The organism is Mycobacterium sp. NGS66 (genome assembly GCF_059812225.1).
Map to the genome: position 1 here is coordinate 346,029 of NZ_JCALCG010000004.1, position 56,797 is coordinate 402,825.

Below are 56,797 nucleotides of genomic sequence, written 5' to 3' on the forward strand. Positions count from 1 at the left end.
GCCGCATACACGTGACGCACTGGAACGGTGAGCAACTGGGCAGCCCCGTCGACCAGCGGGTCGCCGTACGGCCGGTTCTCGATACGGCGCGCCACCTTCTTCGGCGCGGCCGGCTGGATCGCCTCGCCGTCGCGCACCACATGCAGCTTGGGCGCGGCGGTCACGGCTACTTCGTCGTAGAGAGCAACGGTCATGATCGCCTCCTGAAAGATCGAACGAGCACTAGGGGACTGACTTGAACTGACGTCGTTCGTCCCGGCGTGGTTCCGATCTCAGGCGGACCTGGCTTTCGGCTCAGCTGAAGAGGATGTCGCGCCGCAGACCGGATCGGGACGAAACACAGTCCGGATATCGACCCGGACTACCACTGGAACTCATGCGTCCCTCACCTCCTTCGCGGTCACGACGCGCGGTCACCCGCACGATCTAGGCGTGCACAAAAGGAGTACGGAGATCCGACGACTGTCGGAAGCCGGCACCCCTCTCGTCAGAGTTTTGGCACCACACGACGTGTCCTGGCCTGGGAAACAATCCCAGCCGGAAGCCACCTGGGCTCAACCCTTAATCCGGGAGGAGCTGTCCTGACCCGGGGCGTCTTTCGACGTTCGGGGTCAGTGGCCTGTGTTCGTGTAGCCGCCTCACCTAACGAGGTGCTTACCCGACCGATGATGCATGACCCGCCGTGCTGGGTCAAACCCGTTCGGGGTGCGTTGTCGAATATTTACCGTTTCTTCAGTCTGGCCCGGATCTGTTCACCTGCACCCTGGGGCGCAGGCCGTCGAGCACCAGCGAAACCACGAAGTCGGCAACCTCGGCCGCGGTGACGTCGTCGTCGGTGCGCAGGCGCCGGTGCGCCAACTGGCCGACCAGCGCCGCCAGTGTGTACGCCACCATCCGGGGCGGGGCGGACACCATCTCACCGCGCTGTTGAGCGGCGACGATGACCGTCTCGATGTCGTCGATGAACCGTTCGTAGATACCGGCCAGGTGCTTCTCGAACCGGTCGCCCAGCGCGTAGGCGTCGCGAAAGAGCAGTTTGACCGTGGCTTTGTCGGCTTCGAAGAACTCGAATGTCGCCTGCACGGATGCTTTCAGCAAGGCGCGTAACGACGCCTCTCTGCTGTGCGGTGACCCATTCAGCTCGCTCAGCGTCGTCGCGACGCGCGCGCGCAAGGCAACCTCCTGAACCGCCATCAGCGCGTGGAACAGGTCTTCCTTGGAGTCGAAGTACCAATAGATCGACCCGTAGGCCAAGCCGGCCTGCTTGGCGATGTCGGCGATGGTCGTGGCGTGAAAACCCTTGCGGGCGAACACTTCTTTGGCGGCCGCCATGATCTGGTCGCGGCGCTGCGACTTGTCCTCGGCACTGACCGCCCGACGCCGGCGCGTGGTGGCGCTCACCTGTCTACTAGGCCCTCGAGGCGTCCGATGGTGTCGATGAACTCCTCGACCATGTCGAGCACCACCGCGCGGGTGGGCCGGACCCGATCCAACGATCCGACCACCTGCCCGACGAAGTAGGTCGCCAGCTCGCGTGCCTTGGCGCCGGGATGGCCGGCGGCTTGATTGATGCGCAGCTGCGGCTCACCGACCAGCGCGGTCTGCAGCGGCATGCCCAGCGGGTCGGGGGTATCCGGCCGGTCCCACTCGTCGGTCCAGGCCGTGCGCAGCATCCGGGCCGGCTTGCCCGTCATCGACCGGGACCGCACGGTGTCCGACGAACTGGCGGCCAGGAACTTGTCCTTGACCACCGGAGGTGTTTCGGCTTCCTCGGTGGTCAGCCACACCGACCCGCACCACACCCCCTCGGCGCCCAGGGCCAGCGCCGCGGCGATCTGACGGCCGCGGGCGATCCCGCCCGCGGCCAGCACGGGGGTCGGCGCGACAGCATCGACAATCTCGGGCACCAAGACCATGGTCGCCACCTCGCCGGTGTGTCCGCCTGCCTCGGTGCCTTGCGCGACGATCAAGTCGACGCCCGCCGCCGCATGCCGTCGCGCGTGCTGCGTGGTGCCGGCCAGGGCGGCGACCAGCACATTCTGGTCGTGGGCGCGCTGAACTAAGTCGGGTGGCGGCGGCCCCAGTGCGCTGGCGATCAGCCGGATGTCGTGAGCGAAGGCCACGTCGAGCAGTGGCTGGTATCCCTTTGGCGAGATGTTGAGCCCGCGCCCGGACGGTTCACGGGGTTGGCCTGCGGCTGCAATGCCGTAGCGCGCCAGCAGGTCGTCGAGAAACGCGCGATGCTCCTCGGGTAGCAAGTCCCGTACCTGGTCGGCGTCGATCCCACCCTGCTCGGCGCCGACGTATTTGGGTGGCAACAGCAAGTCCACCCCATAGGGCTTGCCGGCGGTCTGTTCCTCGATCCAGGTCAGCTCGTTGTCCAGCCGATCCGGGCTGTGCGCCACCGCGCCGAGAATCCCGAAGCCGCCGGCATTGGACACGGCGGCCACGACGTCACGGCAGTGGCTGAAGGCACAGATAGGGAATTCAACGCCGAGCATCTCGGCGACTCGGGTCCGCATTGCCCGACGCTAAGAGTTATTGATTGATATGTCAATCGAAAGTACGCTGCGAGCCATGGCCGAACCGTTGACCGCCGAGCAGCAACATCAGCGCCGGCAGGCGGTGCGCGACCTGATGACAACCACCCCGTTCATCGGCGGGTTGGGCATCGTCTTCGAACGCTACGAGCCCGACGACGTCGTGATCCGGCTCCCGTTCCGCAATGACCTGACCAACGACGGCGTGTACTTCCACGGCGGGGTGATCGCGTCGGTGATGGACACCGCCGGCGCCGCGGCCGCGTGGTCGAACCACGACTTCGAGAAGGGCATGCGAGCGTCGACCGTGGCAATGAGCATCCAGTACACCGGGGCGGCCAAGCGCTGCGATCTCATCTGTCAGGCCCGAACGGCGCGCCGACGCAAGGAACTGACCTTCACCGAGATCACCGCTTCCGACCCCGACGGCAATGTCGTGGCCCACGCGGTGCAGACCTACCGGATTGTGTGATTGCCGTAGGTCAGGGCGAGTGTGCCGTTGTATCACGCCGTGCGGTCTCGGCTTTGGGTGTGAATCCTGGGCTTTGGGCGTGAATCCTGGGCTTCGCGAGTGCATCCTGGGCGGGAAATCGCGCTGATTCCCACCCCGCTTTCACACCGAAATCCCTCAGTTCACACCGAAAACCCCGTGCTCACACCGAAATCCCTCAGTTCACATACAGTCAGGGCGATTTTCCGTCGGGTGGCCAGCTGGACACGCCCTCCTCCAACGGGACCTCGAGGCTGCGCAACATCGAGGCGACCATCCGCCAAGCACCGATCGCGGTGACGAGCTCAATGAGAACCGTTGTGTCGCCCTGCAATTCGCGTTCGCAGGCGGCCCAGCTCTCGGCACTCACCACGCCGTCGCGCACGACATCGTCGGTGGCCGCCAGCACGGCCCGCTCGGCGGCACCAAACCCGTTGTAGCCCTGCCAATCCCGGACACCGAGCAGATCCTCGGGCGACACGCCGAGGCCCGATGCGACCCGCCAATGCTGGGTCCACTCATAGTCGCATCCGGTGAGCCAGCCGATTCGCATGATCACCAACTCCCGCAGCCGCGGGTCGAGCGCACCATGCCACAGCATGGTCGCGAGCATGTCGTTGAAAGTCCGCGCCAGTTTGGGGTGGTTCAGCAGCACCTGAAAGATGCTGAGTTCGGCCATATAGTCGGGCACGCCGGCCTCGTCGGCGGCGGCCTTGGCCTCTGCGAGCGGCAATAGGGGCACGCGGGCTGGTTTCATCGGTGGCGTCAAGGCGTGAGCACTCCGTGTACAGGCGGGACGGCGTCGCGTTCACCGGCCATGGTAGCCAGCAACTCCTCGGCCTCTTCGAGTCCCACGCAGCGGCGCGGCAGGCTGGCGAACGGGTAACGACCCGACCCGAGCAAGTCCAGCGCAGCGCGGTAAGCGGCGACGTCCACGCCGAGGGCGCCGATCACCCGCAGCTCCTTCATCACGACGAGGTCGGGGGTAAACCCCGGCGCGCCGCTGTGGAAACCCCGGGTGCCGGCGACAACGACGGTTCCGGCGGGCCGGGCCAGCGCGATCGCCTGCCCGAACGCCGCCGGCGCGTTGGCTGTCACGTCGATCACCACATCTGCCAGCCCGCCGGTCCGCGTCGTCAGGGCGGCCACCGGGTCGTCGACGGCCACATCGACGACCAGATCGGCTCCGAATCGCGGCGCCAGCGCCAGCCGGTCTGCGTCGCGCGGGCCCAACCCGGTCACCATCACGAACGCGGCCCCGGCCTCCTTTGCCGCCGCGGCGGCGGACAGGCCGCGGATCCCGGGACCCAAGACAGCGACCACATCCCCCGGGCCGGTGCCGGGAACCGTTACACCCCAACGTATTCCAGCCCCGAGTGGGTTGAACAGAGTGGCTACCGCGGGATCGAGGTCGTCGGGCAGCGGCAACAGCATCGAGTCGGGCGCCAGGTACTGGTATTCGGCGTAGCCGCCCCAAAGTCCGGGCGTGCGGTCGACGGGAATGAAGCCGTACATGTCGGCCAGGCCGTGATTTTCGCAGCGCCGGTAGTCGCCGGCGAGGCAGTTCGGACAGCGACGACACGACTGGAACACCTCGACGGCCACCCGGTCGCCTTGTGTCACCCCCCACCGCTGCGCCGCCTGCGGCCCGATCGCCTCGATGGTGCCGACCGTCTCATGACCGGGAACAAACGCAAACCCACCGGAGAGCTGGCCGGTGTACTGCTCGTGGTCGGTCCCGCACAAACCACAGGCAGCGACGCGCACCAACCCGTCGTCGTCGCCGACCGCGGGTAGCGGGAACTCCCGGATGACCAGCTGGCGCGGCGCCTCCAAGACCAACGCCCGCGCCATCGCGCCGTCAGACATGCCGGCACCCTATGAGTTATTAAGTGATGGTTCAATCATGGACCGGTCTGACGGGCGATTTGAGCAGCTACGAGCCGCTTATCGAATTGTCCAGTCACGGGTCTGCTGAGTGCCTAGAATCTCACGAAAGGCAGCCGACAGACGATGGTGCGCGTCTCGTATGCGGGGAGGAACAGAATTGATGACAGCCCCTTTCCAAGAGCTTCCGTCGTTTGGCGGCCTTGACTTCCGCCTACCCACGGACGCAGACGGGCCGTTTGAGGGGCATAGTCAGGGTTGGCCGCTTATCGTAACGCCGGGAACATCTGAGCCAACTCCCGATTCGCTGCGACAGGTGCTCGCGGATAACAGCAATGCAGTGCTGGATGCACTATGCAGATTTGGCGCTATCCTGTTCCGCGGCTTCGACATACGATCTGAAAATGACTTCGAACAAGCGATCCTCGCCATTCCACAGCTCCAATCCATGCGTAGCTATTTCATGTCAGAGGCGGGCCGAGACCGTGTGAATCAGACCGCTGACGTTTTCTACACGAACAGTGTCGCCCAAGGGGAATTCCTTGGCCTTCCGGTGTTTCACAGTGAAAACTATTACGTGTGGGATATTCCGGCGGTCCAGAGCTTCTGGTGCAAGAAGGCGTCCTGGATGGGCGGCGAGACGGGGTTCGTGCACATGCCGAGCGTCTACGAGGAGTTGCCCATCGACGTGCGGAGCCGGCTGGAGGCCGAGCCCGTCTTCGCCGCAGCGTATCCCCTGTCAGTCATCGCGCGAAGGTACGGCATATCCGAAAACGCAGTGGAATCATTTCTCAGCAGCTGCGATATACCGGTTGAGGGCTCGGCAACCGCAAAGAATGCCTTACTGTACAAACCGTGCGTCTGGCGTCATCCGGACAGTAAGCGGCTTTCTCTCCAAGCAAATGTCACGCTGGAAATCAAGGAACTCCGCGATGCCCTTCGGGCATTAATGGCGCCTTACTACAAGGGTTGGCGCTGGACCATCCACCGCCTAGCTTGGCAATATCCCGGCATCCTCAACGCGGCGATCATTGCGGGGACCGTGCTGCGCCATCCAATAAGAATTCTGAAGATCTCAAAAGAAATGAAAGCCATGGCGCGTTACAAGCTGTCGCCGTCTGATGCTGCCAGCAAGCAGCGCTTGGCCGATAAAGTCGATGACATCGCTGCACTAGCGGCGGCGATTTGGCGGCACACGTCGGTGCTCACGTGGAACGAAGGTGACGTTGTCCTCTTTGACAACCGCCAAGTGTTGCACGCCAGGATGCCGGGTTTCGGTAAGCGCGAATTGCGGGTCTTGATGTGCAATCCGATCCGGATTGACGGGCGGTCGAGTTCCGGCGTGCTGGAGACGCCGGGGATAAGTCAGTGCGACGAGACGTTAGACGTACGGTTGCGCCGCTTCGCCCATCCGGATACCGCTTCTCAACTGACGTAACTACTTCTCCGGCCGCAGCCGGTCGAACGCGTTCGATGAGGAAGTTCAGCCGAGCTCGAGTCAATGCGTGGAACGTACGGGTTCACTGGCATCACCGTGAGTCCGATTTCCCGATGGATCGCTCCAAACGTCCAAGCGGGCGAACTGATTTCGCCGGTACTGCTCGACGCAGGCGGCCCGCCGCACCTTCCCGCTGGTGGTGATGGGAATCGAACCTGGCGCTACCACAACCAGATCCGCCACGCCCAGCCCATGCGAATTCGACACTGCCGAGGCAACTTCACGTTTGACGCTGACGAGCTTGTCCGACGCGACCTCCGGGGAGTCGCCATTCTGCTTGACTTCGATGATGGCGACCAACTTTTCGGTCTCCCGGTCGGGAACCGCTATCGCCGCGCAGCGTCCCCGGGTGATCTCCTGGATCGTCGCTTCGATGTCGTCGGGAGAATGGTTGCGTCCGTAGACAATCAAGAGATCCTTGATGCGGCCCATGATGAACAACTCACCGTCCGACATAAAGCCCAGATCGCCGGTTCGCAGCCAGGGCGCCTCGGGCGTACCCGGCGAAGGACTGACGATTTTCGCGCGGAAGGTGTGTTCGGACTCGTCGGGTTTTCTCCAATAGCCCATCGCGACATTTTCGCCGTGCACCCAGATTTCACCCGTGCTTGCGGGCGGACACTCGGTCCTGGTGTCGGGGTCGACGATGCGCACCATCGGGGACTGACGCACGCCGTAGCTGACCAACGGGGTTCCGCCGGTGTCACAACGCTGCGCGTGGCCCGTGGACAACGGCTCGGACTCGAAGCGAACGATCTTAGGTCGCTCCCCTAATCCATTCGTGGCCACAAACAAGGTCGCCTCGGCGAGCCCGTATGACGGGCGAAGCATGGCGTGGTCGAGATTGAACTTGGCGAAGCGCTCAAGGAAGCGCCGTACCGTCGCCGCATGTATCCGCTCGCTGCCACTGACGATTGCCAACACGTCGCCCAGATCAAGCCCGGCCATGTCCTCGTCGGTGGTTTTCCGCACCGCCAGCTCGAGCGCAAAATTCGGGCCTGCCGTGACCGAGTGCCGATTCTTCGCCATCAGTTGCATCCAGCGGGCCGGTCGCTGCAGGAACGCCACCGGGCTCAGCAGAGTCGCGTGAATTCCGCCGAGGACCGGTTTGCATATTCCCGCCAGCAAACCCATGTCGTGGTAGAAGGGAAGCCACGAGACCACGGTCATGTCCGTCCCGCGATCGCCGAAGTACGCCCGCATCCATTGCTGGAAATTGGTCAGCACGTTCTGGTACGAGATCATGACGCCGGCGGGCCTGCGCGTGGACCCGGAGGTGTATTGCAAGTAGGCGGTCTCCGGCCGACTGTAGTCGCGGTCGGGCGCTGCTCTCGAGTCCAGGTCCAACGAGTCGATTTCGATGACCGTAGGGCCGGCGTTGCCGTTTCTCGACTGGGTGTACTTGGCGACGTGACCGATCACTGATGACGTCGTGAGGACGACAGCCGGCGATGTGTCTTGCAGCACCGCGTCAACTCGCTCATCGTGGGCGCCGCCCATGGGAGCCGAAAGCGGGACTGCGATTAGGCCGGCCTGCAACGCGCCGAGAAAGGCGGCGACGTAATCCAGCCCCTGTGGGGCCAGTATCACCGCCCGGTCGCCGGTAATTGCGTAGCGCGTGAGCTCGTTCGCAACATTCAAAGTTCGCCGATATATCTGTGACCAAGTAAGGCTTTCGCTTACGCCAGACCAATCCTGGTCGTAGTCGATGAACGTGAACGCCGGGTCATTGGGCTGCAAATAGGCTCGCTCGCGCAGCACATCCGGAATGGCCGTCTCGAACACGTGCCTGAGGTTACCGCAGGCATCGCCGCCGGATGCTCGAAAAGACAAGTTAAATCATGCCTGCGCGGCAATTTTGGCTTCTTGTGCTCGCGCCACTTCTTGCGAGGTGTAGCCGATGAACAGTGCCACCCCGCCGAGAAGTACGACCGCCCCGGCCAGCCAGAGCAAACCGTAGGTGTAGCCGCGGTCCAGCGCGTGCAGCTGGGCGGCGTTCATGAGCTTCGCCGGCCCGGTTGTGCCGCCCAAGGACAGCGTGCGCCAGGTGATCGCGGCCTGGATGACCGACAGCACCACCGGCCCGCCGAGACCCTGTAGCACGACCGCGATCGCCGAGGTGGGCCCGATCCGGTCGGGTCCGACGCTGGCGACCACCGATAGCGTGAGCGGAACGCTGATCATGCCGACACCAATGCCGCCGACCATGATCGGTACCGCCAGATTTGGAAAGTATGGGACGCCGCCGTTCAGGGTCGTGCCATAGAGCACGCCGCCGAGCAGCAGGATGCAGCCGGCGATCACCACGACTCGCGGTGGGAACCACATGACCAGCCGCGAGGCCGCGCCCAATCCGACGGCCGCGGTGACGACGAACGGAATGAAACCCAGGCCCGATTGCAGGGTGGAGTAGCCCATGATGTCCTGCACGTACACCGTCACCACCAGCATCAACGACATCATCACGCCACCGGTGAGAAACAATGCGGCGAACGTGGCCAGCCGATTGCGGTCGAAGAACAAGCTGAACGGCAACACCGGGTTCTCCGCCCGACGCTCCACCACGACGAAGGCAGCAAAAGCCAGCACGGCCACCGCGCCTGACCCGATTGTGGTGACCGACACCAACCCTTTTCCCGACTGCATCGAGAAGCCGTAAACCACGGCGGTGAAGCCCAAGGTTGCCAATACCGCGCCAGTGGCATCGAGCTTCATCCGCTCCTTCTGTGTTTCCCGCAGCGCGGTATGGGCCAGGTACAGCGCCAGCAGGCCGATCGGGGCGGTCACGAAAACCGCCAGTCGCCACGACACCTCGGTGATGATCCCGCCCACCACCAGGCCGAGCACCGAGCCGACCCCGCCCATCGCGGTGAACGTCGCCATCGCGACGTTGCGTAACCGACCCTTCGGAAAGGTCGTCGCAACGAGCGCCAAACAGGTCGGCGCGAGGATCGCGATAGCCATGCCCTTCAGCAGCCGAGCCAAAACGAGGCTGCCCTGGTCCCATGCGATCGCCGACAGCACCGAGGAGAAGGTCGACAGCGCGGTTCCCCACATGAAGGCACGCTTGCGGCCAATCGTGTCGCCCAGGCGACCGCCGACCAATATCAACCCATTGCAGGCCAACAAGGTGGCAAACACTACCCAGTTGCGACCGGCGGTCGACAGGTTCAGCTCGTTCTGGATCTTGGGCAGTGCCACTATGCCGATGGTCAACTCCACCGCTGCCATCAATTCCGTGCTGCCAAGCGCGATTATCGCGGCGACGACGCGGCGACGTGGCAGTTCAGCGGGCAAATAGTCGGTCCGAGCCACAGCGTGGCTGGTGGGAACATCGGAGCCGTTGATTCTGCGCGTTATTTCGTCTAGCGAAACAGTGCCCGCTCGGGGTCGATGAGAGCCAGCCCCCATAGCGGGCTACGCTACACAAGGCGTGCAGTGCGCAGCGCCGTTCTGCAATTCTTGGCTGACCTTTTCTGCGGCAAAGGATTCAGGTGGCTCATGCCGCGCTGGTGTCGGTCGTATTCACCGGCCGACCTTGGATGCACCGGTCGCAGGCAGCTGCCGCGTCACGCGATGAGCTACCGGGCGAGTCAACCACCGGCGTTTACCAGCGCGACGTGTCCGACACATGCTCCGCATGTCACGAACTTCTTTGTACCGCAGGCATTTCGGCGGTGAACACCCCTTTCAGCTTGCCGGCCAAGGCGCGGCCACTCGAGTCGATTTGGCTCACAACCACATCCGGATGCCAGCACCGCGCGAGCGATCCGTAATGTCGTTCGGTTTTGATTCCACGATGCTGCTGAGCTTCCCCCGGGGACGCCGGAAAAGCAGTCATCATTGTCATCGGCGCCAAGCGTGATGGGTTGCTCGGTTCCCGCTGATCCGACGACTGCAACTGTGGCACTTCGGTTGAATCGGGCACCGAACGTGCGCCCGTCGCCTACAGTACGAACACGACGGGAGGCCGGCAGTTCAGCGAGCGTCGGATCAGGTAGAGGTGCCTCTCCCTTGCGGACGCTTCGCCGGGCTGCGACGTCGGTCGTGATGGTCGACATGACCAGCGGGTTTCCAGAGAACCGAGTATTCGAATGGCGATGGGAAGGCTTGATGCGGGCCGTTGAGTTGACCACCGAAGTATCCCCGTCCAGTGGCCCACCCGACTGCGACGGGTTGCTGAGCAAGTCAGCCACTTCCAGCGCCCGGACTTTCTGGTGGGTCACGCACGAGGCGGCCGCATTCCGGCCGTGAATCGTATGTGGCGCAACCGAACTAGCCCACGACAAACCACGTGAGTCGCGCACTGGCGCAAGCGGACGGAGAATCATGAAAAGCCTTTTCAAAATGGTGGTGTTCGGGTTGCTTGAACCCGTCATGTTTGGCTTGCTGATCTTTTCGGCAGCGTTCACGTTCGACTACTGGCAAGCTTGGGTTTTCCTGGCGGTTTTCACCCTCCCCGGGTGGCTGATCGGCGGTTACTTGCAGCGCACCAACCCCGCTGCAGTGCAGCGGCGAATGCGCGGAGGCCCGACCGCGGAGGTCAGACCGGCCCAGAAAGCGGCCATGGGTGGCGCATGGTTGTCGCTTGCGGCGATGGTGGTGGTCAGCGCACTCGATCATCGCTTCGGCTGGTCCCGCGTGCCGACGACAATCTGCGTGGTCGGCGATGTCCTGGTAGGCGTTGGAGTGAGTGTGATGATGCTGGTGGTGGTTCAGAACAGCTACGCGGCCGCCACCATTCGAGTGGAGTCAGGCCAAGAGCTCATCTCCACAGGCTTGTATCGTCTGGTCCGCCACCCGATGTACACCGGCAACGTGATTCTGTTGGTCGGCATCCCGCTTGCGCTCGGCTCGTACTGGGGCCTCGTCTTTGTCATCAGCGGCTTGTTGATACTCGCGTGGCGCATCCGCGATGAGGAGAAACTGCTGCGAGAAGAATTGGCCGGATATCGCGAATACACGCAGAAGGTTCGCAGTCGTCTGGTGCCGGCTATCTGGTAACCGTCGGGCTCAATCCGGAAGCTTTCCCCTGCAGGCCCGCATGGCTTGCATGTGCTGACTCAGGCTTCTGATCGATGGGGCTTCGAACAGGGCGCGCACTGACAGGTCGATATCAAAGGCCGCGTTGATGGCAGCGATTGCCCGCATGGCAGAAATCGAATCCCCACCGAGTTCGAAGAACGATTCACCAACTCCGAAGCCCTGCACGTGCAGTATCTGCGCGTAGATATCGACGAGGATTTGCTCGACGAGAGTAGCCGGGGCGCAATAACTTTCGCCAGTATCCCGGTTAAGGTTTGATAGCGCCGTGTCGGCCGGCTGAGCTGCAAGGTCGCGCCATCCGCTCAATCGGCCGTGATCGCCGCGGCTGGGTAGGTCCAGCGACGAAAGTGGGCGCTCGGGATCGGCGGCCATCAACGCCAATACTTGAATGAATCGCTCGACCAGCCATTCGATGCCCGCCGTGTCGAACACATCCTCGCGGAACTGAACCCGAAGCGTCGTTTCCCGGCCGGGCACGGCTTGAATCGTCAGCGGGTAGTGATAGAGGTCGCGGGCGGTGACCCCGGTGATCACCAAGCCTTCTGCGCCCAACTGCACAACACCGCCTGTCGGATAGTTCTCGTACACGAAGACGGTGTCGAACAGCTGGCGGTGACCGGTAATTCGATTGATGTCGGGCAGCGCCAGGTGCTGGTGCTGAAGGGTCTCGTTGCGCGCCGTTTGCAGCTGCTCGAGCAAGCCTGCCGTGGTGGTTGTCGCCGAGATGCGTGCGCGCACGGGCACCGTATTGACCAGCAGCCCCACCATGGCTTCGCCGCCGATCACCTCATCGGGCCGACCCGACACAACCGCGCCGAAGGCCACATCCTGCTTTCCGGTGAGCAACGCCAGTATCTGTGCCCAGGCGCCGTACAGCACGGTGCTGACGGTGGTTTGCTGCACGCGCGCCAGCTCGCTGATGGAGCGGGTGATCTCCTCGGGAACATAGAACGATCTGACGCCTCGCTGGACCGGTCCCCGCTCCGGCGGAGCCACCAGGGTGGGGGTCTCGAAACCGGCCAGCACCTTGCGCCAGGCCGCTCGGGCGGCCGGCCGGTCCTGGCTGGACAGCCAGGTAATGAACTTGCGATAGGGCACCGCCGCTGGCAGGTGACGTCCGAAATACGCGCCGAACATCTCCTGCTGCAAAATGGCCAGGGACCACCCGTCCATCAAAATGTGGTGGAAAGTCAGCACGATCCGGTACCGATCGGGAGCGGTGCGGAACAACGCCACCCGGAAAGCGGGCGGATTGCTGAGGTCACCGACCGCGACCCGTTCGGCGGCACAAGCCGACCGGATCTGCTCGTCCTGGTCGACGGTGTTGGCCAAGTCGACGTTCCGCCAGCCCGCTTCCGGGTCGGCCGGGATGATCTGCACCGGCTCGTCGAACTGTGCGAGGAACCGCGCCGCCAGGTTGGGATGCCGATGGACCACGGTCTGTACCGCATCATGCAAGCGGCGTTGGTCAACCGGGCCGGAAACCGCGATCTCCACCTGCACGGCGTATACATCGTCGCCGGACTCGTGCGCGAGGCCGGCATGGAACAGCAGCCCTTGCTGTAACGGCGTCAGAGGTAGCACATCAGCAACCCGGTATTGACGGCTCAACGCGTCGATCTGCGGCTGGCTCAACCGGGCCGGCGCGATATCGGACGGCGTCAATCCGCCTCCGCCGCGGCGCACATGCGCGCATATACCGACCAAGGCCTCGAACCACAACCGGGCAAGCCGGCTAACCTGGGCTTGATCAATCACCGAGGGTGCCCAGGTCCAGTTCGCCTGCAGGTGCGGGCCGGCCTCGGTATCGGAGGTGCTGGCATTCAATTCCACGGAATGGGCCAGTGGCAGAGGGATTTTCACCACGGTGTCGGCAACCGCTCCGCCTTCTGGACAGACCCGCCAAAACTCGTCGGACAGCTCACCGGCCGCGGCGCCCAGGCGACCTAAGTAGTTGAACCCGATGGGCGGCTCAACGCCATACAGGTCCACGTCGCTGTTCAAGTAGCGCAGCAAGCCATACGTCAGTCCGTCGGGCAGACTGCGAAGCTGCTCTTTGGCCTCCTTGATTACCGCACCCAGCCCGGCCCCACCGGCAACCACCTCTTCCCAAGCCAGCTCGCCCAAGGTCAAAGCCACTGGATACTTCGTGGTAAACCATCCGACCGTGCGGGACAGGTCCACCTCGTCGAACAGCTCCTCCTCGCGGCCGTGACCCTCCACGTCGATGACGACGGGCGCGCCACGGTCTCCCATGAACTCCGCGCAGGCCAATCCGAACGCCATCAGCAGAATGTCGTGCACCCCCGCATGAAACGCCGCGGGCGCCTCGCCCAACAGCATCCGGGTCGTCTCGACATCCAGCTCGAACGACACGTTCCCAGCACTCGCGTAGGTGTCCACCGAAGGTTGCAGCGCCGGCAACCGGACCGGGGTCGCCGCCACCTGCCGCCACGTTTCAGTCTGCGCCACCACGTGCGGGTCCTGCGCGTATTCGGCCAGCAGATTGGCCCATCGGGCAAACGAGGTCCCGCCCGTCGACAATGCGACCGGCTGCCCAGCGCGATGCTGAGCCCAGGCGATGTTGAGGTCCTCCAACAGAATTCGCCACGACACCCCGTCGACGGCGAAATGGTGAACGATCAACACCAACCGGTTCGTAGACGACACCCACAGCGCGCTCACCATCGCGCCGGCGGCCGGGTTGAGCCGCGACCGGGCTTCCACCAGCACCTCATCGGACAGCTCCGGCACCGACCGAAGGAACTCGTCGGCACGCGCCGCTCCCGCCTCCGACATCGTCAGCGACCGGCTTCCAGACCCGTCGTCGTCGACGCGCGCCCGCAACATGGCATGCCGATCGATCAAGGCCTGGAGCACGATCACCGCGTCCGTCTCCGTCGCGTCCGCGGGCGCCTGCACGACCATCGTCTGGTTGAACTGGTCGACCGGGCCATCGAAGTCCAGCAACCACCGCATGATCGGGGTGGTCACCGCCTGCTTGACATCCTCGTCGGCCTGCCCACCTGCTTCGCCCAGGCCGCTGATCACCCGCGCCACCCTGGCCAAATTGGCCACGGTCTGCTCGACAAATATCTGCCGGGGCCGACAGATCACTCCGGCGGCACGGGCGCGCGCCACCACCTGCATCGACAGAATGCTGTCGCCACCCAGCTCGAAGAACGAATCGTCGACCCCGACGCGCTCCAACCCGAGGACCTGTGCGTAGATACCGGCCAGGATTTCTTCGATGGCGTTGCTTGGGCCGCGGTAATGGTCGACTTCTTGATACTCGGGCGCAGGCAATGCCCGAGTGTCCAGTTTCCCGTTGACGGTCAGCGGCAGCGCGTCGAGCACCACCACTGCGGCCGGCACCATATAGGCCGGCAGCCGCTCGGCCAACTTCGCGCGCACCATGGACGGATCGGCGGTGCCGGTGACGTAACCGATCAGCCGTTTGTCGCCGGGCCGGTCCTCGCGGGGGATCACTGCCGCTTGGTCGACCCCCTCGAGTGCAGCCAACACGGCCTGCACTTCACCTAGCTCGATGCGATAACCGCGGATCTTGACCTGCTCGTCTGCCCGCCCGACGTACCGCAGCTGTCCGTCGGCACCCCAACGCACCAGGTCCCCGGTGCGATACATGCGTGATCCAGGGCCACCGGACGGACAGGCGACAAACCTCGACGACGTCAAACCCGCCCGGCCCACGTACCCGTACGCCACCCCGCCACCGGCCACGTACAACTCGCCGACCACACCCGCGGGCACCGGCTGCAACCACCCATCAAGCACAAAGAAGCCAAGATGGGACAGCGGACCGCCGATCGGGCTGACGTTGTTTTCCACGTCACTGTCGACGATCTCCCGGAACGAGGCGTGCACCGTCGTCTCGGTGATGCCGTACATGTTGATCATCCGCGGCAGTCCGGGATGCCGTTGCAACCACGTTCCAAGACGCTGTGGCTCCAGCGCCTCACCGCCGAACACCACGGTCTCCAGCTTGAGCTGATCTGCTTTGTCTGGCTGCAGCGCATCGGCTGTTTGCAATGCATAGAACGCTGAGGGTGTCTGGCTCAAAACGTTGACCTGTGCGCTGGCCAGCAGGGTGTGCAGGTCGTCCGGTGAACGGACCACCTCGTCGGGCACCACCACCAGGCGCCCGCCATGAAGCAGGGCGCCGAAGATCTCCCACACCGAGAAGTCGAAAGCCAGGGAATGGCACTGCGTCCAGACCTGCCCGGCCGACAGGTCCAAATCGGCGTCCAGCGATTCCAGCAGTTGCGTCACATTGCGGTGGGCGACCGCCACCCCCTTGGGGACACCGGTAGTGCCAGAGGTGTAGATGATGTAGGCGATGTCATCGGGGGACACCACCGGCAGCGCAGCACTGGGATAACGGTCGATGGGCAGGTCGTCCGCAATGATGACCGAAATGTGGTGGCCGTCCAGCCGGTCGGCCAACCCCGCGGTAGTGATGGCGACCAGCGGTGCGGAATCGGCGAGCATGAATTCCAGCCGGGCCGACGGGTGCGCCGGGTCCATCGGCAGATACGCCGCCCCCGTCTTCAACACCGCCAGGATCGACACGACCGCCTCAGCGCTGCGCGGCAATAGCACCGCCACCCGCTCCCCTGGACCTGCGCCCCGGTCGGTCAGAAGCTGCGCCAACCGGGTAGCGGCCTCGTCGAGCTCACGGTAGGTCCACGAACGCTGCCCGCAGCTGATCGCCACCCCCTCAGGAGTGCGTGCCACCTGCGCGGACAATACCTCCAATATCGACCTGGGCGCCGTCGCCGGCTGGGACACAATCGACCGATTGCCCCACGCATCCACGCGCGCGTGCTCGGCCGCGTCCAGCAGATCCATCGACGACAGCCGCCGCTGCGGGTCGCCGGTCATGGCCAACAGCACCCGCCGCAACCGCTCGATCAGGGCCTCGATGCTTTCCGGGTCGAAAACGTCGGTGCGAAATTCCACCTCGCCCGAAATCCCTGCCGGGTCGCCAGTTTCGGTCCAGCGTTCCCCCAGCGTGAAGGTCAGGTCCATGCGCGCAGTTCGGGTGTCCACGGGCATCTCGGCGACTTGCAGGTTCGCCAGGGACAGGCCGGTAGGGTCGCTGTCTCGCCGGGCGAAGTTCTGCCAGCCCAACAGCACCTGGACCACCGGATGGTGGGTGAGGCTACGAGCCGGATTAAGCCGCTCCACCAGCACCTCGAACGGCACGTCTTGGTGTTCGTACGCGGCCAACGTGCGCTCGCGCACCCGCCCCAGCAACTCGCCGACCGTGGGATCACCGGCCAGATCCACCCGCAACACCAACGTGTTGACGAAAAACCCCACCAACTCGTCCAGCGCGGGATCCGCGCGTCCGGCGATCGGGAAGCCCAGCACCACGTCACTGCTGACACTAACCTTCGACAACAACAGCGCCAGTGCCGCCTGTACGACCATGAAGTGGGTCGCGTTGTGCTCGCGGGCCAGCCGAGCTACCCGCTGCTGCAGTTCGACAGGCCAATCGACGACCACACTGGCTCCCCGGTAATCCGCCTCCGGCGGGTAGGGACGATCGGTCGGAAGTACCAGGCGTTCGGGCAGCCCGGCCAGGGCCTCCTCCCAGTAGGCCAGCTGGGCGGAGATCGGGCTCCGGCTGTCGTCGAGGTCACCCAACTGCTCACGCTGCCAGAGCGTGTAGTCGGCATACTGCACCGGCAACGGCGACCAGCCGGGGGCATGCCCCGCAGACCGGCTGGCATAAGCGACACCCAGATCGCGCACCAGCGGGGTCAGCGACATCCCGTCGGAGGCGATGTGGTGCACCACCGCCACCAGCACGTGCTCCTCTTCGCTGACGCGCAAAAGCCTTGCCCGCAAAGGGATCTCGGTCGCCAGGTCAAACGGTTGCCGGATGGTGGCCTCGATGGCCGCCGCGAGCTGGGCCGCCGTCCAAGCGCCGGCATCGGTCACCTCCCAGCCGAAACGCGCTTGGTCGACCGGGACTACCAATTGGTGGGGTATGCCCGCCGGCGCGGGGAAGAGGGTGCGCAGGCTCTCGTGGCGGGCCACCACATCAGCCAGCGCCATCCCCAACGCATCCCCGTCAAGCCGCCCGACCAGCCGCAACGCGACAGGGATGTGGTAAATCGGCGAGGGCCCCTGCAACTGGTCGACAAACCACAACCGGCTCTGAGCAAACGACAACGGCACCACCGCGGGCCGTTCGCCCGCCACCAACCGCTGGGCCTTTCCCGCACCGACACCGATCCGCGGCGCCAACTGGGCAATTGTGGGCGTCTCGAACAATAAGCGCACCGCGACTTGGGCGTTCAAGCTGGAGTTGATGGCCGCGGTGACCCGCATCGCGGACAGCGAATCGCCACCCAGGTCGAAGAACGAATCGTCGACGCCGACCCGCGGCAGCCCGAGAACCTGGGCGTAAATGCCGGCCAGGATCTCTTCGACCGGGGTGGCCGGGGCGCGGTAGCGACCGCCGTCGCGATATTCGGGCGCCGGCAGCGCGCGGGTGTCGAGCTTGCCATTGGCGGTCAGCGGCAGCGCATCGATGACCACCACCGCGGCCGGAACCATGTATGCCGGGAGTCGCTCGGCGAGCTGCGCGCGCGCCTCGGCCGGATTCACCGCTCCGGTGACGTACCCCACCAGCCGCTTGTCACCGGGTCGGTCCTCGCGGGCGATCACGACTGCCTGCTGCACCCCTTCCAGCCCAGCCAGCGCCGCGCGCACTTCCCCGACCTCGATGCGATAGCCGCGGATCTTGACCTGTTCATCGGCCCGGCCGAGGTACTGCAACTGCCCGTCGGCTCCCCAGCGCCCGCGGTCTCCGGTGCGATACATGCGCATTCCGGCCGCGGCGGGACCACCGAACGGGCAGGCCACAAACCGCGAGGCCGTCAAACCCGCACGGCCCAGGTAGCCGCAGCCCACCCCGTAGCCGGCCACATACAACTCGCCGGCCACGCCAACCGGCACCGGCCGCAACGACCCATCCAGCACGAACAATGCCGCCCCAGCCACCGGTGAACCGATGGGCGCCACCTTCGACCCGGCGGTCAGCGGCGCACTGATCGCCACACACATCGTCGTCTCGGTCGGCCCGTAGGCGTTGATCATCACGCGCCCGGGCGCCCACCGATCCACCACCTCAGTCGGACAGGCCTCGCCGGCCATCACCAACGCGACCGACTCCAGCCCCTCGGGGGCAAGCATCCCCATCGCCGACGGGGTCTGGGTGAGGACGCTGACGTGTTCTTGCACCAGCACGTCGTGGAAGGCCTCCGGTGAACTCACCACCGATTCGGGCACCACCACCAGCCGTCCGCCGCGCAGCAACGGTGCGAGAATCTCCCAGGCAGAAACGTCGAAGGCCAAGGAATGGCATAGCGGCCACACCCCCGGTAGCGGCAGACCGGCGTCCAGCGACGCCAGCAGCTGGGTGACGTTGCGGTGGGTGATGGCAACGCCTTTGGGGACACCGGTAGTCCCGGACGTGTAGATCAGGTAGGCGAGGTCATCAGGAGCTGGTGGCGTCAGCGCATTGCCGGGGATGGCAGCGGCGGCGTCGACGTCGACGATTGGCACGTCGCATCCGTCTAGCCGTTCGATCAGGTGGCTAGCGGTGATCACGGCCATGGGTGCGGCGTCGGCAAGCATGAATTGCATTCGTGACGCTGGTAGTGCCGCGTCGATCGGCAGATAGGCAGCACCGGCCTTCAGGACCGCCATGATCGCCACGACGGCTTGTGCTGAACGGTCCAAGAGCACGGCGACGAACTGCCCCGGCTCGGCGCCTTGACGAGACAGCAAGTGCGCCAACCGATTCGACGCGTCATCCAGTTCGCGGTAAGTCATGCCGCGGCCGTCGAACCTCAGCGCCACCGCCTCAGGAGCTCGAGCGACCTGTGCGGCGAACATCTCCGGAATCGACACCGGCGCGGTCGCCGGACCGCTCAACACCGCCTTGTTGGTCCAGCTGTCTAACTTGGCTTGCTCGTCGTCGTCGAACAGGTCGATCGACGAGAGCCGCTGGCCCATGCGGGCGCTCACGATCGCCGCTCCGCTTCGGAAGTTATGGCCACCACTACCTTTCGTAACCGCTCGACGAGTGCTTCGACGGTGTCGGTGTCGAACAGATCGGTGCGGAACTCGGCTTCGACGTCGATTCCGGCCGGCTCCCCCGTTTCGGTCCAGCGCTCCGTCAGGGAAAACACCAGATCCATCCTGGCCGTGCGGGTCGACGCGGGCATCGGCGTGAGTTGCAGGTCACCGAGGACCAAGCCATTGGTGTCGTTGCTTTGGCCCGCAGGTTTCAACCAGGTCAATCCGACCTGGACCAGCGGATGATGGGCCAGGTTTCGGGTCGGGTTGAGGCGCTCCACCAGTACCTCGAAGGGCACGTCTTGGTGCTCGTAGGCGGCCAGGCAGCGCTCTCGCACCTGGTCCAGCAATTCGCCAATGGTGGGATCACCCGACAGGTCGACCCGCAGCACCAAGGTGTTGACAAAAAACCCGACCAGCTCGTTGAGCGCGGGATCGCGCCGCCCGGCGATCGGGAAACCCACGGCGACATCGGTGCTCGCAGTGATCCTGGACAGCAGCACCGCCAGGGCGGCCTGCATGACGATGAAGCTGGTGGCGTTGTGCTCGCGGGCTGCCTCACGCACGCGTAGCTGCAGCTCGGCCGGCCATTCCACCACCACACTGGAACCCCGCTGATCGGCGACCGGTGGATAGGGCCGATCGGTAGGCAGCTGCAAGTGTTCGGGCAGCCCGGCCAGCACGTCTACCCAGTAGCCCAGTTGTTTGCCGATGCGACTGTCCGGATCCTGCAACTCACCCAACTGTTCACGCTGCCACAGCGTGTAGTCGACATACTGCACCGGCAACGGCGCCCATTCCGGGGTTTGCCCGGCACTGCGGCTGGCGTAGGCCACACCCAGATCGCGCACGAGCGGAGGGATCGACTCTCCATCGGCGGCGATATGGTGCACTACCGCCGCCAACACATGCTCGTCGTCGGCGACGCGGAAAAGCCTTGCCTGCAAAGGGATTTCAGTGGCCAGGTCGAATGTGTAGCGGACCACCGCGGCGGTCGCCTCTGCTAGCCGGTCGGCGGGCCAGCCGGCGGCGTCGACGACCTGCCAGCCGAAGTCAGCTTGCTCAGCCGGCAGCACCACCTGCCGGGGTATCCCGTCGAAGGCGGGGAACACGGTCCGCAGGCTCTCATGACGGCCCACCACATCGGCCAGTGCGGCACCCAACGCCTCGACATCGAGCCGCCCGGTCAACCGCAACGCCACAGGTATGTTGTAGACCGCCGATGACCCCTGCAGCTGATCGATGAACCACAACCGGTTCTGGGCAAACGACAGCGGGATTACCTCCGGCCGCTCGGCGGCTACCAGCGGCGCCAGCCCACCCGCACCACCGCCGACCCGGGGCGCCAACTGGGCCACGGTGGGCGCCTCGAACAGGGTGCGCACGGCTAGGTCGGCGGTCAATGCGGTGTTGATGGCAGCGACGACGCGCATCGCCGACAAGGAATCCCCACCCAAGTCGAAAAACGAGTCGTGGATTCCCACCCGCTCCACACCCAGCACCCGGGCGTAGATACCGGCCAGGATCTCCTCGACGGCGTCGGCCGGGGCCTGGTACCGGTCGGCATCGGTGTATCCGGGCGCGGGCAGGGCGCGTCGGTCGAGTTTGCCGTTGACGGTCAACGGCAGGGCGTCGAGCACCACCAGCGCCGCCGGGACCATGTATTCGGGGAGTTGCTCGCTGAGCGCGGCACGCAGCTTCGCCGGGTCCGCGGTACCGGTCACATATCCCACCAGGCGCTTGTCGCCGGGGCTGTCTTCGCGGGCGATGACCGCCGCCTCGGCCACCCCGTCCAGCGCGGCCAGTGCGGCTTGGATTTCACCGACCTCGATGCGGTACCCGCGGATCTTGACCTGCTCGTCGGCCCGTCCCAGATAGACCAGCTGCCCGTCGGCGCCCCAGCGCACCAAGTCCCCGGTGCGATACATCCGCTGCCCCGAAACTGGCCCAGCTTCGGGTCCGCCGAACGGGCACGCCACAAACCGCGTCGCGGTCAATCCCGCGCGGCGCACATAGCCACAGGTCAGTCCACTCCCGGCGACATACAACTCACCGACAACCCCCTCCGGCACCGGCCGCAACCACGCGTCCAACACAAACAAGGCCGCACCCGGCACCGGCACACCGATAGGCACTGTGCCTTTTGCCTCCCACCCTGCCGCTAGCGGCGCACTGATCGAGGCATACACCGTCGTCTCGGTGGGGCCGTAACCATTGGCCATCACCCGCCCCGGCGCCCACCGATCCACCAAGTCCACCGGGCAGGCCTCACCGGCCACCATCAATGCCACCGACTCCAGGCCCTGCTGCGCCAGCATCCCCAACGCCGACGGCGTCTGACTCAATACGCTGACCCGTTCGCCAATCACTAACGCGTGCAGGTCTTCTGGGGACCGCGTGACCGACTCCGGCGCCACCACCAGCCGGCTGCCATGCAGCAACGCGCCCCAGATCTCCCAGACCGAATAGTCGAAAACCAACGAATGACATTGCGTCCATACCTGATCCGGCCCCAGCCGCAGACCGATATCCAAGGAGTCGAACAGCCGTGTCACGTTGTAATGCGTGACGGCCACTCCTTTGGGAACCCCGGTCGTGCCGGAGGTGTAGATCAGGTAGGCGATGTCCTCCGGTGCGGGTGGCGGCAAGGCGGTGGCGGGTTGGGTGGCGATGCGCGGGTCGTCCACGTCGATGACCGTCAGGTCGTAGCCGTCCAATCGATGAGCCAACGCGGTGGTGGTGACGGCCGCGGTGGGTGCGGCGTCACCCAGCAAGAACTCGATACGTGCCGCGGGCACCACCGGATCGATCGGCAGATAGGCCGCACCCGTCTTGAGCACTCCCAAAATCGCAACTATCGCCTCCGCCGAGCGCGGCAACAACAATGCCACACACTCACCCGGCCCCACCCCGTGGCCAATCAGCAAGTGCGCCAACCGGTTCGAGGACTCGTCGAGTTCGCGATAGGTCATCGTGCGGCCATCACAGCTCAGCGCCGGCGCCCCCGGGGAATGTGCGACCTGGGCGGAGAAAACCGCCGGGATCGACGCTGTTGGCGGCATCGGCCCGGTCAACACCTCCCGATGACCGATGCGATCCAACTCGGCGTGCTCAGCGGCATCCATCAGGTCCACCGACGACAACCGCCGTCCCGCGTCAGCGGTGATCGCCACCAGCACCCGCCGCAGCCGCTCGACCAGCATTTCGATACTGGACGCGTCGAACACATCAGTGCGGAACTCCACCGCCCCACCGAACCCGGCGGGCTCCCCGGCGGCAGTCCAGCGCTCGCCAAGGTGAATCGCCAAGTCGGCGCGAGCGGTGTGGGTGTCCAGCGGTAGCGGCCCAACCTGCAGATCGCCCAAACTCAGCCCGGCCAGAGGACCATGCTTCTGCCCGGCGAAATTCTGCCAGGCCAGCAACACCTGAACCAGCGGGTGGTGGGTCAGGCTTCGGGTCGGGTTTAGCCGTTCCACCAGCGCCTCAAAGGGCACGTCTTGATGGTCATAGGCGGCCAAGCTGCGCGCCCGCACGTGAGCCAACAGCTCGCCGACGCTGAGGTCCCCGGAAAGTTCGACCCGCAACACCAAGGTGTTGACGAAGAATCCCACCAGCTCGTCCAGTGCCGGGTCGCGCCGGCCGGCGATCGTGATCCCCAGCGCCACGTCGGTGCTGGCGCTGATCTTGGACAACAGCGCCGCCAGGGCGGCCTGAATCACCATGAAGCTGGTGGCATTGTGCTCGCGGGCCAGCTGGGCAACCCGCTCCTGCAGTTCCGCCGGCCAGTCCACGGCCACACTGGCGCCGCGATAATCGGCGACCCGCGGATAAGGCCGATCGGTGGGCAGCTGAAGACGCTCGGGCATCCCAGCCAGCGCCTGCTCCCAGTAAGCCAACTGCGCAGCGATGCGGCTGTCGCCGTCCTCTAGTTCACCCAGCTGTGCGCGCTGCCACAGGGTGTAATCGACATACTGCACCGCCGGCGGCGCCCAGCCGGGCGCCTGTCCAGCACACCGGCTGGCATACGCCGACCCCAAATCACGCACCATCGGGGTGATCGACCAGCCGTCCGCGGCGATATGGTGCACCACCGCCACCAGCACATGCTCGTCGTCGGCGACCGTGAAAAGCCGTGCGCGCAAAGGGATTTCGGTTGCCAGGTCAAAAGCGTGGCGGGCCGTCGTCGCGATGGCCTCATCCAGCCTTTCTGCCGACCAACCGGTGGCATCGACGACCTGCCAGCCCAGGTCAGCCTGGTCGACCGGCAACACCACCTGGCGCGGTATCCCGTCGACCGCGGGGAACACGGTGCGCAGGCTCTCGTGACGGTCCACCAGGTCGGCCAGCGCGGCGCCCAATGCCTGCGTATCCAGCGGCCCACGTAGCTGCAAGCCCACCACCATGTTGTAGGTCGGTGATGGCCCCTGAAGTTGATTGAGGAACCACAACCGGTTCTGGGCGAACGACAACGGCACCACCGTGGGCCGCTCAACAGCCGTCAACGGCTCGAGTCGGCCTGCCCCGCTACCGATATGAGCGGCCAATTGGCTGACGGTCGGCGCCTCGAACAAGGTGCGGACCGACAGGCCGGCATCCAGGCCAGTGTTGACGGCGGCCACCACCCGCATCGCCAACAGCGAATCTCCGCCCAGGTCAAAAAACGACTCATCGACGCCGACGCGCTCGACACCCAGCACTTGGGCGTAGATGCCGGCCAGAATCTCCTCGGTGGGAGTGGCCGGGGCCCGGTAGCGGTCGGCGTCTTGATACTCCGGTGCCGGCAACGCGCGACGGTCGAGCTTGCCGTTGACCGTCAACGGCAGCGTCGGCAACACCACCACCGCCGCGGGAACCATATAGGCCGGCAGCCGCTCGGCGAGCGCGGTGCGCATCTCCCCCGGATCCGCCGTTCCGGTCACATAACCCACCAGCCGCTTGTCACCGGGACGATCCTCGCGGGCGATCACCGCCGCCTGCCCCACCCCTGGCAGGGCGGCCAATGCCGCCTGGACCTCGCCGAGCTCGATGCGATACCCGCGAATCTTGACCTGCTCGTCGGCGCGGCCCAAATATTCGAGCTGCCCATCGTCATCCCAGCGCACCAGGTCCCCGGTGCGATACATGCGCGCGCCGGCACCGCCAAACGGGCACGCCACAAACCGGGATGCGGACAATCCCGGCCGGCGCGCGTATCCATATGCCACACCACGCCCGGCCAGGTACAACTCCCCGACCACACCGGGGGACACCGGGCGCAACCACCCGTCCAGCACGAACACCGCCGCGCCGGGCACCGGGGACCCGATCGGAGCCGTCGTCGACCCCGCCGTCAACGGCGCGCTGATCGCGGCATACACGGTGGCCTCGGTCGGCCCGTACGCGTTGATCATCACCCGTTCGGCCGCCCATCGATCCATCAACTCGACCGGACACGCCTCACCGGCCACCATCAACGTCGCCGACTCCAAGCCCGTTGGCGCCAACATCCCTGCGGCAGAAGGAGTTTGGCATAAGACGGCGACCTCTTCAGCGACCAGCAGCGCATGCAAGTCTTCCGGCGAGCGGGCCACCGACTCGGGCACGACCACCAGCCGCCCGCCACGCAGCAGGGCGCCGAAGATCTCCCACACCGAAACGTCGAAGCTGTAGGAATGCCATTGCGACCACACCCGCCCGCGCGCCCGAAGCATCTCGTCAGGCAGCGACCCCACGAATTGGGTCACGTTGCGGTGGGCAACAGCCACCCCCTTGGGCACCCCGGTAGTCCCCGAGGTGTAGATCAGGTAGGCGACATCCTCGGGCGCCGGGTCTGGCAAACCGGTGCACGGGTAGGCATCGATCCTGGGGTCGTCGACATCGATGACCAGCGGGTCGATTCCGCCCAGCCGGTCGGCCAACTCGCCGGTGGTGAGCACCGCGACCGGCGCGGCATCGCCGACCATGAACTGCATCCGCGCCTCCGGCAGCGCCGGGTCGATCGGCACATACGCCGCACCCGTCTTCAAGACCGCCAGGATCGAGACGATCGCTTCGGCCGAACGCGAAAACAACAGCGCCACAGACTGTCCCGGGCCCGCGCCCAGTTCGGCCAACAGATTCGCCAACCGGTTGGCGGCTTCATCCAGCTCCCGGTAGCTCCACGAACGTTCGCCGCAGGCCAGCGCCGGCGCCTCCGGCACGCGCGCCACCTGCGCGGCGAACACGGCGGGAATCGACATTGGCGCAGGGGCCGGCGCGGTCAAGACCGCCCGGTTCCCCCAGGCATCCAGCCGACTCCGTTCTGCCCCGTCCAGCAAATCCAACGACGACAACCGGCCAGCCGGGTCGGCGATCATGGCCATCAGCACCCGCTGCAGCCGTCCGACGAGGTTGTCGATGCTCGCCGCGTCGAAAACACTGGTGTCGAATTCCACCCGAAGCCCCAGCTCGGCGCCCGGCACGACCATCACCGCAAGCGGGTAGTGGTTGTATTCGCGGTTGCTGACGTCGGTGATGGTCAGCTGCTCGCCCGACACTCCCGCGATATCGACCGGGTAGTTCTCGTACACGAAGAGGGTGTCGAACAGGTGGTCGTGGCCGGTGATGCGATGGATCTCGCTGAGCGCCAAGTGCTGGTGGTCCAAGGTGTCGTTGTAGGCGAGTTGCAGCTGGTCCAGCAGTTCGGCGACCGTGGTGCTCGGATTGCTGCTCGCACGCACCGGCACCGTGTTGATCATCAACCCGACGATCGAGTCGGCGCCGGGCAACTCCGCCGGCCGTCCTGAGACCGCAACGCCGAACGCCACATCATGCTGGCCGGTCAGCCACATCAGCAGCTGCGCCCACGCTGCCTGCAGCACGGTGTTGACGGTGGTGTGCCGCGAGCGGGCCAGCTCGCCAAGTGCACGCGTTGTCTCTTCGGGCACCCGGAACGATGCAACATCCCGCCGCCCGAATTGCCGGCCGCCGGACGGAGCGACCAACGTCGGCGCGTCGAAACCGGCCAACAGCTCACCCCATGCCGCCCGGGCGGCCTGAAGGTCTCGATCGGCGAGCCAGGTGAGAAACCGCCGATAAGGAGCTGGTTCGGGCAGCCGGTGCGCGAAATAACTGGCGAACATTTCCTGCAGCAGGATCGGCAACGACCAGCCGTCCACCACGATGTGATGAAAGGTGAACACACATTGGTGGCGGTCTTCCGCGGTGCGGATCACAGCTGCTCGGAAAACCGGAGGGTCAGTGAGATCACCGACGGCAGCGCGTTCGTCGGCACACACCCGCCGGATCTGTTGGTCGAGGTGGAGACCTTCGCCGTCGAGCTCGATGTACCGCCATCTCGGCGCGGGATCGGCGGGGATGATTTGCACCGGCTCGTCGAACTGTGCGCAGAATCTGGCCGCCAGATTCGGATGCCGCGTCATCACCGTGCGCACCGCCTCGCGCAACCGGTGCCGGTCCAACGGGCCGGTGATGCTGACAGTCAGCTGCACCGCGTATATATCGTCGTCGCTACCCTGCGCGGTGCTGGCGTGGAAAAGAAGCCCCTGCTGCAGAGGGGTCAACGGCAATACATCGGCGATCTCATACTGATCGTCCAGCTCGTCGAGCTGGCGCTGGCTCAACCGAGCCGGGGCTATGTCTGACGGGGTCAACCCACCCCCGCCGCCACGCACGTGGGCGCAGATTCCTTCCAGCGCCTCAAACCACAACCGGCTCAACCGGCTCACCTGGCTGCGATCGAGCGCGGACGGCGCCCACGACCAGTTGGCCTGCAGCCGAGGGTCGGAGTCGGTGTCCAGCGTGCCGGCGTTGAGCTCCAACGTATGCGGCAACTGGACGGGGATCCTCGCGGCCGCTCCCGCCAGCAACAACGCCTCTTGGCTGGGCCGCCACACCTCATCAGAGAGCCTGCCCTCAGCTGCACCGAGGCGCCCCAAGTAGTTGAACCCGATCGCCGGGTCCGACCCGTCCAGCTCAACTTCGTCGTTCAGATAACGCAGCAGGCCGTAGGTCTGGCCGTCGGGCAGGGCGCGTAACTGCTCTTTGGCCTTCTTGACGACCTGGCCCAACGCGGCCTTCCCGGCCATTACCTCCGCCCAGTCCAACCCACCGACAGCCAGCGACACCGGGTACTTGGTGGTGAACCAGCCCACCGTGCGCGACAAGTCGACATCAGCGGCCAGCTCCTCGTCGCGCCCATGCCCCTCGACGTCGATGCCGACGGGCGCGCCGCCCCGGCCCAAGAACTCGGCCAACGCCAAACCGAACGCGATCAACAGGATGTCCTGCACCCCGGCATGAAACGCCGCGGGCACCTCACCCAGCAGCATCCGGGACGTGTCAGTGTCCAACTCTGCCGACAAATGTCCGGCCGTGGCCAACGTATCCACGGCGGGTTGCACGGCCGGCAGCGCGGGCGGGATTGCTGTCACCCGCCGCCAGGCATCGGCCTGCTCCACCACGTGCGCGGCGTGTGCGTGCTCGGCCAGCACCGCGGCCCACCGGGCAAACGATGTTCCGGCTGCCGGCAGGTCGATAGGCTGGCCGGCGCGGTGTTGGGCCCAGGCGATGTTGAGGTCTTCCAGTAGCACGCGCCACGACACCCCGTCGATGACCAGGTGATGGATGATCAACGCCAACTGCCTGGTGGTAGGTGCCCATAGCGCGCTGAGCATCACCCCGGCCGCCGGGTTCAACCGGGACCGGGCGTCTATGAGCGCCTGATCGGACAGCACATCCACCGCACGCACACGCTCGCGCGCATCCACCGAGCCGATCTCGGGTACCCGCAGCGACCATCCCCCGGCCCCGTCGTCGTCGACGCGCAGCCGCAACATGGCATGCCTATCCACCAATGCCTGTAGCAACACCACCACGTCGGGCTCGGTCACCCCCGCCGGGGCCTGTACCACCACCGTCTGGTTGAACTGAGCGACAGGCCCGTCCAGCCCGTGCAACCACCGCATGATCGGGGTGGCGACCACTGGCCCGACGCCGTCGTCCGGCCCCTCGCCCGCACTGTCGGCGACGCGGACAACTTGTGCCAGCCGGGCCACGGTCCGCTCGACGAAGATATCCCGCGGCCGACATAGCAGGCCCGCAGCGCGGGCTCGGGACGCCGCCTGCATCGCCAGAATGCTGTCGCCGCCCAGCTCGAAAAACGAGTCGTCCGTCCCGACCCGCTCCAGCCCCAACACCTGGGCGTAGATACCGGCCAGGATCTCCTCGGTGGGAGTGGCCGGGGCGCGGTAGCGGTCGACATCCTGGTATTCCGGTGCCGGCAAGGCGCGCTTGTCGAGTTTGCCGTTGGGGGTTAGGGGCAGCGCCTCCAACCCCACGATCGCGGCCGGGACCATGTACGACGGAAGCCGGTCGGCGAGGGCGCTCCGAGCTGCGGCGGGGTCGACGGTTCCGGTGACATAACCGACCAGGCGCTTGTCACCGGGGCGGTCTTCGCGGACGATGACGACCGCTTGCTCCACGCCATCCACCCCGGACAGGGCCGCCTGCACTTCGCCGAGCTCGATGCGATACCCGCGGATCTTGACCTGGTCGTCGGCACGCCCCAGATGCCGCAGCTGCCCATCGGCGCCCCAACGCACCAGGTCGCCGGTGCGGTACATCCGCTCGCCGAAGCCGCCGAATGGGCACGCCACAAAGCGTGACCCGGTCAACCCAGCACGGCGCACATAACCACAAGCCAGCCGGCCGGCGACATACAACTCGCCGACGACCCCGACAGGCACCGGCCGCAGCCAGCCATCCAGCACGAAAAATGCCGCCCCCGGCACCGGCGAACCGATCGGCGGCGCACCCGAACCCGGGACCAGCGGCGCACTCATCGCCGCGAACATCGACGTCTCCGTCGGACCGCAGACGTTGGTCATCACGCGGCCGGGGGCCCAGCGGTCAACCAACTCGGCCGGGCAGGCTTCACCACCCATGATGAGCAGTTGCACCGACTGCAAACCTTCCGGCGACAGCACCCCTAGAGCAGACGGAGTCTGGCTCAGGACGTTGACCCGCTCGGCAACCAGGAGGGCATGGAAGTCCTCCGGCGAGCCGATCACCGGCTCCGGCACCACGACCAGTCGTCCGCCGTGTAACAGCGCGCCCCAGATCTCCTGGACCGAGACGTCAAAGCCATAGGAGTGCCACTGAGTCCACACTCCTGACAACGGCAGCTCGGTGGGGAGGGCGCCGAGCATCTGGGTCACCGTGTGGTGGCTGACCGCCACCCCCTTGGGCACACCGGTCGTGCCCGACGTGTAGATCAGGTAAGCGATGTCGTCGGGGGCAGGCCCCGGCAGCGCCGTGCTGGGTTGGGTCTCGACGCGGGGGTCTTTCGCATCGATGACCAACAGGTCGAACCCGTCCAGCCGGTCCGCCAGGCCGCTGCTGGTGATTGCGAGGACCGGAGCGGCATCGTCAAGCATGAACCCGATCCGCGCCGCCGGCAGCGCGGGGTCGATCGACAGGTACGCCGCCCCGGTCTTCAGCACCGCCAAGATCGAAACGATTGCCTCGGCCGAACGCTCCAACAGCAGCACTACCTGCTCTCCCGGGCGTGCGCCGTGACTGGCCAGCAGGTGCGCGAACCGATTAGCGGCCTCGTCCAATTCCCGGTATGTCATCGAACGACCCTGGAAAGTCAGCGCCACCGCGTCGGGCGTGCGCGCAACTTGCGCGGCGAACAACTCCGGAATCGACACCGCGGCGGAGGCCGCGACAGGCTGGTTCAATACCGCCCGGTGACCGAACTCATCGAGACGCACGCGCTCAGCCGCATCGAGCAAATCGATCGACGACAACCGCCGCGCCGGGTCCTCAGTGATTGCCACCAACGCCCGCTCGAACCGCTGAATCAGCGAGTGAGTGCTTTGCACGTCGAATACTTCGGTGTCGTATTCGACCCGAAGCTCCAATTCGTCGCCCGGCACAGCTTGGACCGCGAGCGGATAGTGGTTTGACTCGCGGGCGGCGAACTCGGTGACCGCTAGCCCGTCGCCGCTCGACAACGCTGCGATGTCGATGGGGTAGTTCTCGTAGGTGAAGATCGTGTCGAAGAGCTGGTCGTGTCCGGCGATGCGGTGAATCTCGTGGAGCGCCAAATGCTGGTGCTCGAGTGTGTGGTTGTGGGCGCTTTGGAGCTGATCGAACAGGGCGGCGGCGGTGGTTGACGCGGTGATGCGCGCCCGCACCGGCACCGTATTGATCAATAGGCCCACCATGGATTCCGCGCCGAACACTTCGTCCGGCCGCCCCGAGACAGCGGTGCCGAAGGCGACATCCTGCTGCCCGGTCAGTGACGTCAGCAGCAACGCCCAGGCGCTCTGCAGCACGATGTTGACGGTGGTTCGACATGAGCGCGCCAGCTCGCTCAGGTTTCTTGTGGTGGCGGCTGACAGGCGAAAGGACTCGACGCACCGCTGGCCCATCTGTAACCGGTGAGGCGGGCCCACCAACGTTGGGGCCTCGAAACCGGTCAGCACCTCACGCCAGGCTGTGCGGGCGGCGTCAACGTCTCGCTCGCCCAGCCAGGTGACAAACCTGCGATATGGCGGAGCCGCGGGCAACCACTGCCCGTAGTAGCTGGCGAATATCTCCCGCAGCAGGATCGGCTTGGACCAGCCGTCCATCACGATGTGGTGATTGGTCAGGACAAACCGGTGCCCGTCTGCTGCGGTGCGGATCAACGCCGCTCGAACGGGCGGCTGATCGGCCAGCGCGCAGACCGCGGCACGTTCGGCCGCGCAAATCCGCTGGACCTCCTCCTCGACGCCGCCGTCATCCAGCTCTAGGCCGTCCAACTCGACGTACCGCCACGGCACCACCGGATCAGCCGGGATGATCTGGACCGGTTCGTCAAACTCCTCGGAGAACAGGGCCGCCACGTGGGGATGCCGGTTGACCACCGTCTGCACCGCGTCGCGCAAGCGCTGCGGGTCGAGGTCGCCGTTTACGGTGATGTCCAGCTGCACCGCGTACACATCGTCGCCGTCACCCTGGGCAGTGCCCGCATGGAAGAGCAAGCCTTGCTGCAGGGGAGTCAGCGGCAGGACGTCAGCGATCCGCATATTTCCGCTGCAGTTCGTCGAGCTGCCGCTGACTCAGGCTGGCCGCGACGTCGGAAGGTGTCAGCCCGCCGCCGCCGCCCCGCACATGCGCGCAGATGCCCGCCAGGGCCTCGAACCACAACCGGCTCAGCCGAGTGACCTGCGTCCCGTTTAACGCAGACGGCGCCCACATCCAATTCGCTTGCAGTTGCGGGCCGGTGTCGGTGTCGACGGTTACGGCGTTGAGGTCCACGACGTGCGCCAGCGGAGTCGGCGTAGCCGCGCAAGCGCCGGTGACCCCCCACCCGTCCTCGCTGATTCGCCATGAGTCACCGGAGACTTCGCCCGCGGCTGTGCTCAATCGGCCTAGGTAGTTGAATCCGATGGGCGGGTCAGCAGCCGACAGGTCAACGTCGCTGTTCAGGTAGCGCAGCAAACCATAGGTCAAACCGTCCGGGAGGGCGCGAAGCTGTTCTTTGGCGTCCTTGATCAGCGGCCCCAGTGCGGCCTCACCGGCGACGATTCGCTTCCACGGCAGCCCACCGACCGCCAAGGGCACGGGATGTTTGGTGGTGAACCAGCCCACCGTGCGGGACAAGTCGACGTCGGCGCCGAATTGCTCCTGGCGTCCATGGCCCTCTACGTCGATGGCGATCGGTGTGCCCCCGGCGCCCAGAAACTCCGCCAACGCTAGCCCGAATGCGATCAGCAGAATTTCGTGTACCCCGGCATGGAATGCGGCGGGCACCTCGCCCAACAGCATCCGGGTCGTGTCGGTGTCCAGCTCCGTCGACAATTGCCCGGCAGTGGCATAGGTATCGACTGCGGGTTGGGCCGTCGGCAACGCGGCCGGGATCGCTGCCACCTGCCGCCAGGCGTCGGCTTGATTCATCACTTCCTGCGCTCGAGCATGCTCGGCCAGCAGCGACGACCACTTCGCGAACGACGTCCCCACCGCCGGCAAGGCCACTTGCCGGCCATCTCGATGCTGGGACCAGGCGATGTTCATGTCCTCGAGCAGGATTCGCCAGGACACCCCGTCGACGGCCAGATGGTGAACGATCAACACCAGTTGATTTGTGGCCGTCACCCACAACGCGCTGAGCATCGCGCCGGCGGCCGGGTTCAATCGGGATCGGGCATCGAGCAGCGCTTCGTCCGACAGAGCAGCTACCGCATGCAGGCATTCGCGGGCCTGCACTGACCCCGGCTCAGGCACGTGCAAGGACCAACGCCCGGAGCCGTCATCGTCGGCGCGCAGCCGCAGCATGGCGTGCCGATCCAGCAGTGCCTGCAAAACCACGACCACATCGGCCTCGCCGACTGCTGCCGGGGCTTGCACCACCATGGTCTGGTTGAACTGGTCAATGGGCCCGTCCAGGTCGTGCAGCCACCGCATGATCGGGGTAGGCAGCACCGGTCCGAGACCCTCATCGACCGGGCCGCCAGACCCCTCGGCCACCCGAGCCACCCGGGCCAGCCGGGCCACGGTCTGTTCGACGAAGATGTCGCGCGGCTTGCACAACACACCGGCCGCGCGCGCCCGCGCCACCACCTGCATCGACAAAATGCTGTCCCCGCCAAGTTCGAAGAACGAGTCATCGACACCGACCCGGTCGAGACCGAGTACCTGGGCGTAGATGCCGGCCAGAATTTCCTCGACGGCGCTACCCGGGGCCCGGTGATCATGGGCGTCCTGAAACTCCGGTGCCGGCAACGCCCGGGTGTCCAATTTCCCGTTGACGGTCAGCGGCAGGGAGTCCAATACGACCACCGCGACCGGAACCATGTACGACGGAAGCCGCTCGCCCAACACGCTGCGCACCGCCGCGGGGTCTACCACCCCGGGCGCCGACTCGGTCACGTAACCCACCAGGCGCTTGTCGCCGGGACGGTCCTCGCGGGCGATCACCACCGCCTGCTCGATGCCCTCGAGCGCGGCCAGCGCCGCCTGAATCTCACCCAACTCGATCCGATACCCACGGATCTTGACCTGCTCATCAGCGCGCCCCAGGTACCGCAGCTGCCCGTCAGCGCCCCAACACACCAAATCCCCGGTGCGATACATCCGCCGTCCGGGCGTACCGTCCGCCTCGGCGAACGGGCACGCCACAAACCGCGACGACGTCAACCCCGCCCGGCCCACATACCCATAGGCCAGCCCGGCACCGGCCACATACAGCTCACCGACCACACCGGCGGGCACCGGGCGCAACCACCCGTCCAGCACGAAGAAACCGAGGTGGGCCAACGGCCCACCGATCGGGCTGGCATGCCCGTCGAGATCGCCGCCGACGATCTCGCGGAACGAGGCGTGCACCGTCGTCTCGGTGATGCCATACATGTTGATCAGCCGCGGCAAGCCCGGGTGATGCTCCAACCACGTCCCGAGTCGCTGCGGTTCCAGCGCCTCACCGCCGAACACCACCGTCTGCAGCTTCAGCTGACGCCCCAGGTCGGGCTGCAACGCATCCGCGGTCTGCAACGCGTAAAACGCCGACGGCGTCTGGCTCAACACGCTGACCTGCTCCGAAACCAGCACCGCGTGCAAGTCCTCCGGCGAGCGGACAACAGCGTCGGGCACCACCACCAGCCGCCCACCATGGAGCAGCGCACCCCAGATCTCCCACACCGAAAAGTCGAACGCCAACGAATGGCACTGCGTCCACACCTGGCCCAGCTCCAGCTCACCATCCAAAGACTCGAGTAGACGGGTCACATTCCGGTGGGCAACCGACACACCCTTAGGGACCCCAGTGGTACCAGAGGTGTAGATGATGTAAGCCACGTCGTCGGCAGCCGGTGCCGGGAGCGCTGTGCTGGATTGTGCATCGATCCGGGGATCCTCAACATCGATGACCACCAACCCAAGCCCATCCAGCCGATCAGCCAATCCCGCGATGGTGACCGCGGCGATCGGCGCGGAGTCGGCGATCATGAACTGCATCCGCGACACCGGATGCGCGGGATCAATCGGCAGATAGGCCGCACCGGTCTTCAGAACCGCCAGGATAGAAACGATCGCCTCAAGCGACCGCGGCAACAGCAACGCCACCCGCTGCCCGGGACCTGCACCCTGGTCGGCCAACAGGTGCGCCAACCGGTTCGCCGCCTCATCAAGCTGACGATATGTCCACGACCGGTCACCGCAACTGATTGCCACGGCATCCGGGGCGCGCGCAACCTGCGCGGCAAACAACACCGGAATCGACGCCGTCGCAGGTACCGGTTCGGCCAACACTGCCCGGTTGCCCCACCGATCCAGTTCCGCATGCTCGCGGGCATCCAGCACATCCACCGACGACAGTTGCCGGGTCGGGTAGGCGGCCATCGCTGCCAATACCCGGTTGAATCGTTCGATCAGTTGTTCGACGCGTTTGGCGTCGAACACTTCGGTGTCGAATTCGACGCGGATACCCAGCTCGCTACCCGGTATCACCTGCACCGCAAGCGGGTAGTGGTTGTCTTCGCGGTTACTGAACTCGGTGATCGCCAGCCCGTCGGCGATAGCTGACAGCGCGGCGACGTCGACCGGGTAGTTCTCGAACACGAAAAGCGTGTCGAACAGCTGGTCTTGACCGGTGATCCGATGGATCTCGGGTAGCGCCAAGTGCTGGTGCTCGAGGGTACGGTTGTGGGCGCTTTGCAGCTGATTCAACAGGTCGGCGGTGGTGGTCGACGGTGTGACGGTCGCCCGTACCGGCAGCGTGTTGATCAACAGGCCCACCATCGACTCCGCGCCGGGCAGCTCGGCTGGGCGTCCCGAGACCGCGGTGCCAAAGGCGACATCGTCCTGGCCGGTCAACGACGTCAGCTGTAATGCCCACGCACCTTGCAGCACGGTGCTAACGGTGGTTTGGTGTTCGCGCGCCAGCTCGCCAAGCAGCAAGGTGATGTTCTCCGGGACCCGGAACGATGCGACGCCGCGCGCCCCGCGCTGCAAGCGGCCTTGCGGCCCGACCAAGGTGGGGGTCTCAAATCCGGCGAGCACCTCGCGCCACGCCGCGCGGGCGGCAGCAGTGTCGCGTTCGGCCAGCCAGGTGACAAACCTGCGATACGGAACTGCTCCCGGCAGTGGCCGGCCGAAGTAGCTGGCCAATATCTCCTGCAACACGATCGGCAGCGACCAACCATCGACCACGATGTGGTGGATGGTCAGCACAATCCGGTGCCGATCTTCGGCGGTGCGGATCACCGCCACTCGAAACGCCGGCTGCTCGGCAAAGTCGCAGACCGCGAGGCGTTCGGCAGTCTGGACCTGCTGAACCTCCTCCTCGGCGCCCCCGACGAGGTCGACATACCGCCACCCCATCGCTGGATCTACCGGGATGATTTGCACCGGTTCGTCGAACTGCTCGCAGAAGCGGGCCGCCAGATTGGGGTGACGGCTGAGCACCGTGTGCACCGCCTCCCGCAGACGGTTCGCGTCGAGTGCACCGGCCACGGTGATGTCAAGCTGCACCGCATACACGTCGTCGGCGGGCCCCTGCGCCGTTCTGCTGTGGAAGAGCAGTCCCTGCTGCAGCGGGGTCAGCGGCAGCACGTCGGCGATCGAGTACTGCTGGCACAGCTCGTCGATCTGCTGCTGGCTGAGGCGAGCGGGAGCGACATCCGACGGCGTCAATCCGCCGCCGCCGCCGCGTACGTGTGCGCAGATGCCGGCCAGCGCGTCGAACCACAACCGGGCCACCCGGGTCACCTGCGCCTGGTCAAGTGCCGACTGCGCCCATGTCCAGTCGGCGCGCAAGTACGGGCCGGCGTCGGTATCCACCGTGCCGGCATTGAGGTCCAGGCTGTGCGGCAATGGCACGGCCAGCGCCGCGGCCGCGGTGGTGAAGGACAAGCTTTCGTGACTGATCCGCCAGGAACCATCGGAGATCTGGGCCGCCGGGCCGCCCAGCCGCCCCAGATAGTTGAACCCGATCGGCGGGTCGACCCCGTCCAGGTCGACATCTGGATTCAAATAGCGCAACACACCATAGGTCAGGGAATCTGGCAGGGCGCGAAGCTGCTCTTTGGCGTCTTTGATCACTGACCCGAGCGCGGCCTCGCCGGCCACCACCTGCGCCCAAGTCAACCCGTCGACAGCCAACGACACCGGGTATTTCGTCGTAAACCACCCCACCGTGCGCGACAAATCCACGTCGGAGAACAGCTCCTCCTGGCGCCCGTGACTCTCCACATCGATGCCGATCGGCGCATCGCGATCGCCCACAAACTGCGCCAGCGCCAACCCGAACGCGATCAGCAGGATGTCGTGCACCCCGACGTGAAACGCGGCCGGCACGTCAGCGAGCAGCATGCGCGTCGTGTCAGCGTCGAGATCCACTGATAGGTGCCCGGCGCTGAGATAGGTATCCACATCGGGGCGCACCGCCGGCAATATCGGCGGCGTCGCCGCCACCTTCCGCCACACCTTCGCTTGCTCCACCACCGCCGGCGCATGCGCGTGCTCAACCAGCAGCGAGGCCCACCGGGCAAACGACGTCCCGACCGCAGGTAAGACCACTTGCTGCCCGCTGCGGTGCTGAGTCCAAGCGATGTTGAGGTCTTCCAACAGGATTCGCCAGGACACCCCGTCGATGGCCAGATGGTGAACAATCAACGCCAGCTGACCTGTGGGGGCTACCCATAGCGCGCTCAGCATCGCCCCGGCACCTGGATTCAACCGCGATCGCGCGTCCACCAGTGCCGCATCGGATAACGCGTCGACCGTGCGCAGGCAACCGTCCGCGTGCGCTGAGCCGGCCTCGGGCACCACCAAAGACCAGCCCCCGGCGCCGTCGTCTTCGAGGCGGGCGCGCAACATGGCATGCCGATCCAGCAACGCCTGCAGCAGGACCACCACGTCAGCCTGGCTCGCGCCCGCGGGGGCCTGCACCACCACCGTCTGGTTGAACTGCTCAACCGGCCCATCAGCGTCCAGCAGCCACCGCATGATCGGGGTCGCAGGCAACTTACCGATACCCTCATCGACCGCGCCGCTCACGTCGTCAGTAACCGCGGCCACCCGCGCCAGCCGGGCCACCGTCTTTTCGATGAAAACATCACGCGGCCGACACAGGACACCCGCGGCACGCGCACGCGTCACAACCTGCATCGACAGAATGCTGTCCCCGCCGAGTTCGAAGAACGACTCGTCGACCCCGACCCGCTCCAGTCCAAGTACCTGCGCGTAGATGCCAGCCAGGATCTCCTCGACGGCGTCGGACGGGGGGCGGTAACGTCCGCCGTCTTGGTATTCCGGCGCCGGCAGCGCCCGTTTGTCCAGTTTGCCGTTGACCGTCAGCGGCAGCGTGTCAATTACCACCACCGCCGCCGGCACCATATAGGCAGGCAACCGCTCGGCCAGTCGGGCGCGTATGTCAGCCGGGTCGGCTGTGCCGGTGATATAGCCCACCAGCCGCTTGTCGCCGGGGCGATCCTCGCGGGCGATCACGACGGCCGACTCCACCCCATCCAACCCGGCCAGCGCTGCTTGGACTTCACCGCACTCGATGCGGTACCCGCGGATCTTGACCTGCTCGTCGGCGCGCCCCAGATACCGCAGCTGCCCATCGCTGTCCCAGCACACCAGATCTCCGGTGCGATACATGCGTATTCCCGGCGCTGCCGCGCCACCGAACGGACAAGCCACAAACCGCGAGGCGGTCAGCTCCGTCCGACGCACATACCCACACGCCAGCCCGGCACCCGCCACATACAACTCACCGACCACGCCCTCAGGCACCGGGCGTAGCCAGTCATCCAACACAAAAAAACCCAGATCCGCCAATGGCACCCCGATGGGACTGACATTGCGATCGACATCGCCGGCGATGATCTGGCGCACCGAGGCGTGCACGGTCGTCTCGGTAATGCCATACATGTTGATCAATCGCGGCAATCCCGGGTGGTTGTCCATCCACGTCTCGAGACGGTGGGGTTCTAGCGCTTCACCGCCGAAGACCACCGTCTGCAGTTTGAGCTCACCTTCCAACTCAGGTGAGGGCGATGAGGGCAAGCCGAGCCAGCGTGTCACCCAACGCTCAAACACCGTCACCCTGGTCAGCCACCAGTCTTGCGCATCAGCGGTCTGCAGCGCATAAAAGGCCGACGGGGTCTGGCTTAAGACATTGACCTGTTCAGCGACCATCAAAGCGCGCAAGTCGTCGGGTGAGCGCACCACCGAATCGGGCACCACCAGCAGCCGTCCACCGTGCAGTAACGCACCAAAGATCTCCCACACGGAAAAGTCGAAAGCCAACGAATGACACTGCGTCCAGACTTGTCCCCCCGACAGCTCCAGATCAGCGTCCACGGACTCCAACAGACGAGCCACGTTGTGGTGAGTGACGGCCACCCCTTTGGGCACACCGGTGGTGCCGGAGGTGTAAATGATATAGGCGATGTCCTCGGGATCCGGCGCCGGCAAACCGGTGCTGGGCTGGACATCAATCCGCGGGTCGTTGATATCGATGACCAGCAGATCGGAGTCGTCTAGCCGATCGGCCAACGCCGCGGTTGTGACCGCGGCGATCGGTGCGGCGTCGGCAACCACGAACTTCATGCGCGCCGCAGGGTGCGCCGGGTCGAGCGGCAGATAAGCCGCCCCGGTTTTCAGTACCGCGAGGATCGAGACAATCGCCTCAGGCGACCGCGAAAATAGCAGCGCCACACACTGCCCAGGGGCTGCCCCGCAATCGACCAAGACATGCGCCAAGCGGTTGGAGGCCTGATCGAGCTCCCGGTAAGTCAGCGAACGCTCCCCCAGGGTGATGGCCACCGCCTCCGGGGTGCGGGCCACCTGTGCGGCGAACAAAGTCGGAATTGACACCAGCGCGCTCGCCGGCTTGGCCAGCACCGCCTGATTACCCCACCGGTGCAGCTCGACCTGCTCGCCGGCTTCCAGCACATCAATTGACGACAACGGCCGTGTCGGGTCAGCCGCCATCGCCACCAAAACCCGCTGCAAACGACCCGCTATATCCGAGAGGTCAAAATTTGCAAATCGATGACCAGAGCCCAGCGTACTGAGAAAGAGCTCGTCATCGACGCCAGAGAAAATCAAGCCGAAGCCATCCACCTGACCACCGGAATTGGTCATTGACGCTGATGCCGGGACACCGCCGAAGTCCAGAGCAAAGGCAGTCGGCAAGAAATTGACGGTTATCCTATCGACTGGTACTTCGTCGCGGGGGCGGCCTTGGCGCTCAAGGGCTCGCGCTGGAAACCTTTGATGCTGCAGCGCTTCCCGTATGCGCGTGTCAACATGCGCGCAAAAACCGGCGACCGTAGATCCGGCCGGAACCCTCAATACCAGAGGCACGATCGCGGAAAGCATCCCGGGAAGCGTCTTTGACTCCGGACGTACTCGTCTGCTGACCGAGAAGTCGAGCACCACCTCCGATCCCCCACCGCACCACCCATGCACCAAAAGCGCACACGCAGCGGTGAGCACGGACGACCGAGGCACGGTCCACGCGTGGGATAGCTCTTGAACCCGGCCAAGAACCATAGGATCCATTTGAACCGTTGCAGAGAACTGATACGGATCACGTTCACCCGCGGCTTGCGACAACCGATAATTCGGTCCGCTTTCCGGTGGAAGCTTTCCCGTCCAATAGGCAGAATCTTGGCGATAATCGGTGGACGCTTCGTATTCTAACTCGCAGTCAATCAGGTCCTGCAACGAGCCGAAGAAAGCGGGTGGAATGGGTTCCCCAGTAACAATTGCAGAATAGATCGCTGCAATCCGGTGGCCGACCAGGGCAATACCGGCTCCGTCAATGACTATGTGGTGCCAGCAGGAAAACAGATAGAATTCCTCGAGCTGCGTCTGAAACAATGCAAAATTGAACAGCGGGCCAGTGAACGGCATTGGCGCGCTTTGTATCGATAACGCTATCTGCTCGGCTTCGTGTACGGCGTTGGGCGAACAGGTCAGATCATAGAAATCCAGCTCCACATCCGGGTAATCGATAGCCTTTTGGAAAACCCGGCCATCTACCTCGAAGAAAGCAGCCCTGACTGGTTCGGCCTCTCGCACCACTCGGCGGATCGCCCATTTAAGAGCATCGCGTTCGACGCTGCCCTCAATCTTTACTAGTAAGCCAACCTGCCACTCCGTACGGGAGTGACCCGTCTCGTGGGCAAGCCATATGTCTAGCTGCCCAGGCGTAAGCGGATACGCGTCGTGATCGAACTCCATCCAGCTCCCCCGCTACCTCTCAATCCAGCCGGTCTATTTTCAATCACAACTCGGTCCGTGCTCAGCATTTCGCGTAACTCTTCGGCGCTTCCCGGGGAAATTCCGTTCGTTCTAGTTGGGAACACAGCGCGCTACACTTCGCCGTAAACCACTCGCCTGCAGGCTGAAACATCAGCGAGAGCCGGCCACACGGTGTGTTGCACGTCGTCCTTGACGAGGACGAGAAGCTGCCATGGTCTCGTCGAGCAAGCTGATGCTCACATTCTCCAGACGTCTAGCGAGATGATTGAAACTTTCCCAACCATAGTGGAGGCCTACAGGATCGGTCTGGGATTTGGGCAAAATGCCTGGCCGGACGGCGCGGTCCGCAAAACTACGATGACGGCCGCTGCGCCGGCGCGCGGCGACGCCGGGGCGAGGGGCGAGTCTAGGCTCGTCGGACGCGATCGCGGCGGCAATGTCGCAGTCTTACAACAGTGCGGTGGGCAAGAAAGACCACTTGGCAATCGAGATCGGTACTATCGGAGAGTACATTTTATGCCTCCAGACCGAGTTCCCCGGCAAGACCGGCGCCGGCCTAAAACTTCGCCCGGCTAAGTTTACTTCGGCGAGATTTCGGGCTCTGACGCGAGAAATTCGGCGAGGTACGCGGGAGGCTTCAGGTTAAGCAAGCGCTTCCTGTCAGCGGCGAGATCCGCGTAATCGAGGGCCTCGATCTGCGCCGCAGAGTAAGACAACCGCAATTCCGGCAATCCCTTCCGTACGACCCCGACGCCGAAGTCGCAATCGAGCACCGCGATCCGCAGGTCATCGCGAGTGCTACGCATATGGACGATCGCCTTCCAGACATCGCCGCTCCATAGGATGGTCCACAGGCGTTTCTGCGTATGCAAATCCTCGAGAGGGCAGGCTATCGAGGCGCGGGCGGGGTTGCAGTCATGCAACAAAATGACGCCGTCCTCCCGCAGGTAGCGCAGGGTGTTCTCGACGTCGCGCATGACTTGCTCGTAAGTATGGAGTCCGTCGATTAAGGCAACGTCGATGCCGCGCTGCTCAAGGAACGCCCCTTCGGTGGCGAAGAAGGCATCGCTTGTCTCCTCGAAGTAGTGGGTAGCATGCGCCTTCGACTCGGCGAGCCTGCGGGAGCGTGCCGACAGCTTCAAAGCCGGATCGACGGCGATTTTCTCGTCGGCCGCAATACGCCTGAACACCGCTCCGCGCTTGACGCCAATCTCCAGATACACGCGCTTCGTCCTGCCGTCGAGCGCCTGCTGCACAGCCTTGATACGGTTCACGCGACGATCCTCCCCAACATCGGTGCGTTTGACAAAACTCGCCCGCACGGTCCGCCAGACGGGTGCACCACATAGACATGGCGAAGTCCCGCGCCACTTTTTGAATGGCGTGCCGACCGCCGCAAGCCCAGCCGCCGACGCCGAACTCCGTCAAGCGCCCAGTAACACGGGCAGATTCCCTCTGGGCATTGCACGACCGGTGCGCTACCGCGTGAGAACCCAAAGGGGGCTCCTACACTCAACCACCGGACTATGCCAGGAGTCTTGGTCACGCCGCGGACCGTCCCCGATACGATCGGTCCACACCGCACTATCGGCGATCCGTGCCGGTCAGCTACCCGCTCCGCAGACGAACCGGAGGCTTCGGCTCTTGTCAACATCCGTGCTTGTCACTGGCGGAGCGGGATTTATCGGGTCCGCGCTCGCGCGCCGTCTGGTCGGCGCCGGTTACGAAGTCGCTGTGATGGACGTGCTGCACCCGCAGGTGCACGCCCGGGGCGTGGCGATCGACCTGCCGCCATCGGTGCGCTTGTTCACCGGTGACGTCACCCATGCCCCTGACTGGGATGCTGTGCTTCGGTTGTTCCGTCCCACTCAGATCGTGCATTTGGCCGCCGAGACGGGAACGGCACAGTCGCTCTCCGCAGCGACGCGCCACGGATCGGTGAACGTGGTGGGCACCACCCAGCTTCTCGACGCCCTGAGCCGCTCGGCGCTCGTGCCCCGCCAGTTCATCGTGGCCTCGTCGAGGGCCGTCTACGGCGAGGGCGCTTGGCAGTGCGGCACACAAAGCTTTTATCCGGAACCCCGTAGCCACGCCCAGCTGCTGGCTGGTAATTGGGATCCCAAGGGGCCCAACGGTGAACCTGCGATGCCGCTGCCGAGCTGCGCGGGCCGGACGGAGCCGCGCCCCACCAACATTTACGCGGCCACCAAATTGGCGCAGGAGCACATGATGGCGGCGTGGACAGCCGCGCACGACACAAATCTCAGCGTGCTGCGGCTGCAGAATGTCTACGGGCCGGGCCAGTCGCTGACCAATTCCTATACGGGAATTGTGACTCTGTTCGCCCGGTTGGCAGGCAAGCACCATCCCCTGGAGGTCTACGAAGACGGCCGGATCGTCCGTGATTTCGTCTTTATCGACGATGTGGTCGACGCGGTGTTCGCTGCGGTGCAGACGCCTGCGAGTGGATCACGTTTCCTCGACATCGGGTCAGGCAGCGCGACGACTATCCATGAGCTGGCGCGCAAGATCTCCGGCATCTGTCAGGCGCCGGAACCGGTCGTCGTGGGGAAATTCCGCGACGGTGACGTACGAGCCGCGAGTTGCACCGTCGAGGCCGCGAAGGACACGCTGAACTGGCGACCGAAATGGAGGCTCGAGGACGGTCTGCGTGCACTACTCGATTGGATCGACGGCCAACCCGAATTGCCTTCTGAGTCAAGAGATCACACACATACACCAGGCCGCGGGTAGTGGCGCGGACCACTTCCGGGTCGCCGCTGCAGTCACCCAGCGCTGCTAGAGCGGGCGAAGTTTTCGACAAGATCGGCGGCGGCCGCGACACTTTCAGCGGGTTTCGTCATCCGGGTCGCGAACTCGCGTGCCCGCGCGGCGTACTCCGGGGCGAGTATGACGCTGAGGTCGTCTACGAGCGATTGCTGGGTCGTGCTCTCAAACGGCCGGGTAGCGCCCACCTTCAGTTGTGTGACCTGAGTCCCCCAAAGTATCTGGTCCAGCCATGTCGAAAGAATCAATGTCGGGACTCCGGCGCGTAAACCCGCGGCTGTGGTGCCTGTGCCCCCGTGGTGTACGACCGCCCGGCAGGCCGGAAAAACGGACGCGTAATCGATCGTGTCAACGACCTTGACATGCTCCTGATGGGGGACGCGACTGAAATCAGTCCCGGCGGCGCAAACCAGCGCCCGCTCGCCCAACTGCGCGCAGGCCGCGCCGATCATGGTTAGCGTGTCGGCGGGAGACTTCACCGGCATGCTGCCGAACCCGAAGCAAATCGGGGGCGTTCCGGCGGCGATCCATGCCGAAACATCCTCATCGGCATCGGTCGGCAACTCCATCGTCAGCGCGCCGACAAACGGCCGCAAGGACCCCATGGGTCCATTCGACTTCGCCCATTCGGCGGCCAGCCCGGGAAAGCAAACCTCATCGTATGCTTGGATTTTCAGCGCTTTGCGTGCGGCAATCCCTCGTGAAGCGGGTCCAGTCGCCTTCGGCAGGCCAAGTTCACGACGCTGGGCATCGCCGAGCCTTTTCTCCAATCGGGAAAGGGCCCATTTGAAGATCCTCGTCGTGAAGCGGATCAGCGGCGACTGGATCCGACCGAGCTGGCCCTCGGCGCCCAGCGGGGAGGTATCCAGCGTCGCCAACGGAATGTCGTAGTATTCCGCGATATTGGCAATTGGCTGGTCGAAACCCGCGTCGGTGAACAGCAGGTCGGCTCCGCCAGCCACCGACATCACGGTCGTATTGGCGTCCCTCCAAAACCGAGCAAACAACTTCCAGTCTTCGCGCCCTAATCTGATCAGTTCCTGGATCCGCCAGAACTTGCGAAATATGTGCATCAAGAAGTCGCGGTGCAGTGCGTGCCACACCGCCGCATCAGGCCCATATGGGACCGCCGGAAAGCCTGCCGACTCGGCGAACTCGACCAAGTTGGGCGAAACCGCCATGCGCACATCATGCCCGCGGCGCAGCAGCTCGCGGCCGACAGCCACGCACGGCTCGATGTCGCCGCGACTTCCATAAAATGCCAGCACAAACTTCATCGCGGAGATCCTCCCTTCACTATTTGCGCCCGTTCTGACATAAAAGCGGCATCCTCATCCAACCGCGCTCGTCGATGCAGGGACCCACCCGCGCCATCGATTTCGATCGCATACTTTTGGGCAAGTGGCAATCAACGAAAGCACACCGACATCAATTTCTGGCAACCGTGACGTGGGTGGTTCGACTGTCGGCGCGCTACGTCATCCCGATCACGTTGACTACTTACGCCACCAAACACCATTGCCGTCGATGTCGACTATCTCCGCGGATATCCCATGCTCCGCGCGGTAGTCCGTGACCGCCTGCCGACACGCATGAATTGCGTAGTCGTCGACGACGCAGAACCCCCCGGGAGACAGACGGGGGTAGAGCGCGATGAGAGCTTGTACCGTAGATTCATACAGGTCGCCGTCAAGCCGCAACAGCGCGATGCGATCAATCGGAGCGTCGTGCAACGTGTCTTTGAACCAGCCAGGAAGGAAGCGGACTCGTTCATCGAGCAGGCCGTAACGCTCGAAATTCGCCCTGACTTCGGCTTCTGACACGCCGAGGATGGACCCGAACAAGTCCAACCGTAACCCTTTGTCCGCCTTGTAATTTGCGGTGTCCGGGGGTGGCAGTCCGGCGAACGAATCGGCCAGCCACACGCATCGCGTCTCATCTCCGTAGGCCGCCAGGACTGCGCGCATCAGGATGCAAGCCCCCCCGCGCCACACTCCACATTCCACCAGATCGCCCGGAATATCTTCGGCCAGCACCGTCTCGACGCAGTTCTGCAGGCTGGTGAGTCTCTGCATCCCAATCATTGTTTCGGCCTCTGCCGGCCAATCCAAGCCCAAGTCGCGCTTGGTCTGACTGAACGGGCTGGTACCCGTGATCATGGGCATAACGGTATTAACGGTCTTGAGCAGGAGGCGTCGTCGCAGTGGCCATCGCGCGGGCATTCGCTCACGCATCCCATATCGGGTGAGGTTGCGTCGCAACAGGTCCAGATACAAAGATCGCACGTCAAGAGCGGTCACCGTCAAAATTGCCCCTACCTCTCTTCGGGTACTGCCGCCGACGAGTCTAGACTTTCGCCGACGCTGTCAATGCGTTTCGGACTTCTACGACTCAAATCGCCGATGCGTGGGGTTGGCTGCACCGATTTGCTTACTGGGTGCGGTAAAGATGGCGAAATAAGCGAATTCAATTCAGGCAGGCCCGGACCGCGCAGCGCCCACGCGGGTCTTGCTCACGCCGACGGGCAGCTGATGATCGCCGACCCGCCGACGGCCGGCCGGCGCGGAGCGGCGAGGTCACTGATCAACACTGAGGTCATTCGGGGCATAGAAAAATATTCGCAGCACTGGCAGTACCTGATTGATCGCTATGTGCCCCGGCCGTTGCGCGCGTATGCCCGCAGCCAGGCCGGCGTAGTCGGCGAGCAGGCCCACTGTGCTCTGCAATCTGGGACGTGCTCGTACCGGATGTATCACATGTCCAAGGTGGCGTAACGCAGCAAGCGCCCGGTTAGCTTTCGTCCATTGTCCTGATCCTTCGGGTTGACTGTGGGAGTACGGTGAATCACTCACCGATAAACACCACGAAGGTGTCATACTCTGCCCATGGCACTCACCAACATTTTCGCGGCAATCGAGAACCTCCGTGACCAGCGGGCGGGGATAGGTTTTTATCCCTACATCACACGCCGAGTCCGCGACGTCGACGATGTTTTGTTCATGAACTACGGCTACGAAGAAGATCCGCCGATGGCCCTGCCGCTGGCTAGCTCCGACGAGCCCCATCGATTCTGTATCCAGCTCTATCACCGCACGGCGACCCAGGCAGATGATCTCAGCGGCAAACGGGTGCTGGAGGTCGGTTGCGGCCACGGCGGCGGAGCCTCATACCTCATGCGCAGTTTGCGCCCGGCCTCCTACACGGGGCTGGACTTGAACCCGGCTGGTATCGCCTATTGTCGAAAATGGCACAATCTGCCAGGCCTGGAGTTTGTGCAAGGTGACGCCGAGAACCTGCCCTTCGATGACCAATCCTTCGACGCTGTGATCAACGTCGAATCCTCGCTGCACTACCCTCGGTTTCCCCGCTTCCTGGCTGAAGTGGCCCGGGTGCTGCGCCCGGGAGGGCATTTTCTTTACACCGATCTTCGCTCCCAGAACCTGGTCGCCGACTGGGAGGCGGCCCTGGCAGATGCCCCGCTGCGGGTGATCTCCCAGAGGGACATCACTGTGGAGGTTGTGCGCGGGCTAGACAACAAGTCGCGGCATATGAGTGATGTGATCGATCGCCATGCGCCGGTGTTGCTGCGGGGTGTCGTCCGCTCCGCTGCGGGTGTCCGGGGGTCGGGGGTCTACCGGTCCCTGCAGAGCGGGGCGAGTACCTATCGGATGTACTGCTTCGCCAAGGCATGAGACGGCTTCCTGTTCCGGGCGACTGGGCGATTCTCAGCGCGGATTGAGTGGCGATCGCCTTCTAACCGAAATCTCTTGGGCCGGAATGCCGACGCCGACCGGGGGATGGCGTTTTTTCGGATCGCGTCGCCGGGACGGGCTCCCTTTGGCCGCCGTGTCTTAAAACCGTCAAGACATAATGACCACATCACCAACCTCGGAATTTCCGAAGGTGCCCACACGGACATAGGACATACCGATTTGTTCACCCGGTCATGTGCATCGACCCGGCCTGGCAACCAGCCAGACTCGCCCGACGCCGATCATTCCGACGGCCCCACCTCGCCGATCAGCCAACACACCTGCAGCGGGCTTCCTGTTCCAGAAGGTCAGCGGCGGCCACAACGCTTTTGGCGGGTTTGGTCATCCGGGTAGCGAACTCACGGGCGCGCGCGACGTATTGCGGGGTGATGATTGTGCGCAGGTCCGCCACCAGCGATTCCCGGGTAGTGGCCGAAAAGCGCCGGGTGGTGCCCACCTTCAGCCGCTTGATCTGCGCTCCCCAGATCGTCTGATTCAGGTCCATCGAAAGGATCAACGTGGGCACCCCGGCGCGCAGGCCGATCGCCGTGGTGCCCGCCCCCCCGTGGTGTACGACGGCGCGGCAGGCCGGAAAGACGGCCGTGAAATTCACCGCGCCCACCACTTTGACATGCCCGAGCTCGGGCAAGTCGCTGAAGTCACTCCAGCCGGCGCAAACCAAAGCCCGCTCACCCAACTGCGCGCACGCCGCGCCAATCATGGCCAGCGTTTCGGCCGGAGATTCGACTGGCATACTGCCGAACCCAAAAAAGATCGGCGGCGTTCCCGCGGCAATCCACGATGCCGCCTCCTCATCGGCATCGGTCGGCAGCTCCATCGTCAGTGCGCCGACAAAGGGCCGCCGATCCTTGCACTCCGCCCACTCGGCTCCCAGTCCGGGAAAGCAGACCTCGTCGTAAGCCTGGATTTCCAACCATCCGCGCTTGGCGATCCGTCGCGCTTGGGGGGCTGTCGTCTTCGGCAGACCCAGTTCGCGACGCTGCTGGTCCTGGATCCTCTTCGTCACGCGCCAATCCAGCCAGTCGAACGTCGTCATTGCCGTTCGACCTAACCACGCCGGCAGAAATTGCAGGAGTTGGCCGTTGGCGCGCACAGGGACGTAATGAAGCGTGGCAAAGGGAATATCGTGATACTCCGCAACATCAGCGGCTTGCCGCTCGGAAGGGATTACGGCAAACAGCAGGTCGGCCCCGTCCGCCAGCGACATCAGCGTCTTGGTGACCTCTTCCCCGGACCGGATGATGGGCTCCCAGAGTTCGCCCCACAACCTCCGCAGATCCCGGATTCGCCACGGTTTACCGAAGAAACACATCCAGAAGTTGCGGTACGCCTCCAAAATTGCCTGCCTGTCAACCGGCCCATGAGCGACCACTGCAAGCCCCGCCGACTCGACGAAGCGGACCAGGTCAGGGGTAACTGCGACACTGACTTCGTGCCCTCTGCGCAGCAGCTCCCGCCCGATGGCGACGCAGGGTTCGACCTCGCCACGAGTCCCATAGCCGGACAGCACGAACTTCAATGCAAAACCTGGCCTTCACTTGTTGTGCGAAAGAAAGCGGCACCCTCCGTCCGGGAGCTTAATGCTCCGACGCGATTTCGGTGACGTATCCGTGGCGGTCAGACGGCCACATAAGGTCGGCGCTGCCGTGGGCGGCGATGCGCTCGAGGAGGCGGAAGTCGCTGGTTGCCATGGATTCGCGCAAACCGGACAAGGCTTTGTGCCATGATCCGCTGATGGACTCGATCGTGGCCGACGGCTGCCTGAATCCGCAGGAAGCGCAACGGATTATGTGGGACGTCATTGTCGTGGGCACCGGCATGGGCGGCGGGACGCTGGGCTATTCGCTGGCACGATCTGGGCGAAAGGTGCTGTACGTCGAGAAGGGACGCTCGACATTGGCCGGGGCACCGGGAACGATTCGCGCTGCGCCACCCGAAGTTGCCGAGCCACTGGCGATTCGATCCCCAGACGCCTTCTACGACGTCCTGGCCCGAGCCGGGCGCTCGGCCGACGAGATCGAAGACATCAGCGGTCGCTTTCCGCGACGGTTTATACCGTACATCGGCAGCGGGACAGGAGGATCGTCAGCGCTCTACGCCATGGTCTGCGAGCGATTTTTCGAACGCGATTTCACTCCGCGACAAGACTTTCGAAATCCCGGTGACTCCACCGTGCCGGAAGCCTGGCCGATCACGTACGAGCAGCTGCGGCCCTGGTATGCGGCCGCCGAAAAGCTGCTGGGGGTGCGCGGGGAGCCCGATCCTCTCCGGCCCGAGATGGCGGACGCCAATTTGCCTGCGGCGCCGCCGTTTTCGGCAGCAAACCAGCGTCTGGTCGACTATCTGACCGAACGCGGGTTACATCCTTACCATCTGCCGATGGCCTGTGATTACACCGATGGCTGCATTACGTGTTACAGCCATCTCTGTCACCGGTCGTGCAAAAACGAGGCCGGCCGCAATTGCGTACTGCCCGCCGTTGCCGAGCACGGTGCATACCTGCTCCCGGAGTGCCGGGTGCTACACCTGGAAGCGGACCGCAGACAGGTCCAACAGCTGATCTGTGAACATCGCTCCGGCAGGCTGGCCCTGAAGGGCAAGGTGGTCGCCCTGGCCGCCGGCGCCATCGCCACACCAGTGCTGTTGCTCAATTCCCGTTCGGGTGACTGGCCGCGCGGATTGGCCAATGGCTCAGACTGGGTGGGGCGTAATTTCATGCGCCACCTTATCGACTTGGTGGAGATCTTCCCGAAAGACGGCAGCAAGATCAAAGAGTGCAATAAGGAAATCGGGCTGAGCGATTTCTATTTCTGGGAGGGGCAGAAATACGGCACGGTGCAATCATTCGGCCCGATGGCGCCGATGGAGATGGTGACCAACGCCCCCGGCTGGCAGGCAAAGATGCTCCGTATGGTGAGCCCGGTTACCCGCCGCGTCTATCAGCGGGTCTTCACCGGCGGTCTGGTGCTGGCGCTGATCATGGAAGACCTGCCCTACTTGGACAACCGCGTGTTGCCGTCCGATCGGCCGACCGCAGATGGTCGTCAGCGGCTGCGAATGCACTACCGCATGCACGCCAGCGAGATTGAGCGCCGCGCAATCTTTGTGCCTCAGTTGAAAGAAGCCTTGAAGCCATTTCGCAAACTCACCCTGCGGGACGCCAAAAACAACTCGGCCATTGCGCACGCCTGCGGCACGTGCCGCTTCGGCGACGATCCCAAAACCAGCGTCCTGGATCCACAAAACCGCGCGCATGAAGTGGACAACCTCTATGTGGTTGACGCGTCGTTCTTCCCTTCCAGCACCGGGCTGAATCCGAGTTTGACCATCGCCGCCAACGCATTACGGGTGGCAGAACACATGAACCAGGCGCATTTCGCCAGCTGACGGGTTCTCCGAAATGCCGTCGTGAAATCTGTCAAGCGAACCGGTCAGCGCTCAGGCCGGCTCGCGCAACGGCAGCCCGGCAGCGCGATAGATCCCATCGATGACGGTCATGTTCTCGACCGCATCTTCCGGCGACGTCTTCACCGGTTGCCCGCGCAGCACCGCTGCGGCAAAAGCATCAAGCTGATACGCGTAGGACGTCCGCTGCGGGAAGCGCTCCACGCGATTGCCGCCGGCGGACCGAACCGAAAGCCGGCGGAAAGGCGCCAGCGGATTGAGCACACGCATACGCACCTCACCGCGGTCGCCTACCACCTTGGCGTTGTACGCCAATAGATCCGACGACCACAACGAGCAGCGGATCCGCCCAGTGTGCCCGTCGGCAAACCGCAACTCGGCCCTCATGGCCCGGTCGACCTGAGGATCACGTAGTTTCGCTTGCGCCGAAACAACTTCCGGGGTCGAGCCGCCAAACTTGCGGGCCATGTGGACCGCGTAGCAGCCGACATCCATCGTCGCCCCACCGGCAACACCGTAGTCGTAGCGGATGTCGGAGAACTTCGGCAGCGGAAAGCACAAGGCCGCCTCCACCCGCTGCAGCTTGCCCAACTCGCCGGAGGCAACGATCTGCTCAATTCGCAAAGCCAACGGGTGGTAGCAGTAGTGGAATGCCTCCATCACAACCCGGTCCGACTTGGCGGCCAACTCGGCAATCTCGCGGGCCTCAACGGCATTCGCAGTGAACGGCTTTTCACACAGCACGTGCTTGCCCGCGGATAGCGCGGCTCGAGTCCACTTGCCGTGCAAGGCGTTTGGCAAGGGGTTATAGACAGCGTCCAGATCTGGATCGGCGATCAGCGCCTCGTAGTTCTCGTGTACCTGTGCGATGCCCCACTTGACGGCAAAAGCCTGGGCGCGCGCGACGTCGCGTGCCGCGATCGCGGTCACCACGATCTCGTCGTTTTCCCTTGCCGGGATGATCAGCGCTCCAGGCGCCACGCGCGCTGCACCCAGGATTCCGATTCGAACCGGGCCCCCGCGTCCAGACACGGCCCCGATGCTAGCAGTGACAAGTGTCGGCTCTTGCTGCCCGCGGAAAGAAACAGTGGTGCCGGGCTAGCGCAAGAATTGCCGAGGATTAGCCACCGTCCACAAACCCTGATCTGGTCGGTTTTAGCTAGTCGATCTTAAGATTACTGTAGGGTCGTCGGCTATGACGGCTCGCGACCGTGCAGAACAGACGCTATCTCATCGGACGACAGAACGCGCGGAACAACCGACTCAGATGCCCGTCAAAGCGACCAAGCAAAGCCGTACGAGTAGGCATTTCGCGACTCGTCCGTCTCGCTGGTTCCTCGGCGCGGTTACCGCGATCGGCGGCATGCAGATGTTGGCCATGATTGACGGCACCATTGCGATAATCGCGCTTCCTAAAATCCAGAACGAGCTAAGCCTGTCCGATGCCGGACGGAGCTGGGTGGTCACGGGCTACGTGCTGACCTTTGGCGGGTTGATGCTGCTTGGTGGTCGCCTGGGTGACGCGATCGGACGAAAGCGCATCTTCATCGTGGGCGTATCGCTGTTCACCATTGCCTCGGCGATATGCGGGATCGCCTGGGACGGGGCCGCACTGGTGCTCGCCCGGCTGCTGCAGGGGGTCGCAGCCGCGATCATCGCTCCGACGTCGATGGCGCTGGTGGCGACCACATTCCCAAAGGGCGCTATGCGCAACGCTGCGATGGCGGTGTTGGGCGCCATGAACGGCGTCGGCCTGGTCGTGGGTTTGGTGTTGGGCGGGGCACTCACCGAAGTGTCCTGGCGTCTGGGCTTCTTGGTGAACGTGCCGCTCGGGCTGCTGACGCTTTATCTGGCTCACACCGCGCTGCGCGAAACCCAAAAGGAGCGGATGAAACTTGACGCTGCCGGGGCTGTGCTGGCTACGTTGCTCTGTACCGCTGCGGTTTTCGGCTTGTCGAAGGGGCCGGAGGACGGCTGGCTGTCGGCTATGACGATTGTTTCAGGTGTCGTTGCCCTTGCAGCTATCGTGGCGTTTGTCCTGGTGGAGCGCACGGCCGAGAACCCCATCATGCCGTTCAACTTGTTCTGCGACCGCAATCGAATGGCTATGTTCGTGTCGATTTTTCTATGCGGTGGAGCCGCGTTCGCTCTGGTCGTGATCATCGCCCTGTACGTCCAGGACATCATGGGCTACAGCCCACTCCGTGCGGCGATCAGCTTTATGCCGCTCGCGGTTGGGATCGTTTGCGGGACGGGCGCGTCGTCACAGCTGGTGAGGAGGTTCTCCCCGCGGGTGGTGCTGATCGCCGGGGGCATTCCGCTGTTGGGCGCCATCCTCTACGGCTCCACACTGACCCGCGGCGTCCCATACTTTCCTGATCTGGTGCTGCCGCTCGTCGTGGCCGGCCTCGGTATCGGAGTTGCCAACGTCCCGCTCTCGTTATCGCTCGTCGCCAGCGTCGGCCCCGACCGAATCGGCCCCACCTCCGCAATCGCGCTCATGCTGCAGAATCTCGGCGGCCCAGTAGTGCTGGCCGTCATCCAGGCGGCCATCACCTCGCACACGCTGTCGCTGGGCGGCACGACCGGACCCGTGAAATCCATGAACGCCGCCCAGTTGAATGCGCTCGACCACGGCATAACCTACGGCATGCTGTGGTTGGCCGCGGTGGTCGTCCTGATTGGCGGGGTGGTGCTGTTCATCAACTACAGCGCGCAGCAGGTGGCGCACGCGCAGGAAGTCAAGCATGCGATCGACGCCGGGGAGCAGTCGCCCTAAAACCTACCCGCACACCGGCGCCCAGCGGCTCAATTCCTGTGCGCCTCGTGCGAAACCAAAGTGGCCATTTTCCTTCCGCCAGCCCGGCCGCCCGGCATAATCGCCATAACGGGGGCTCGCGTGAATAACACGCGCACATTGCACCGTCAGCCACCCCGTACGACGGCTTCGGCCCTGGCAAAGGAGGCAACTTGGACGAGGCGCTTGGGCTCGTCGCGCGAATACTTACCAGCCTTGTCATGGGGCTTTTCGTCCTTTACGGCCGCGCCTCGAAGTTGGCGCCGTCGCTCCTCGACTTCGGTCGGGCATCGAAGGTCGGTGACCGCGAGTTCTTCGATGCCAAGGACTTTCCCTGGGTCGACGCGGTCGAGGCTGACTGGCACAAGGTCCGTGCCGAGCTCGATGCGCTGCTGCCCTATAAGGCGGAACTGCCCAACTTCCAGGACATCTTGGACGATATAAAGGGCCTTTCCCAAGACGATGGCTGGAAAACCTTCCCCTTCTACGCCTACGGCATCAAGGCGGCCGCGAACTGCCGCCGGTGCCCGGAAACAGCCAAGGTTCTCAAGAAGATGCCGGGCATGAAGACCGCGTTCTTCTCGATCCTCGAGCCCGGTAAGCACCTCCCGCCGCATCTTGGTCCATGGAAGGGCGTACTTCGCGTCCACCTAGGGCTGATAATTCCCGAGCCAACCGAAAGGTGCGCCATCCGCGTCGGCTCGCAGACCCGGCATTGGGAAGAGGGCCGGGTGATGATCTTCGACGACACCTTCGAGCACGAGGCCTGGAACCGGACGGACGGGATACGGGTGGTCCTTTTTGTCGACATCATGCGCCCGATGCGATTCCCGGCGAACATCTTTAACTCGGTGCTGACCTGGATTATCGCGCTGTCGCCCTTCGTCCTCGGCGCCGCCGGTAACTATCGTCGGTGGGAAAAACGTTTCGAAGCAGTCGTCAATCAGGGCGCCCTGACGAACTAGTCCCAGGCGACTTCGCCGGCGAAAACTCTGTCGCGTCTGCCTTAAGCGTCTAGGCGGGCGAACTGGCCATGCCGGTACTGTTCGACGCAGGCCGCTCGTCTGACCTTGCCGCTGGTGGTGATCGGGATCGAACCCGGCGGCACCAGAACCAGATCCGCGACGCCCAGGCCGTGGGAGTTCGAGATCGCCGAGGTGACTTCACGTTTGACGCCGGCGAACTTGCGCATCGCATCTTCGTCGGAGTCGCCGCGCTTTTTGACTTCGATGATGACGACCAGCTGCTCCTGGCCCTCATCCGGAACCGCGATCGCCGCGGTCCGCCCGCCGGTTATCTCTTGCATCGTGGCTTCGATGTCGTCGGGAGAGTGGTTGCGCCCGTAGACGATCAACAGATCTTTGATTCGGCCGACGATGAACAACTCACCTTCGGAGATGAAGCCCATATCGCCAGTCCTAAGCCACGGCCCCGCCGGGGTGCCAGGCGACGGCGTGACCAGCATGCCGCCGAACGTGTGCTCGGTCTCGTCCGGTTTGCGCCAATAGCCCAAGGCGATGTTGTCGCCGTGCATCCAGATCTCGCCGCTGGTTCCCTCCGGGCACTCCGTCCGAGTCTCGGGATCCACGATCCGCACCATGGGCGAGTCCTGCGGATGATAGCTGATCAGGGGTGTGCCGGCGCCGCTCGGGCACCGCTTCGCCTGGCCGGCGGACAGTTTTTCAGTTTCGAAGTTGACAATTCGTGGCGGTTGACCCTCCTTGCTGGTCGCCACGTACACCATCGCTTCGGCGAGCCCATATGACGGCCGAATCACCTTGCTTTGAAGATTGAAACGCGCAAACCGTTCGGCAAAGCGTCTAACGGTTGCCGGGTTTACCCGTTCGCTGCCGCTGAGGATGTTTTGCACGCCGCCGAGATCGAGCCCGGCCATGTCCTCGTCGGAGGTTTTACGCGCCGCCAATTCGAAAGCAAAATTCGGCGCGGCCGAAAACGCCTCGGAATTGGTTGCCAGCAGCTGCATCCACCGGGCCGGGCGCTGCAGGAATGCCACCGGGCTGGTGAGCACAGCAGGGAGGCCAAAGACAACCGGCACACAAATGCCCAGACCTAGGCCCATGTCGTGATAGAACGGGAGCCACGACACAACAGTGGTGTCCATTGGCGGGATGTTTCCGCTGCGCGACCAATAGCCGACAGACACTTGGTCGAAATTGACCAGGACGTTCCGATAGGAAACCATGACTCCGGCCGGTTGCCGGGTCGACCCAGACGTATATTGCAAATACGCCGTGTCTTGATAACCATCTTCGCTGGCGTCGGACCGTATCGGTGCATCCAGATTCAGCAAATCAACCTCGACGACCGATGTGGCTGGAAGACCAGGCTGCGGGTCGATATGGCGAATGACATCGTTGACCACGGAAGACGTGGTGAGCACGGCAGCCGGCGACGCATCGCGCAGCACCGAATCAACGCGCTCGTCGCTGACGCCACCGAGTGGGACCGAAAGCGGAACCGCAATGAGTCCGGCCTGTAATGCGCCGAGAAATGCCGCGATGTAATCCAGTCCTTGCGGTGCCAATATCACCACTCGATCACCCGGTGATGTGCAAAGCCTGAGCTCGCGTGCAACATTCAGCGTCCGCCGATGCATCTGCAACCAGGTCAAGCTTTCGGCAACGCCGGCCCAGTCCTGCTCGTAATCGATAAACGTGAATGCCGCATCAGCCGACTGCAGGCTCGCGCGCTCGCGCAGCAGAGCCGGAATGGACGTCTCAACCACGCGCATGAGGTTACCGTGATCGTCGCCTGCGCATGCCCGAACAGGGAAGTTCAGGGGAACCGCCCCGGTTGACGTGAGCCCGGTGACGGGCCTGGCGACACGAGCACTGGGCACAGGTTGATCAATGTGAGCCCGAGGTGGCTATCCGCTTCGGGCCGAGGCGTTTAGACCGTGGCGATCGCGAGCGTGCATTATCCTCGACTGCAGTAGGAATGCTCAGGCCAATGCAAGTGTGGACATCGGCTTCCCGCCGGCGCCCTACCAACCTGATCGGACCCGCAGGGCGGCCACCGCCTAAACGGTGATCATCCGCACGCAAACTTCGATGATCTACTTCGCAGCCGTCCTAACTAAATTACGATCGGGCAGCGCAGGCTACGCAGCCGTTGCTGTGAGGAGGCGGGATGGTTTCATCGGGGGCGGTCGGTGATGGAGTGGGTAGGGCTGGGCTTCGGTGAGTTCGTCGC

Annotated in this window: 23 protein-coding genes, 2 pseudogenes and 1 riboswitch (1 of these 26 running past the window's edge); of the genes and pseudogenes, 9 read left to right on the plus strand and 16 right to left on the minus strand. The window is 64.4% G+C overall.

Annotated elements, in window-relative coordinates; all coding sequences use genetic code 11:
- The 3 genes from AC5Y2L_RS11510 to AC5Y2L_RS11520 all read right to left on the minus strand — a co-directional run.
- Positions 1–194, minus strand: partial view of an Rv1535 family protein gene (locus AC5Y2L_RS11510; RefSeq protein WP_499938656.1) — the 5' portion only. Its footprint begins 37 nt before the window's first position; the window shows 194 of its 231 coding nt (coding positions 1–194); the start codon lies at positions 192–194; the stop codon falls past the left edge of the window.
- 278 nt (positions 195–472) lie between these two features.
- A riboswitch (M-box (ykoK) riboswitch) is annotated at positions 473–657 on the minus strand.
- A gap of 75 nt (positions 658–732) precedes the next feature.
- Positions 733–1,401 carry a TetR/AcrR family transcriptional regulator gene (locus AC5Y2L_RS11515; RefSeq protein ID WP_499938654.1) on the minus strand — a complete coding sequence of 223 codons (669 nt, stop codon included), beginning with the start codon at positions 1,399–1,401 and terminating at the stop codon, positions 733–735.
- Positions 1,398–2,522 (minus strand): NAD(P)H-dependent flavin oxidoreductase, encoded by a 1,125-nt coding sequence (locus AC5Y2L_RS11520; protein ID WP_499938652.1) that lies wholly within the window; start codon positions 2,520–2,522, stop codon positions 1,398–1,400. The genes AC5Y2L_RS11515 and AC5Y2L_RS11520 overlap by 4 nt, the downstream gene beginning before the upstream one ends.
- Before the next feature lie 55 nt (positions 2,523–2,577).
- On the opposite strand from AC5Y2L_RS11520, the gene AC5Y2L_RS11525 reads away from it, so the two are divergent.
- Positions 2,578–3,012 (plus strand): PaaI family thioesterase, encoded by a 435-nt coding sequence (locus AC5Y2L_RS11525; RefSeq protein WP_499938650.1) that lies wholly within the window; start codon positions 2,578–2,580, stop codon positions 3,010–3,012.
- A 211-nt stretch (positions 3,013–3,223) separates the two neighbouring features.
- Here AC5Y2L_RS11525 and AC5Y2L_RS11530 read toward each other — a convergent pair whose 3' ends face one another.
- Together AC5Y2L_RS11530 and AC5Y2L_RS11535 are read right to left on the minus strand one after the other, a co-directional pair.
- Positions 3,224–3,787, minus strand: a complete 564-nt coding sequence (locus tag AC5Y2L_RS11530; RefSeq protein ID WP_499938648.1) for a carboxymuconolactone decarboxylase family protein — start codon at positions 3,785–3,787, stop codon at positions 3,224–3,226.
- An 8-nt stretch (positions 3,788–3,795) separates the two neighbouring features.
- Positions 3,796–4,899, minus strand: coding sequence for a zinc-dependent alcohol dehydrogenase (locus AC5Y2L_RS11535; RefSeq protein WP_499938647.1), 1,104 nt, complete (start codon positions 4,897–4,899; stop codon positions 3,796–3,798).
- A gap of 181 nt (positions 4,900–5,080) precedes the next feature.
- Between AC5Y2L_RS11535 and AC5Y2L_RS11540 the strand changes: the two genes are divergently transcribed.
- A complete protein-coding gene (locus tag AC5Y2L_RS11540) occupies positions 5,081–6,355 on the plus strand; it encodes a TauD/TfdA family dioxygenase (protein WP_499938645.1) in 1,275 nt (424 codons plus the stop codon).
- Positions 6,356–6,415: 60 nt separating this feature from the next.
- Here the strand turns inward: AC5Y2L_RS11540 and AC5Y2L_RS11545 are convergent, their stop codons facing one another.
- Positions 6,416–8,200: an AMP-binding protein gene (locus AC5Y2L_RS11545; protein ID WP_499938643.1), complete on the minus strand. Its 1,785-nt coding sequence runs from the start codon at positions 8,198–8,200 to the stop codon at positions 6,416–6,418.
- Positions 8,201–8,254: 54 nt separating this feature from the next.
- Positions 8,255–9,646, minus strand: a complete 1,392-nt coding sequence (locus AC5Y2L_RS11550; RefSeq protein WP_499938770.1) for an MFS transporter — start codon at positions 9,644–9,646, stop codon at positions 8,255–8,257.
- Positions 9,647–10,429: 783 nt separating this feature from the next.
- On the opposite strand from AC5Y2L_RS11550, the gene AC5Y2L_RS11555 reads away from it, so the two are divergent.
- Positions 10,430–10,669 carry a hypothetical protein gene (locus AC5Y2L_RS11555; RefSeq protein WP_499938641.1) on the plus strand — a complete coding sequence of 80 codons (240 nt, stop codon included), beginning with the start codon at positions 10,430–10,432 and terminating at the stop codon, positions 10,667–10,669.
- A gap of 75 nt (positions 10,670–10,744) precedes the next feature.
- Positions 10,745–11,419 carry a methyltransferase family protein gene (locus AC5Y2L_RS11560; RefSeq protein WP_499938639.1) on the plus strand — a complete coding sequence of 225 codons (675 nt, stop codon included), beginning with the start codon at positions 10,745–10,747 and terminating at the stop codon, positions 11,417–11,419.
- 9 nt (positions 11,420–11,428) lie between these two features.
- Here the strand turns inward: AC5Y2L_RS11560 and AC5Y2L_RS11565 are convergent, their stop codons facing one another.
- The 4 genes and pseudogenes from AC5Y2L_RS11565 to AC5Y2L_RS11580 all read right to left on the minus strand — a co-directional run bounded on the left by AC5Y2L_RS11565 (position 11,429) and on the right by AC5Y2L_RS11580 (position 42,096).
- The gene (locus AC5Y2L_RS11565) at positions 11,429–11,833 is read right to left on the minus strand and encodes a phosphopantetheine-binding protein (RefSeq protein WP_499943922.1); all 405 of its coding nucleotides are present in this window, start codon (positions 11,831–11,833) and stop codon (positions 11,429–11,431) included.
- Positions 11,834–11,839: 6 nt separating this feature from the next.
- Positions 11,840–39,490, minus strand: a pseudogene (locus AC5Y2L_RS11570) (non-ribosomal peptide synthase/polyketide synthase); the annotation flags it as partial.
- Between the two features lie 45 nt (positions 39,491–39,535).
- Positions 39,536–40,801 (minus strand): annotated as a pseudogene (locus AC5Y2L_RS11575) (condensation domain-containing protein); the annotation flags it as partial.
- Positions 40,802–41,400: 599 nt separating this feature from the next.
- A complete protein-coding gene (locus AC5Y2L_RS11580) occupies positions 41,401–42,096 on the minus strand; it encodes a class I SAM-dependent methyltransferase (RefSeq protein WP_499938637.1) in 696 nt (231 codons plus the stop codon).
- A gap of 382 nt (positions 42,097–42,478) precedes the next feature.
- On the opposite strand from AC5Y2L_RS11580, the gene AC5Y2L_RS11585 reads away from it, so the two are divergent.
- A complete protein-coding gene (locus AC5Y2L_RS11585) occupies positions 42,479–43,576 on the plus strand; it encodes an NAD-dependent epimerase/dehydratase family protein (RefSeq protein ID WP_499938768.1) in 1,098 nt (365 codons plus the stop codon).
- A gap of 32 nt (positions 43,577–43,608) precedes the next feature.
- Here AC5Y2L_RS11585 and AC5Y2L_RS11590 read toward each other — a convergent pair whose 3' ends face one another.
- The gene (locus AC5Y2L_RS11590; RefSeq protein ID WP_499938635.1) at positions 43,609–44,886 is read right to left on the minus strand and encodes a glycosyltransferase; all 1,278 of its coding nucleotides are present in this window, start codon (positions 44,884–44,886) and stop codon (positions 43,609–43,611) included.
- 219 nt (positions 44,887–45,105) lie between these two features.
- Complete coding sequence (locus AC5Y2L_RS11595; protein WP_499938633.1) at positions 45,106–45,909, minus strand: TylF/MycF/NovP-related O-methyltransferase; 804 nt, start codon at positions 45,907–45,909, stop codon at positions 45,106–45,108.
- A 585-nt stretch (positions 45,910–46,494) separates the two neighbouring features.
- Here AC5Y2L_RS11595 and AC5Y2L_RS11600 point away from each other — a divergent pair.
- Positions 46,495–47,301 (plus strand): phthiotriol/phenolphthiotriol dimycocerosates methyltransferase, encoded by an 807-nt coding sequence (locus AC5Y2L_RS11600; RefSeq protein WP_499938631.1) that lies wholly within the window; start codon positions 46,495–46,497, stop codon positions 47,299–47,301.
- Positions 47,302–47,629: 328 nt separating this feature from the next.
- On the opposite strand, the gene AC5Y2L_RS11605 is transcribed toward AC5Y2L_RS11600, so the two are convergent.
- Entirely contained in the window at positions 47,630–48,901 is a 1,272-nt protein-coding gene (locus AC5Y2L_RS11605; protein ID WP_499938630.1) for a glycosyltransferase, read from the minus strand.
- 215 nt (positions 48,902–49,116) lie between these two features.
- Between AC5Y2L_RS11605 and AC5Y2L_RS11610 the strand changes: the two genes are divergently transcribed.
- Positions 49,117–50,769 (plus strand): GMC oxidoreductase, encoded by a 1,653-nt coding sequence (locus AC5Y2L_RS11610; RefSeq protein WP_499938766.1) that lies wholly within the window; start codon positions 49,117–49,119, stop codon positions 50,767–50,769.
- A 51-nt stretch (positions 50,770–50,820) separates the two neighbouring features.
- Here the strand turns inward: AC5Y2L_RS11610 and AC5Y2L_RS11615 are convergent, their stop codons facing one another.
- Positions 50,821–51,819 carry a Gfo/Idh/MocA family protein gene (locus AC5Y2L_RS11615; protein WP_499938628.1) on the minus strand — a complete coding sequence of 333 codons (999 nt, stop codon included), beginning with the start codon at positions 51,817–51,819 and terminating at the stop codon, positions 50,821–50,823.
- Positions 51,820–51,982: 163 nt separating this feature from the next.
- Between AC5Y2L_RS11615 and AC5Y2L_RS11620 the strand changes: the two genes are divergently transcribed.
- A complete protein-coding gene (locus AC5Y2L_RS11620; protein WP_499938626.1) occupies positions 51,983–53,566 on the plus strand; it encodes an MFS transporter in 1,584 nt (527 codons plus the stop codon).
- Positions 53,567–53,757: 191 nt separating this feature from the next.
- Positions 53,758–54,549 (plus strand): aspartyl/asparaginyl beta-hydroxylase domain-containing protein, encoded by a 792-nt coding sequence (locus AC5Y2L_RS11625; protein ID WP_499938624.1) that lies wholly within the window; start codon positions 53,758–53,760, stop codon positions 54,547–54,549.
- Between the two features lie 41 nt (positions 54,550–54,590).
- Here the strand turns inward: AC5Y2L_RS11625 and AC5Y2L_RS11630 are convergent, their stop codons facing one another.
- Positions 54,591–56,336, minus strand: coding sequence for an AMP-binding protein (locus AC5Y2L_RS11630; RefSeq protein WP_499938623.1), 1,746 nt, complete (start codon positions 56,334–56,336; stop codon positions 54,591–54,593).
- Positions 56,337–56,797: the final 461 nt, after the last annotated feature.

Bases quoted from the DNA above. Each gene is read 5' to 3' on its own strand.
- AC5Y2L_RS11630 (WP_499938623.1), bottom strand. From the start codon at position 56,336: ATGCGCGTGGTTGAGACGTCCATTCCGGCTCTGCTGCGCGAGCGCGCG.
- AC5Y2L_RS11610 (WP_499938766.1), top strand. From the start codon at position 49,117: ATGGACTCGATCGTGGCCGACGGCTGCCTGAATCCGCAGGAAGCGCAA.
- AC5Y2L_RS11620 (WP_499938626.1), top strand. From the start codon at position 51,983: ATGACGGCTCGCGACCGTGCAGAACAGACGCTATCTCATCGGACGACA.
- AC5Y2L_RS11600 (WP_499938631.1), top strand. From the start codon at position 46,495: ATGGCACTCACCAACATTTTCGCGGCAATCGAGAACCTCCGTGACCAG.
- AC5Y2L_RS11560 (WP_499938639.1), top strand. From the start codon at position 10,745: ATGAAAAGCCTTTTCAAAATGGTGGTGTTCGGGTTGCTTGAACCCGTC.
- AC5Y2L_RS11590 (WP_499938635.1), bottom strand. From the start codon at position 44,886: ATGAAGTTTGTGCTGGCATTTTATGGAAGTCGCGGCGACATCGAGCCG.
- AC5Y2L_RS11520 (WP_499938652.1), bottom strand. From the start codon at position 2,522: ATGCGGACCCGAGTCGCCGAGATGCTCGGCGTTGAATTCCCTATCTGT.
- AC5Y2L_RS11565 (WP_499943922.1), bottom strand. From the start codon at position 11,833: ATGGCCGCCGATCCCGAGCGCCCACTTTCGTCGCTGGACCTACCCAGC.
- AC5Y2L_RS11535 (WP_499938647.1), bottom strand. From the start codon at position 4,899: ATGTCTGACGGCGCGATGGCGCGGGCGTTGGTCTTGGAGGCGCCGCGC.
- AC5Y2L_RS11525 (WP_499938650.1), top strand. From the start codon at position 2,578: ATGGCCGAACCGTTGACCGCCGAGCAGCAACATCAGCGCCGGCAGGCG.
- AC5Y2L_RS11540 (WP_499938645.1), top strand. From the start codon at position 5,081: ATGACAGCCCCTTTCCAAGAGCTTCCGTCGTTTGGCGGCCTTGACTTC.
- AC5Y2L_RS11550 (WP_499938770.1), bottom strand. From the start codon at position 9,646: ATGGCAGCGGTGGAGTTGACCATCGGCATAGTGGCACTGCCCAAGATC.
- AC5Y2L_RS11530 (WP_499938648.1), bottom strand. From the start codon at position 3,787: ATGAAACCAGCCCGCGTGCCCCTATTGCCGCTCGCAGAGGCCAAGGCC.